This is a genomic window from Exiguobacterium alkaliphilum 12/1, assembly GCF_000714435.1.
GTDB classification, from domain to species: domain Bacteria; phylum Bacillota; class Bacilli; order Exiguobacteriales; family Exiguobacteriaceae; genus Exiguobacterium; species Exiguobacterium alkaliphilum.
The window spans coordinates 1-50,269 of record NZ_JJMW01000062.1 but is presented as its reverse complement, the minus strand read 5'-3'; the positions used below and the strand labels follow the sequence as shown (position 1 = coordinate 50,269).

The 50,269-nt window shown below is 51.8% G+C and carries 51 protein-coding genes and 1 other annotated feature; of the genes, 34 read left to right on the top strand and 17 right to left on the bottom strand.

Annotation, left to right across the window (positions count from 1 at the left end; genetic code table 11):
- Positions 1–54: 54 nt before the first annotated feature.
- Together RT52_RS12745 and RT52_RS12740 are read left to right on the top strand one after the other, a co-directional pair.
- Positions 55–777 (top strand): ABC transporter permease family protein, encoded by a 723-nt coding sequence (locus tag RT52_RS12745; RefSeq protein WP_081852717.1) that lies wholly within the window; start codon positions 55–57, stop codon positions 775–777.
- Positions 778–790: 13 nt separating this feature from the next.
- Positions 791–1,132, top strand: a complete 342-nt coding sequence (locus RT52_RS12740) for a YxeA family protein (protein WP_034817826.1) — start codon at positions 791–793, stop codon at positions 1,130–1,132.
- Positions 1,133–1,186: 54 nt separating this feature from the next.
- Here the strand turns inward: RT52_RS12740 and RT52_RS12735 are convergent, their stop codons facing one another.
- Entirely contained in the window at positions 1,187–1,627 is a 441-nt protein-coding gene (locus RT52_RS12735; protein ID WP_034817825.1) for a MerR family transcriptional regulator, read from the bottom strand.
- A gap of 320 nt (positions 1,628–1,947) precedes the next feature.
- On the opposite strand from RT52_RS12735, the gene RT52_RS12730 reads away from it, so the two are divergent.
- The 8 genes from RT52_RS12730 (at position 1,948) to RT52_RS12695 (ending at position 9,097) form a co-directional block, all read left to right on the top strand.
- Positions 1,948–2,160 carry a hypothetical protein gene (locus RT52_RS12730; protein ID WP_034807491.1) on the top strand — a complete coding sequence of 71 codons (213 nt, stop codon included), beginning with the start codon at positions 1,948–1,950 and terminating at the stop codon, positions 2,158–2,160.
- 72 nt (positions 2,161–2,232) lie between these two features.
- On the top strand, positions 2,233–2,373 hold the full coding sequence (locus RT52_RS16230; RefSeq protein ID WP_021066374.1) for a YvrJ family protein: 141 nt from the start codon (positions 2,233–2,235) through the stop codon (positions 2,371–2,373).
- Positions 2,374–2,399: 26 nt separating this feature from the next.
- Positions 2,400–2,612, top strand: coding sequence for a hypothetical protein (locus tag RT52_RS12725; protein WP_034817824.1), 213 nt, complete (start codon positions 2,400–2,402; stop codon positions 2,610–2,612).
- A 28-nt stretch (positions 2,613–2,640) separates the two neighbouring features.
- Positions 2,641–2,853 carry a DUF2922 domain-containing protein gene (locus tag RT52_RS12720; RefSeq protein WP_034807495.1) on the top strand — a complete coding sequence of 71 codons (213 nt, stop codon included), beginning with the start codon at positions 2,641–2,643 and terminating at the stop codon, positions 2,851–2,853.
- 120 nt (positions 2,854–2,973) lie between these two features.
- Entirely contained in the window at positions 2,974–4,815 is a 1,842-nt protein-coding gene (locus tag RT52_RS12715) for a methyl-accepting chemotaxis protein (protein WP_034817823.1), read from the top strand.
- Positions 4,816–5,003: 188 nt separating this feature from the next.
- Positions 5,004–6,707, top strand: a complete 1,704-nt coding sequence (locus tag RT52_RS12705) for a methyl-accepting chemotaxis protein (protein ID WP_081852716.1) — start codon at positions 5,004–5,006, stop codon at positions 6,705–6,707.
- Between the two features lie 105 nt (positions 6,708–6,812).
- Positions 6,813–7,562, top strand: a complete 750-nt coding sequence (locus tag RT52_RS12700; RefSeq protein ID WP_034817821.1) for an SDR family NAD(P)-dependent oxidoreductase — start codon at positions 6,813–6,815, stop codon at positions 7,560–7,562.
- Between the two features lie 203 nt (positions 7,563–7,765).
- Positions 7,766–9,097, top strand: coding sequence for a S1C family serine protease (locus RT52_RS12695; protein WP_034817820.1), 1,332 nt, complete (start codon positions 7,766–7,768; stop codon positions 9,095–9,097).
- Positions 9,098–9,133: 36 nt separating this feature from the next.
- Here the strand turns inward: RT52_RS12695 and RT52_RS12690 are convergent, their stop codons facing one another.
- On the bottom strand, positions 9,134–10,015 hold the full coding sequence (locus RT52_RS12690; protein WP_029334427.1) for a tetratricopeptide repeat protein: 882 nt from the start codon (positions 10,013–10,015) through the stop codon (positions 9,134–9,136).
- Between the two features lie 126 nt (positions 10,016–10,141).
- On the opposite strand from RT52_RS12690, the gene RT52_RS12685 reads away from it, so the two are divergent.
- Positions 10,142–10,366: a hypothetical protein gene (locus tag RT52_RS12685; protein WP_034817819.1), complete on the top strand. Its 225-nt coding sequence runs from the start codon at positions 10,142–10,144 to the stop codon at positions 10,364–10,366.
- Between the two features lie 18 nt (positions 10,367–10,384).
- Positions 10,385–10,549, top strand: coding sequence for a hypothetical protein (locus RT52_RS16480; RefSeq protein ID WP_034817818.1), 165 nt, complete (start codon positions 10,385–10,387; stop codon positions 10,547–10,549).
- Positions 10,550–10,565: 16 nt separating this feature from the next.
- On the opposite strand, the gene RT52_RS12675 is transcribed toward RT52_RS16480, so the two are convergent.
- Both RT52_RS12675 and RT52_RS12670 read right to left on the bottom strand, forming a co-directional pair.
- A complete protein-coding gene (locus RT52_RS12675) occupies positions 10,566–11,792 on the bottom strand; it encodes a trypsin-like peptidase domain-containing protein (RefSeq protein ID WP_162174546.1) in 1,227 nt (408 codons plus the stop codon).
- Between the two features lie 86 nt (positions 11,793–11,878).
- Entirely contained in the window at positions 11,879–12,790 is a 912-nt protein-coding gene (locus RT52_RS12670) for a cation diffusion facilitator family transporter (RefSeq protein WP_034817816.1), read from the bottom strand.
- A gap of 93 nt (positions 12,791–12,883) precedes the next feature.
- Between RT52_RS12670 and RT52_RS12665 the strand changes: the two genes are divergently transcribed.
- Positions 12,884–13,444, top strand: coding sequence for an AAA family ATPase (locus RT52_RS12665; RefSeq protein WP_034817815.1), 561 nt, complete (start codon positions 12,884–12,886; stop codon positions 13,442–13,444).
- 292 nt (positions 13,445–13,736) lie between these two features.
- On the opposite strand, the gene RT52_RS12660 is transcribed toward RT52_RS12665, so the two are convergent.
- Positions 13,737–14,060, bottom strand: coding sequence for a hypothetical protein (locus tag RT52_RS12660; protein ID WP_034817814.1), 324 nt, complete (start codon positions 14,058–14,060; stop codon positions 13,737–13,739).
- A gap of 83 nt (positions 14,061–14,143) precedes the next feature.
- Between RT52_RS12660 and RT52_RS12655 the strand changes: the two genes are divergently transcribed.
- The 5 genes from RT52_RS12655 to RT52_RS12635 are packed head-to-tail and all read left to right on the top strand — an operon-like array spanning position 14,144 to position 16,735.
- Positions 14,144–14,365, top strand: coding sequence for a DUF6440 family protein (locus tag RT52_RS12655; RefSeq protein ID WP_034817813.1), 222 nt, complete (start codon positions 14,144–14,146; stop codon positions 14,363–14,365).
- On the top strand, positions 14,362–14,898 hold the full coding sequence (locus RT52_RS12650) for a GNAT family N-acetyltransferase (protein ID WP_034817812.1): 537 nt from the start codon (positions 14,362–14,364) through the stop codon (positions 14,896–14,898). The genes RT52_RS12655 and RT52_RS12650 overlap by 4 nt, the downstream gene beginning before the upstream one ends.
- 3 nt (positions 14,899–14,901) lie before the next feature.
- A complete protein-coding gene (locus tag RT52_RS12645; RefSeq protein WP_034817811.1) occupies positions 14,902–15,606 on the top strand; it encodes an ABC transporter ATP-binding protein in 705 nt (234 codons plus the stop codon).
- On the top strand, positions 15,603–16,376 hold the full coding sequence (locus RT52_RS12640; protein ID WP_034817810.1) for an ABC transporter permease: 774 nt from the start codon (positions 15,603–15,605) through the stop codon (positions 16,374–16,376). The genes RT52_RS12645 and RT52_RS12640 overlap by 4 nt, the downstream gene beginning before the upstream one ends.
- Positions 16,373–16,735 carry a VOC family protein gene (locus RT52_RS12635; RefSeq protein ID WP_034817809.1) on the top strand — a complete coding sequence of 121 codons (363 nt, stop codon included), beginning with the start codon at positions 16,373–16,375 and terminating at the stop codon, positions 16,733–16,735. Before RT52_RS12640 ends, RT52_RS12635 begins: the two co-directional genes overlap by 4 nt.
- Before the next feature lie 33 nt (positions 16,736–16,768).
- Here RT52_RS12635 and RT52_RS12630 read toward each other — a convergent pair whose 3' ends face one another.
- The 4 genes from RT52_RS12630 to RT52_RS12615 are packed head-to-tail and all read right to left on the bottom strand — an operon-like array spanning position 16,769 to position 18,311.
- Positions 16,769–17,110 carry a nuclear transport factor 2 family protein gene (locus RT52_RS12630; protein WP_034817808.1) on the bottom strand — a complete coding sequence of 114 codons (342 nt, stop codon included), beginning with the start codon at positions 17,108–17,110 and terminating at the stop codon, positions 16,769–16,771.
- A 22-nt stretch (positions 17,111–17,132) separates the two neighbouring features.
- On the bottom strand, positions 17,133–17,468 hold the full coding sequence (locus tag RT52_RS12625) for a DMT family transporter (RefSeq protein WP_034805809.1): 336 nt from the start codon (positions 17,466–17,468) through the stop codon (positions 17,133–17,135).
- Between the two features lie 11 nt (positions 17,469–17,479).
- Positions 17,480–17,788, bottom strand: a complete 309-nt coding sequence (locus RT52_RS12620) for a DMT family transporter (protein ID WP_034817807.1) — start codon at positions 17,786–17,788, stop codon at positions 17,480–17,482.
- A gap of 1 nt (position 17,789) precedes the next feature.
- Complete coding sequence (locus RT52_RS12615; protein WP_034817806.1) at positions 17,790–18,311, bottom strand: TetR/AcrR family transcriptional regulator; 522 nt, start codon at positions 18,309–18,311, stop codon at positions 17,790–17,792.
- A 317-nt stretch (positions 18,312–18,628) separates the two neighbouring features.
- Here RT52_RS12615 and RT52_RS12610 point away from each other — a divergent pair, with 317 nt between their 5' ends.
- Genes RT52_RS12610 through RT52_RS12590 form a run of 5 tightly spaced genes read left to right on the top strand, consistent with a single transcriptional unit; the run spans position 18,629 to position 23,190 of the window.
- On the top strand, positions 18,629–19,630 hold the full coding sequence (locus tag RT52_RS12610; RefSeq protein ID WP_034817805.1) for a siderophore ABC transporter substrate-binding protein: 1,002 nt from the start codon (positions 18,629–18,631) through the stop codon (positions 19,628–19,630).
- 11 nt (positions 19,631–19,641) lie between these two features.
- Positions 19,642–20,637 (top strand): ABC transporter permease, encoded by a 996-nt coding sequence (locus tag RT52_RS12605; RefSeq protein WP_376778073.1) that lies wholly within the window; start codon positions 19,642–19,644, stop codon positions 20,635–20,637.
- On the top strand, positions 20,634–21,695 hold the full coding sequence (locus RT52_RS12600) for an iron chelate uptake ABC transporter family permease subunit (protein WP_034817804.1): 1,062 nt from the start codon (positions 20,634–20,636) through the stop codon (positions 21,693–21,695). The genes RT52_RS12605 and RT52_RS12600 overlap by 4 nt, the downstream gene beginning before the upstream one ends.
- Complete coding sequence (locus RT52_RS12595; protein ID WP_034817803.1) at positions 21,692–22,444, top strand: iron ABC transporter ATP-binding protein; 753 nt, start codon at positions 21,692–21,694, stop codon at positions 22,442–22,444. The genes RT52_RS12600 and RT52_RS12595 overlap by 4 nt, the downstream gene beginning before the upstream one ends.
- A 23-nt stretch (positions 22,445–22,467) precedes the next feature.
- Positions 22,468–23,190 carry a ferredoxin reductase domain-containing protein gene (locus tag RT52_RS12590; protein WP_034817802.1) on the top strand — a complete coding sequence of 241 codons (723 nt, stop codon included), beginning with the start codon at positions 22,468–22,470 and terminating at the stop codon, positions 23,188–23,190.
- Positions 23,191–23,299: 109 nt separating this feature from the next.
- Here the strand turns inward: RT52_RS12590 and RT52_RS12585 are convergent, their stop codons facing one another.
- From RT52_RS12585 to trpE, 4 genes are all read right to left on the bottom strand, one after another.
- Positions 23,300–23,740 carry a small multi-drug export protein gene (locus RT52_RS12585; RefSeq protein WP_034817801.1) on the bottom strand — a complete coding sequence of 147 codons (441 nt, stop codon included), beginning with the start codon at positions 23,738–23,740 and terminating at the stop codon, positions 23,300–23,302.
- Positions 23,741–23,836: 96 nt separating this feature from the next.
- Positions 23,837–24,880, bottom strand: coding sequence for a Fic family protein (locus RT52_RS12580; protein ID WP_034817800.1), 1,044 nt, complete (start codon positions 24,878–24,880; stop codon positions 23,837–23,839).
- Positions 24,881–25,123: 243 nt separating this feature from the next.
- Entirely contained in the window at positions 25,124–25,699 is a 576-nt protein-coding gene (locus RT52_RS12575) for an anthranilate synthase component II (protein ID WP_034817799.1), read from the bottom strand.
- Positions 25,696–27,027 carry an anthranilate synthase component I gene (gene trpE / locus RT52_RS12570; RefSeq protein WP_034817798.1) on the bottom strand — a complete coding sequence of 444 codons (1,332 nt, stop codon included), beginning with the start codon at positions 27,025–27,027 and terminating at the stop codon, positions 25,696–25,698. Before trpE ends, RT52_RS12575 begins: the two co-directional genes overlap by 4 nt.
- 56 nt (positions 27,028–27,083) lie before the next feature.
- Positions 27,084–27,315, bottom strand: a binding site (T-box leader).
- A gap of 276 nt (positions 27,316–27,591) precedes the next feature.
- Between trpE and RT52_RS12565 the strand changes: the two genes are divergently transcribed.
- The gene (locus tag RT52_RS12565; RefSeq protein WP_162174545.1) at positions 27,592–28,578 is read left to right on the top strand and encodes a DUF5050 domain-containing protein; all 987 of its coding nucleotides are present in this window, start codon (positions 27,592–27,594) and stop codon (positions 28,576–28,578) included.
- A gap of 42 nt (positions 28,579–28,620) precedes the next feature.
- Here the strand turns inward: RT52_RS12565 and RT52_RS12560 are convergent, their stop codons facing one another.
- The 4 genes from RT52_RS12560 to RT52_RS12545 all read right to left on the bottom strand — a co-directional run bounded on the left by RT52_RS12560 (position 28,621) and on the right by RT52_RS12545 (position 33,965).
- Positions 28,621–30,864 carry a C40 family peptidase gene (locus RT52_RS12560; RefSeq protein ID WP_034817796.1) on the bottom strand — a complete coding sequence of 748 codons (2,244 nt, stop codon included), beginning with the start codon at positions 30,862–30,864 and terminating at the stop codon, positions 28,621–28,623.
- A 164-nt stretch (positions 30,865–31,028) separates the two neighbouring features.
- Positions 31,029–32,351, bottom strand: coding sequence for a nuclease-related domain-containing protein (locus tag RT52_RS12555; protein ID WP_034817795.1), 1,323 nt, complete (start codon positions 32,349–32,351; stop codon positions 31,029–31,031).
- Between the two features lie 184 nt (positions 32,352–32,535).
- Positions 32,536–33,228, bottom strand: coding sequence for a DUF4956 domain-containing protein (locus RT52_RS12550; protein WP_034817794.1), 693 nt, complete (start codon positions 33,226–33,228; stop codon positions 32,536–32,538).
- Positions 33,225–33,965 (bottom strand): polyphosphate polymerase domain-containing protein, encoded by a 741-nt coding sequence (locus RT52_RS12545; RefSeq protein WP_034805776.1) that lies wholly within the window; start codon positions 33,963–33,965, stop codon positions 33,225–33,227. The genes RT52_RS12550 and RT52_RS12545 overlap by 4 nt, the downstream gene beginning before the upstream one ends.
- Positions 33,966–34,081: 116 nt before the next feature.
- Between RT52_RS12545 and RT52_RS12540 the strand changes: the two genes are divergently transcribed.
- From RT52_RS12540 to RT52_RS12495, 10 genes are all read left to right on the top strand, one after another.
- Positions 34,082–36,367 carry a CotH kinase family protein gene (locus RT52_RS12540; RefSeq protein ID WP_034817793.1) on the top strand — a complete coding sequence of 762 codons (2,286 nt, stop codon included), beginning with the start codon at positions 34,082–34,084 and terminating at the stop codon, positions 36,365–36,367.
- A 139-nt stretch (positions 36,368–36,506) separates the two neighbouring features.
- A complete protein-coding gene (locus RT52_RS12535; RefSeq protein WP_034817792.1) occupies positions 36,507–36,881 on the top strand; it encodes a nuclear transport factor 2 family protein in 375 nt (124 codons plus the stop codon).
- Between the two features lie 162 nt (positions 36,882–37,043).
- A complete protein-coding gene (locus tag RT52_RS12530) occupies positions 37,044–38,351 on the top strand; it encodes an Ig-like domain-containing protein (RefSeq protein WP_034817791.1) in 1,308 nt (435 codons plus the stop codon).
- A 55-nt stretch (positions 38,352–38,406) separates the two neighbouring features.
- Complete coding sequence (locus RT52_RS12525; protein WP_162174544.1) at positions 38,407–38,808, top strand: hypothetical protein; 402 nt, start codon at positions 38,407–38,409, stop codon at positions 38,806–38,808.
- A 109-nt stretch (positions 38,809–38,917) separates the two neighbouring features.
- Positions 38,918–41,578 (top strand): S8 family peptidase, encoded by a 2,661-nt coding sequence (locus RT52_RS12520; protein WP_034817789.1) that lies wholly within the window; start codon positions 38,918–38,920, stop codon positions 41,576–41,578.
- Between the two features lie 674 nt (positions 41,579–42,252).
- Complete coding sequence (locus RT52_RS12515) at positions 42,253–44,961, top strand: Ig-like domain-containing domain (RefSeq protein WP_156028817.1); 2,709 nt, start codon at positions 42,253–42,255, stop codon at positions 44,959–44,961.
- A gap of 189 nt (positions 44,962–45,150) precedes the next feature.
- Complete coding sequence (locus RT52_RS12510; protein ID WP_034817788.1) at positions 45,151–45,453, top strand: hypothetical protein; 303 nt, start codon at positions 45,151–45,153, stop codon at positions 45,451–45,453.
- A gap of 79 nt (positions 45,454–45,532) precedes the next feature.
- Positions 45,533–45,793: a hypothetical protein gene (locus RT52_RS12505; protein WP_034817787.1), complete on the top strand. Its 261-nt coding sequence runs from the start codon at positions 45,533–45,535 to the stop codon at positions 45,791–45,793.
- Between the two features lie 346 nt (positions 45,794–46,139).
- Entirely contained in the window at positions 46,140–46,934 is a 795-nt protein-coding gene (locus RT52_RS12500) for a tyrosine-type recombinase/integrase (protein WP_081852714.1), read from the top strand.
- 640 nt (positions 46,935–47,574) lie between these two features.
- On the top strand, positions 47,575–49,893 hold the full coding sequence (locus RT52_RS12495; protein ID WP_034817786.1) for a DUF927 domain-containing protein: 2,319 nt from the start codon (positions 47,575–47,577) through the stop codon (positions 49,891–49,893).
- Positions 49,894–50,269 lie beyond the last annotated feature (376 nt).

Here is a 50,269-nt window from a genome sequence, read left to right as displayed (position 1 = left end):
CCTGAAACGTGACTTTTTCTACAATCTGAGGGTTCGCCGCGGCGAACCCTTTTTGTGTCTTCATGGAGCGTATGGCAACGCGATACGAATCGATGTGCCGACGCCGGACTCGCTCGTCACGTCGACCCGTTCTATGATGAGCGGTTCAATGATGAGATGAATCAAGTCGAAGTCGATGGCGCGACGTATCCTGTCAAAGAGCGGGTCGAAGCGACCCCGCTCAACGTCATGACGTTCGGCGGCATCTTCCTCGTCACCCGGGACGACGTCTATGAAGCGATCGAGAGTGACACGGTCGCGTATCACACGGTGAAAGTCGCCGATTATAAAGACCAGGCGGCATTGTCGGAACGCTTATCCGGACTTCCGAGCTTCTCGAGCGCGACGGACTTGTATCGCGACACGATGGCCGTGAACGGGGCGCTCCTCTTCGTCGGCAGTTTCCTCGGGCTCGTCTTCCTCGTCGCGACCGGGAGCGTCATCTATTTCAAGACGATGACCGAAGCTGAGGCGGACCGGGCGACGTATGCGGTGTTGCGTAAAGTCGGGATCTCGAAACGCGACATCAAACAGACGATTCGGCATCAAGTCGCCGTCATCTTCTTGGCGCCATATGTGCTCGGGTTGCTCCACGCGAGCGTCGCCTTGGTCGCGTTCTCCCGTCTGTTCGCGATGGACTTCACCGTGCCGGTCGTCGTCTGGATGGCGGTCTATTCGGCCGTGTACGCGATGTACTATGTCGTGACCGTCAAACGGTTCACAAAATCTGTATGTTAAGGAGGAAATGAAGATGAAGAAAATCATTGGGTTTACGCTCGCGTTCGTCCTCGTGACGGTCGGGCTGATCAACATCGACTGGCATCGGCTCGGGAAAGAGAACGCGTATGTTCAAGTCGGGGACGTGACGAACGTCGAAGAGACGACGCTCGACTCGGGAGAGGTCGTCCGTCGTTACGTCTATGAGACCGAGGCGTACACGAACGACGGAGAGGCGCGTGACGTCACATTCACGGCAGCGAAGGAATTACGTCAAGGCGCTTTTTTGATGCTCTATATGAAAGATGAAGCGGTCACATCATACGATGAGGTCGAGGCGTCTGACGTGCCGGAAGCGGCGCGGGAGAAGTTATAATCACATATCAATAAAGACCGCCTTTCCTGTTTATGTCAGGGAAGGCGGTCTTTCTCATGGTTGCGGTGATTCATCCGCGAGTTCAAGTTGGAGTATGTACGACAATTCGTTATGGGCCAATTGCGAGAAGTTCGTCTTTTTGACGTGCGTCCGCGGCCGCAGTCCGCATTCCAATGCGATGTCGACGATGGTCCGAATCTGATTTTCTGTATAGTACCGTTTGCGCCCAATCGTGAACGGGGTCGGCGGCAAGATGCCGTCGGTCTCCCATTTGATCAATTGTTGCTGGCTGCGGGGGATGCCGGCGATGTGAAACGCCCGGCTCAACTCTTTGAGCGGGTAGACGTTCAGATGCCGGTTGTTCAGCTGATACGGTTTCCCGTGTTCGGGACGATACGTATCCCATTCGGTCGCACGAAATGTCAGGTCGGTATGGTCGAAGTCGAGTTGAGCGGAAGGAATAAGGGGGTTGAGTGTGATGTCTAAGCTGTTCATCTAAAGTATCTCCTTCTTCAAATCAAACTGGTCATTTCTGAAAATGCCCTCCCTCGTATAGTACCCCATTTTCAAATCATTAACTGTAAGTTTTTTGAAAGTGGGGAAATGAATTCGTGGGACTATTGACGGATTTTCAATGCCGGTTCAACGTCTTTTACAATACCCTAAAAGGTATGAAAACTCAATCACAAAGCGGAGTATGATGAAATGAACTAATATTCAGACAATCTAGGTCGATAGTCATGAATCCTGAAATGAAAATAAAATGAGCAAACATCTCCCTTGTGTGGTTAATAGGGGCGAAGGAGGTGAGACATATGGCAATTTACCGAGAATACGCAAGCATTTTTTACCTCGACACGAAACGCGTCGTCGATGGGAAAGACAAGCGGCAACTCGTCCGGTTCGGTCCACTTGGCGCCCGGATGGAGACGGCGGAGATCAAGCAGTTCGGTGATCTCGTGACGCGACTCTTGTCCGTCGACTCGGCTACGTACGTCGTGTCCCGTGAGTTCCACGTGACGGTCTAAATTGGAGGAACCCTCTATGCGCATCCCCCCTCGTCCCGCCGCCGGCAAACGGCACGATGAGCAGGTGGTCACATGAGCTGGCCCGAACTCATCTCGAACCTCGGATTTCCGATTGTCGTCTCGCTCTATTTGCTCCACCGGATCGAGACACGGCTTGAGCGCATGATTCAGTTGCTCGAGCGCTTGGACTCCACTTACCCTTCTGAATTGTAATCATCCCCCGAAAGGAGTCATCCCCCATGGCACAGCTATCAGAAAAGAAAGCGACGCTCGTCTTGACGACGCATCACAACTTGGAAAGTTTAAAACCGACGAAAAAAGCGCAACGGTTCGGCCCGATCCGTGCGGCGCTCACGGCGAACGAGGCCGAGTCGTTCGGTCACCTCATGCTTGAGTTGATCGTTCAAGAAGATTTCACCCTCGCCGTCGTCCGCGAATACGACCTCGTCTAATCACCCACTTTAAGGAGGAGAATGAACCATGACTGAAACAAAACTCGAAATCGCCTTTTTGGATACGTTTAACAAAGTGACGCGCTTCCGCTTGAACAACGTGAAGCAACCGATTGACCCGATGCAGGTAAAGGCGCTCGCCGACTTCATGGTCGCGAACGACCCGCTCGCCAAGAACGTCGTCAAATGGACGGAAATCAAGATGATCGAAGGCTCGACGACCGTATTGAACGTCCAATAATGGGTTGAAAGATGGCTGAACATTCAGCCATCTTTTTTTAATGTTGGTCAATCGTCTTCAAAGTTTTCTGATAACGGTCGATATAGGAAGAAACGTTGGTTTTGAGAGGGGACTTTACATATGAAGAGAAAAGTAAGTTGGTCGGCGACGGTGCAACGGGTAAGACGTCGCCTGAGCCAAAAACCTGCATTCCGGTTGCCATCACTCAAATGGCCGGTCAAGGCGCGGCAACGTCAAACCGAAGGGAAAACGAAAGGGCTCACGATTCGCCAGAAGCTATGGGGGCTCGTCCTCCTGTCGCTCCTCATGGTCATCGGGGTCGGCGGCTATTCGCTCGTGTCATTGAACGATGCGAACAAGCAGGCTGGTGAAATCGTCGACGTATGGAACCGCGGACTCGATTATGCTCATGAATTGAACACGCTCGCCGCGAATTATCGGGCGCTCGAACTCGAGCATATCGTCACCGAGGACGCGGCCGGGAAAGACGAACTCATGACGAAGATGCAAGACATCCGGGCTCGCATCAATGAAATTGCCCCGAAATACGAGGCGACGGTGACGAGTGCGACGGACAAAGAACTGTTCGACTACTTCTCGCGTCAATGGGAGATGTATCAGCGAGTGTCCGACAACATGCTCACCTTCAGCACGTCCGGCAACAACGGGATGGCGCGGTCTTACTATGACGCCCAGTCCCAAGCGACGTACGACAACTTCACCCAGCGTTTGACGGCGCTCGTCGCCTATAACTCGGAAGGGTCGGTACGGGTCGGTGCCGATATGGAACGTGAGTTCAAACAGTCGCTCATCGCCCTCATCGCCGTGACAATCGGCGCGGTGTCGCTCCTCCTCTTCCTCGGGTTGAGCCTGCTCCGTTCGATTATCCGGCCGATGCGGACGCTTCAGACGAAGTTTGACGAGCTCGCGACGCAAGGCGGTGACTTGACGATGTCGATTCCGGTCACGTCGAATGACGAGATCGCACAAGTGAGCCGCTCGTTCAACACGTTCATCGCCTCGCTTCGTGACATCATGATTGACGTCGACGAGACGGCGAAAGTCGTCCTCGTCTCGTCGAAAGAAGTCGCCGCCGAAGTGACGCAGCTCAGCCGTTACATGGAAGAGACGTCCGGCACGGTCGAAGAACTGACGGCCGGCATGGAAGAGACGGCCGCTTCCTCGCAAGAGATGAGCGCATCGACGACTGAGATGGGTAGTTCAATCGATTCAATCGTCGACCTGTCGAACGACAGTGCCGAGACGGCGCAACATGTCGAACAACGCGCCCATGCGATGCGCACGCAGGCCATCCAATCAAAAACGGAAGCGACCGCGATCATCGAGGCGAAGCGGGTCGAACTCGACGAGGCGATTCGGGGGGCGAAGTCGGTCGAAGAGATTCGCGTCTTGACGACCGCGATCCTCGCCATCGCCGATCAGACGAATTTGCTCGCCTTGAACGCTTCCATCGAAGCGGCGCGGGCCGGGGACGCGGGACGCGGTTTCGCCGTCGTCGCCTCGGAGATTCGGAAGCTCGCCGAGAACTCACGCCAGACGGTGAACGAGATTCGAGACGTATCGAACACGGTCATCGACTCGGTCGAACGGTTGAATACGAGCTCGGCCGATATGTTGTCGTTCCTCGACACGACGGTCTTGTCAGACTACGACCGGCTCGAGGCGTCGGCGACGCAGTACGAGGCGGACGCGACCGTGTTCGGAGAGACGGCGAAGACGTTCGAAGGGAACGCGCTTCAGCTCCGTCATATGACCGATACGATTCTCGGTGTCATCCAAGAAGTCGCGACGACCGTGACGGAAGGGGCGGACGGGACGCAGTCGATCTCGGAGAAGGTCCAACGCTCGGTCGAACGGTTCAACGACGTGCAAGAGCGGATGCAGGAGACGGAACAGCGTGCGGTCGAACTCTCGAACCGGGTATCGCAGTTCAAACTATAAAGAGGAGGCCGCAGCGGACGTCCGCTGCGGTTTTTTTGTCCATTTCGAGAACCAGAAAATCAAAATATAGGTCAATCTGAACAAAAAGTAGTGCTAGCATTGGAAAAACGTTTGCACCATCCGATAAAATCCATGTAGTTCCAAAAAAAGAGAAATAGAGGTGGAAGAGGACACGTTCCTCGAACGACATGAAACGATTCAAAACACTATCGTTAACGAAAAAGCTATTCAGTGGCATCGGCTTGATTCTCCTGTTCGTGACGGTTGGCATGGGCTATAACCTGTGGACGCTTCACAACATGACGAGTCAGTATAAGACGATGATTGCCGAGGACGTCATGAAGATGAAGGCGGCCGATGACTTGTCACTCGGCATGACGCGGCAAGCGTACGGCGTACGCGGCTATATCCTCGTCCAAAACGACGAGCGTCGTGAACAAATCGAACGCGGTGGGACAGAGAAGACAGCCGCGATCGAGGAGTTGATGCGACTGGCCAAGACGGACGACGAACGGAGCGAGTTCGAACGTCTGTTGGCTTACGCGGCAGGCTATGACGAGCTGGCGACGCAAGCGATCGCAGCGGCGGATGCGGGGAACGCGGAAGACATCGAGCGACTGACGCTCCGACTCATGCCAGACGTGACGAAGTCGATCACCGAGACCGGTGAAACGCTTCAAGCCGAGTCGGAGGCGGCGATGCTCGCGAAACAAGACGAGCTCGAGAATCTTGGCGAGAGCGCTGTTCTGTATTCGGCCGGCGTCGCTATCCTTATTCTCGTCCTTACGCTCGGCGCGGGCTACTTCTTGCAACGGATGGTCACCGTGCCACTTCGTCTCCTCGCGAGAGAAGTCGATGTCGTCGCGAGCGGCGACTTGACACGAGACGACTTGGAGGCGCTGACGCGTGACGAGATTGGTCAACTCATGGTCGGCTTCAACGGCATGAAACTCAACTTGCGCGAGTTGATTGACGAAGTGAGCCGGAACGCCCAAGAGATCACGGCCCAGTCGGAAGAGCTGTATGCGAGCACCGAAGAGATGTCATCGCAGACGGAAGAGACGACGCGGATGATTGAGCGGGTCGTCGAGGAGACGATCGCACAGGCGCGCGAGGCGACCGGCAGTGCCAAAGCAGTCGCCGCAGCGGACGAAGGCGTCGACCAAATCGCGCGCTCCATCGGCACGATCAGTGAAGACGTCTCGACTAGCCTGAAGCTCGCCGAGGACGGCGGGGAGACGATTCAGCAAGCGAAACAGGAAGTGCTCGCCCTCGAGACCGAGACACGCCTCACAGGTGAGTCGATCGCGACGCTCAAGCAACAGTCGGACGAGATCGCACTAATCACCGAGGTCATCCAATCGATTACCGACCAGACGAACTTACTCGCCTTGAACGCCGCGATTGAAGCGGCCCGGGCCGGCGAACAAGGAAAAGGATTCGCCGTCGTCGCCGAAGAGGTAAGGAAGCTCGCCGAACAATCGAAGCAGTCGGCGACGCAAATCGCCGGGTTAATCGAATCGATTCAAGTCCAGTCGAATGCGGTACTGACGCGTCATGAAATGAGTGCAAAGCGTGTCGAGGTGAACACAAGATTACTCGAACAAGCGACGCATGCATTCGGTCAAATCGTTCAGCAGCTGCAGACGTCGGTCGACAACACGCTCCACATCCGAAAGGCATCGAGCGAGATCGCTTTGACGACGAAACAAGTTGCGACGGCCGCGCTCGGAATCGCGAGCGAGAGTGAACAGATGGCGACGACGATGCGCAGTGTCGGAGAGACGAGCGACTCTCAGCTTGCGATGATTCAAGAGTTGAACGGGGTCGCCGAATCGCTCGGCAACATGACTGGAGATCTCCAGACGTTGATTGGCAAGTTCAATACGTGACGAAAGCCGTCTTCGGACGGCTTTTTGTACGTCCGAAGGATTGACCGGTATCCATTTCGGGAATTGCCGAAAAGAATGAACTTTAAGATGAAAAGGGGAATCGATATGAAATATACGGTCATTACAGGTGCGAGCTCAGGAATCGGATACGAGGCGGCGAAACGACTCGCGAAAGCAGGAAAGTCGCTCGTTCTCGTCGCGCGTCGTACAGACGAACTCGAGAAGTTGCGTAAAGAGATTAAGTCGATCTCACCGGATAGCGACGTCATCTTGAAGACGAACGACCTCTCGTATAGCGAGAACGTGTACGCCTTGTACGAGTCGCTCGCCGACCTCGACATCGAGACGTGGATCAACAACGCTGGGTTCGGGGACTCGAACTTCGTGAAAGACGCCGAGGTCGGAAAGATGGAAAACATGGTCCGTCTGAACGTTGAGGCGCTCACGGTGCTGTCGAACTTGTACGTTCGCGACTACCATGACGTCGACGGGGCGACGCTTTTGAACGTCGCGTCGGTCGTCGGCTACCATATCGCGAAAAAAGGCGTGACGTACAGTGCGACGAAGTTTTATGTCAGCGCCTATACGGAAGGACTTGCCCGTGAGTTGATGAACAATGGGGACAAATTGCGGGCGAAAGTGCTCGCGCCGGCAGCGACCGAGACCGGGTTCGCGAGCCGGGCCCGGGAAGAGGAGAATTTCGACTATAGCCAAAACGTCGAGAAGTACCATACGGCCGAAGAGATGGCCGGCTTCTTGATGGAGCTGCTCGAGAGCGACGAGGTCGTCGGCATCGTCAACCACGAGGATTACTCGTTCGAGTTGCGCGGACCGATTCATCCGTTTATGAAGTAAGCGGACATGACTCAATTTGTAAGGTACTTCGTTACTGCGAAGTGCCTTTTTGCGTGGAGTAATTACCGTTTGAGAGTAGCGCGGGATTGAACAAAAGAGTAATCAAATCTTAAGGAATACATTTCCATTTCGCACGAAGAAAAAAACTTTTTGTCTGTTGCTTTTTTTATAATGAGACTGAATTGAGGAGAGGAGGAAAATGTATGAAACGTTGGCTTAGTATCGCATTAATAATTGTTTTATTTTTAAATGTCTTTCCACATCCGGTTGATGCATCTCAAAAGCTAACCGTTACTCCTAAAGCGGTTACAGTGATGGCAAGTGCTTCGAAGGTGGTAAAAGCTACTGCGTCTGGCGTGAAGAAACCTGTCTATGTATGGAAGTCTCTAAATCCTAAAGTGGCGACCGTTGTGAATGGAAAAATCACAGGAAAGTCTGCCGGTAAAACAACCGTAACAGTTACCGTAAAAGGAACGAAACTTAAACAAAATGTTGCGGTGACGGTTACAAAACGAAAGTATAACGCAACTGATTTATTCAAAATGGCTAATCCATCTGTAGCATTAATTGAGATGTTAAATGATCGAGGACAAGTCGTTTCTTCTGGAAGTGGATTTGTCGTAAATAAAGGAGAAGTTGTGACGAATTTCCATGTCCTTCAAGGTGAAGAGAACGTGGAAGCGAAAGTGTCATTTGCAAATGGATCGTTCATACGCACAAACGTGATAAAACGATATGATGAGACATTGGATTTGGCCGTTCTCGATATTTCACGAATCGCTCCGGCACCACCGATTTTAAAAATGAATGGAACTAGAGTGGCGACTGGAGAAAAAATTTACGCGCTGGGGAGTCCGCGTGGTGTGAGCAACACAATTACAGAGGGGATGATTAGCAATAATAGCGTCGTACTAGACGGGTTTGAATACTATCAGTTCAATGCGAGTACAACGTATGGGAATTCAGGAGGTCCGCTTCTGAATATTTATGGTGAGGTAGTCGGTGTGGTGACTTGGATGTTTGAAAACTCTCAAAACATGAACTACGCTGTCCCAGTTCGTCAACTTAGTTTACTTGATGCGCGTCGCACGGCATTTATAGAAGAGGTTCAAGTTCCTACGCTTCCTATTCCAGTTGGAAAAGGAGATACGTATGAAGAAGAACCCAATGGCGAGTGGATGAAATCCGATCTTCTACGTTATGCAGATGGGTATATTCACGGAACGACATCGAATCTTGATGATGTTGACATCTATGTCTTCAATGTAGAAAAACAAACGAAGTTAGATTTCTTTGGTGCATTTGGTGATGCACGTATCTCTCCTTATTTTGCGTTTGGGATTTATGATTTAAACGAAGAACCGCTTGCGTTCAGTGATCCGTTTGTTTCGACGAGCGGAAATGGTGTCACTTATCAAACACTACAAACGACCGTTGAACCAGGTATTTATTTTTTGGTTGTCTTTCCCGTCAGTGGCTTATCGAGAACTGCGTATGTGAACAAAGACTATTTGATTATGCATAAATTCCAATAACAAACTAACCCGCCTTCACTCAGAAGGCGGGTTTTGTTAGCGCATCGACGAATCCGCATATCCACCCGTCACCCGGTGCGTGAGACGGTGGTACCAATAGCGAAGACGAAGACGATAGACATAAAACTTAGACGTGTTCGGTAAGATGACGTTGTCGACATAGTCGGCGAACATGGCGCGGAACATCTGGTCCTCGCTGTCGTCATACGTCGCGCTCCACATGCCGTGCTCTTCGACTTCGAGCAACATGTGAATCGTCTCGTCATCGAGCGTGTCTTGATCGGGCTTGCCTTTGACGAGCATGTCGACCCGGTGGCTGCAAATCGAAGCGTAGAGCGAATGGGCGTGCGGATTGCGCGGGTTCGCGTTCAAGTAGCCGATAGCGGCTTTTAAAAGCTCATCGTTCATCTCGAGCGGAATCTCGTCATACACTTGGAAGAAATCGAGTAGCATCGGCACCGTCTCTTCATTGAATCCGGTTAGCCGGACGTAATGCATCAAATGGAGCCCGGCCTCCCCGTAGAACTTGCGGTGGAAGTAATGGATGGCGATGGCCCGCTGCGTCATCGGGACGTTCGGAAACCGTTCGATGGCGCGAAGGTAATGCTGTTCAGCCTCGAACGTGAAGCCGGCGTCGTCGCTGAGCGCGCCGAGCAGGCAATGAATGAGGTAATGGTCGCCGAGCGCACTCGCCGCGTCGAGCTGTTGTTTCGCCTGGTCGAACTCGCCTTCGCGGATGAGCGGATAGGCGCGCATCGCCGGGAAGAACGGGTCGTCCGGGAACCGGGTCTCGCCGCGCGTGACGAGCGTCTCGATCGCCTCGGCGTTATATGTCTCCGTTAATTCTTCAAGCAACATCATCTCGAGGAACGTCCGTTGAAATTCTGGGGTGTGTAAGTCGATGGTGTGTTTCGTCATCTGGGTCCCTCCGTACGTTTAGGATTGTTGCTTTATTATACAAGTGAATCGGCATCACGAGTAGAGTTTTTTCAAAAAATGGGAAAAGAAAAAGTGTACACATCCGACACGAAGGAGGGAGTCAAGATGGCCACGTTCACAGGCTATATCGTCGACATCGGGGAAGCGAAGATTCGCGTCGCCCCATCGCCGGAAGCCGAGCCGTTTGACGGAATCGTTTTTCATTTGGAAGAAGGGCTCGAGCATGAGCCGCCGCTCGCGATCGGCCAACACGTCCGGGTCGAACACGACGAGAAGATGACGCGTTCCTTGCCGCCACAGGCGACGGCGCACCGAATCGATGTGTTATGATGGGGTTGAGGTGAGGGTATGGGAAAAGGAAACATCGCTTGGCTCGGCGCGGTCATCGGATTTAGCGCCTTGCTCGTCTGGTTGTTGCAGGACGTCATGCCGTTTTGGATGTTGTCGATCATTCTGCTGTTGCTCGGTGGGCTGCTCGGCAACTTGCAACGGAAATTCAACAAAGACACGTGAAAAAGCACGTCTTCCGTCATTCGGAAGGCGTGCTTTCTTCGTCGACAGGCTCATCGGACGATGCCGCTGGGTCTTCTTTCGATTCTTCTGATTTCGGCTTGTCTTCTTTTACCGGTGGTTCGGTTTTCGGTTTATCGGTAGGCTTGTTGTCCTGCTTTTTCACCGGCTTCTCGGTGTCGGCCGCCGGTTTTTCCGGCTCGACCGGTTCGGCCGGTTCCGTTACCGGCGTTTCTGGTTCAGCCGGCGGTTCGGTCACTGGCGGCTCAGGTTCGGTCACCGGTTCCTCAGGTGGCGCCGCTTCAGCTGGTGCCTCCTCTTCAGGCGGCGGGGTCGCTTCTAAGGGCTCCTCGACAGCTGGTGCCGGTTCGGCTGGTTCAGCCGGTGCTTCGGGCTCAGCTGGTGTCTCGGGTGCTGGCGGCGTTTCTTCCGCCGGCGCAGGAGCTGGAGCTGGTGCAGGAGCCGGTGCTTCCGTCACAGGGGCCTCTTTCGGTAGCGGAGAGATCGGCGCGACCGGTGCGAGTTCGGCCGTCGGTGGTGCCGGCGTATCCGATTCGAGGAACGACTGGACGTCTTGTTCGAACAAAATGACCGGTAACGTCAACTCGCGCAAATGGATGGCAAGCACACGCCCGTTCTCGGTGAGGAGCGGACTGCCGATCGCATAACGCGGCAAGTCGAAATTCCGTGAATAGCCCGTCTCACTGAACGTGACCGTGCCGTTGATGCGGTCTTTCGACGTCATCGTCAGGAGTGACTCATCGCTTGCGGCGATCGCTTGGGTGAACGAGAACGGCGTCAAATCAACTTGTTCGATACGGATGACGGCGATGGCGTCGTTTCGCCCGACGACCGTCCCGGCGATCTCGTTTCCGTCCCGTTCGAGGATGATATCCGTCAAACCGGCCACGTTCGAAGCGGCCGTCAAGACGTCTTGTGGACTGATTAAGAAACCGGTGCCGTTGCTGACCGTAAAGAGGCTGTCTTGCAAGGCGTCGAGGTCGGCGGGAGTCGCCGCATCCGCCGAGACGGTGTCGTCGGTCACATTCAAGCGGACTTTGTCGGCAAGGGAGTCGGCCGAGCGCGAACTGTCCTTGAAATAAGCGTTCGTGACGACGGCGATAAACGCGATGAGGGCGATGGCAAATGGGACGACGAACCAGCGATAGCGACGTGAGCGGTGGCCACACGTCGGACAAGCAGTCGTTCGCGAGCGGGTTTTCGTTCCGCATTTCGGGCAAGTCACGAGGATGACACCTTCTTTCTCCAAAACATAAGATGTATGCCTATTCCTCAAATGTTCGGGGGGTAAACAATAATTTGAAGGGTACCTCACTCCGCCCAACGATTGTCATGGGTGAACGAGACGGTCAGCCATTTCTCATACGGTAAGAAGGCGAGCGCGTCGAACAGCTGTTGCCGAATCTTGTCCTGGTCGGCGATCGTGTCGTACGGGTAGTCGCGCGGAACGACGAGGTCGATTTCAAGGAACAAGACGTTGCCGGACTTCGTCGTGCGGACGTATGTCTTGTCGACGTCGAACTGATGTGCGACTTGGAGTACGGTCAACCGAATTTGGTTGCTGTAGGGCGTGCCCGTGTCCATGTCAATCAGTTCTTTGATGGCCGTCCACATCTCGATGAGCGGGGTGCGGACGAGCCAAAGGGCGCTCAAGATGAGCATGACCGGGTCGATGTAAGGGGCGACGGCCTCGAACGAGAGCCAGACGAGCACTTGGGCGATGAGATACCCGATGAGACCGCTGACGGTGAGTAGCGTATCGAGCCGCCACTGTACGACTTCCGCCGTGACGAGTCCGGAGCTCGCCTTCATCTTGAAGCTGTTCAAATAGCGATAGATGCTGTACGAGATGCCGGCGCTGACGGCAAGGTAGACGAGGGCACCCCCAAGGACGAGGTCGTTTCCACCAGAGCGAATATCCTCGATGGCCCCCAGGACGGCGTTGACGATGACGAATAAGAGTACCCCGTACTGGAACAAGATGATGAACGGCTCGATTGTGCTCTTGCCGAACGGGAAACGCTTATCGGCCGTCAACATGAACATACCGGCCCGAAGCGAGACCCAGCTCATGATGACGCTTAAAAAGGAATAGACCCCGTCAAACAAGATGAACGACGAGGATAGCCAAAGACCGACGAGAATGCCGGCGATGGCGAAGAAGAGCGAGGCGAAAACGGAGACGCGTAAGACAAAGCGCTCGAGTTTTGGATCTTTTGGCATAGAGATGCCTCCTTCACTAAAATCACCATCCTATTCCCGGTTTCAGATGAAGCTATGTATGGTAAACTTTTGAAAAATAGAGGGGGAATCAGGATGAAATTTGTGATTTTGTTCGGCCCGCAAGCCGTCGGCAAGATGACGGTCGGGCAAGAGTTAGCGAAAGAAACGGGGTTGAAACTGTTTCATAACCATATGACAATTGACCTCGTTAGCCCCTTTTTTAGTTATGGGACGAAAGAGGGGCGTCGAATCGTCGAACTGTTCCGAGAAGAACTGTTCGAGTCGGTTGCGAAAAGCGACTTGCCGGGCATGATTTTCACGTTCGTCTGGGCGTTCGATATGGAAGAGGACTGGGCATACGTGCGACACGTGACGACGATTTTCGAGTCGCGCGGGGCTGACATTTATTACGTCGAACTCGAGGCGGACATCGAGGAACGGCTCATCCGGAACACGACCGAGAATCGGCTCATACATAAGCCGACGAAGCGGGACATCGCCTGGTCGGAAGGGGAGCTGAAGCAGACGGCGACGATGTACCGTTTGAATTCGCGGGACGGGGAACTCGACGTCGACAACTATTTACGGATCGACAACACGCATCTCGACGCGGAGACCGTCGCGGCGCGCATCAAACAACATTTCCAGCTATGACAAAAGCGAGCCCCTTCCCTGGGACTCACTTTTGTTATGCCCGCTAATCAAGAAAACATCGATGGCAGTCGCTGGATTGAATGTTGTATTGATTAGCCTGGTGTATGAAGCGCTTCGATTTGCTCTTTCCATGTTTTATAACGATCAGCATGAATCGTGATTAACTTTCAAAGAGCTCTGCCTTCTCCTCTTTCGTAAGACCGCTGAAAAACTTTTTATGAACTTTCAATCGTTTTTCTTTGATTGGTAAAATTTTTTCAAACCATGTGACTGCCATTGGGGTATGTTCTGGTTAAGCGTTAATTGTATTTAAAAATTGCTCATATTCTTCAATAAGCTCTTCAGTGAGGGAAGAGGTGTCTATACCTCGACTTACATAGTCCGCCTCGGCAAGTTCTCTTGCCGTGATAGCCGGTGAGATTGTTTTAACGACCCCATACTCAGACGGCATTCTTTTCTCATCTAAAGAAACAAAATAGTAAATGTAGTTAGGTAAGCGAAACAATCTTTTTTTTGTATCTGTTGGCTGTGCGACATAAAGCCATACAACTTTTTCGGCATAACAATTCCAATCAGGTTCATGTATGGCGATAAGCATTTTGTCATACGTTTTCACGGGGCACCTCTGAGAAATTGTTTATTTTATCATTTTTAGTATAAAAGATATGATGAGAAGTAACTAGAGAAAGGCGGGATAGGATGTTGTTCAAAAAGAAAGCAGAAGTAGATGTAGAAGGTACGAAGCGATTCGTTGTGAAGCTGACAGAGCAGTTACCGGAACTCGGACAAGTAACGATTCTCGTCGACACCGCGACTGGCGTCAACTACATTCAAACGTGGGTCGGCACGAGCGGCGGAATCACACCCTTGGTTGATGCGAACGGTGATGTCGTCGTCGATGAGCTGTCACGACTGACATGAAGCAACTCGAAACGAATCGGCTCGTCTTGCGTTCCGTCACGCCAGCCGATGCCGCAAGCGTCTTATCTTATCTATGTAAACCGGAAGTTGTGGCGCATATGGGGCTTGAACCGTTCGCGACGTTAGACGATGCGTTAGAGGAGATTGCCTGGTACGATTCGATTTTGAAGGACGGGACTGGTTTCCGGTTCGGGATCACCATTAAAGGCCAGGACGTCGTCATCGGCAGTTGCGGGTTATTGAATCGGTCTGAAAAGCATCATCGAGCCGAAATTGGTTTTGAACTGAGCCCGGATTACTGGGGGAAAGGCATTGCCGGGGAAGCGCTTGAAGCCGTCGTCGCGTACGGATTTCATGAGCTTCAGCTCATGCGGATTGAAGCCCTCGTCGAACCGGAAAATGAAGCGTCGATGCATCTCCTCGAACGGCACGGCTTTTTGCAGGAAGGATTGCTTCGAAGCTACGAATTCACGCGCGGCAAGTATGATGACCTGTATATGTATTCGCGACTAAATCAAAGAAAGGACCGATGAGCGATGCACATCATCGAGTTTAATGGCGTCAGTCACGGGGACATCCTACATAACGTGACGGGCTACTTCCGTGAAGGGCGCATCACGACGTTCGTCGGCCCGAGCGGTGCTGGGAAGACGACGTGTTTGAAGCACATCAACGGACTGCTGTCCCCGGATTCGGGCACGGTGTATTTCAAAGGGGAAGACATTCAACAGCTCGACATCATCGCCCTGCGTAAACGGATCGGCATGGCGTTCCAAAGTGCGCCGATGATTGACGGGTCGGTGTATGACAATCTGAACTTGCCGAAAGCGATTTTCGGGGAGACGCTCGACCGAGATAAGGCGGCCTCGCTATTACAAGCTGTCGACTTGGGCGAACGGATGCTCGACAAGCCCGTCAAGACGCTGTCGGGCGGGGAACGGAGCCGCGTCGCCATCGCTCGGACGCTCGTCAACAAACCGGACGTGCTCCTGTTAGATGAGATCACGGCGAGCCTCGACTATCGGACGGTGAAAGAGATTGAACGGCTCATCGTCCGCCTGCAGCGCGAATATGGGGTCACCGTCATCTGGATCACCCATGACTTGGATCAAGCGCGGCGCGTCAGTGACGACATGTGGTTTTTACGGAACGGCGAGTTGATCGAGTTCGGGGACGCCTCGTTCATCGACGAGTCGGACAATCCGATGATCGGGCGGTTCGTGAGGGGGGAAGAGCTATGACGTTCGTCGAACTGTTGACGTCGCTCATCTTTGTCGCCATCCCGCTCGGACTGGCGCTCTATCTCAAGCTCGGGCTCGAACGTGACATCGTCATCGCGACGGTGCGTTCCATCATCCAACTGTTGGTGATTGGCTACATCTTGACGTTCGTCTTCGAGAGCGACAACCCGGTGTTCATGCTCTTCATGATCCTTCTCATGATCGGGGCGGCGACACAGAACATCATCAAAAAAGGGGACGGCATCCCCGGCATCACGTGGATGATCGTCCTCACGCTCGTCACGGTCGAGGTGCTGACGATGGGGCTTATGCTCGGGCTCGGCATCATCCCGTTCGAGCCGGACAAGGTCATCCCGATTAGCGGCATGGTCATCGGCAACTGTATGGTGTTGTCGCTCCTGTTCTTGAACAAGTTCAAAGACGAGGTCGAGCGGAGCGACGAGGTGATTGAGCTCATCTTGTCGATGGGCGGGGCGCCGAAGACGGCGATTGACCGGAGCTTGAAGAACGCCATCCGCACGAGCATGATTCCGACGGTCGAGGCGCAAAAGACGATGGGGCTCGTCCAACTGCCGGGCATGATGAGCGGGCTCATCATCGGCGGAGCCGACCCGATGGAGGCGGTATTGTATCAACTCCTCATCTTGTTCCTCATCTTGACGACGGCGACGATTTCGGCCGTCATGGTCGGCTATCTCGCGTATCCGCGCCTGTTCAATCAGAAGCTGCAGTTCGTCGGCTTGACGTATCGAAAGGGGAAAGCAACATGATTCTAGGTATCCATCACGTACAAATCACAATCCCGACTGGAGAAGAAGCGCGGGCCCGTGCCTTCTATTGCTATTTGCTCGGGTTAGAAGAGATGGAAAAGCCCGCGTCGCTGCAAGGGCGCGGCGGATTTTGGCTCAAACTCGGTGACCAGAGCGTCCACGTCGGCGCAGAGGACGGCGTCGACCGCTCCCGAACGAAAGCCCACGTCGCCTATGCCGTTACTAATTTGGAGGCATGGGGACGACGGTTGGAAGCGGAAGGGATTGACCGCATCACGGGCATCCCGATTCCGGGTTTTGACCGGTTCGAGTTCCGTGATCCGTTCGGAAATCGTGTCGAGATGATTCAAGCGATATGACTAAGGAGCACCCATCGCGGGTGCTCCTTTGTTTTATGGAATGGGTGTTCCTTGATGAAACTTCATTTTCCACGTTCCGTCAATCCGTACCCAAATCGAGCTGCGAAGCGCAACGTTTCCGGTCGCACGGTTCTCGGTCCGATACGTGGCGAGGACAACGTCGTCACGGATGACTTCGAGGTTGAAGTCGGTGAGCGAGACGTCGATCTCGCCGAGGTCCATCGTGTTCGTGTCCTCTTCTTTGTAGAGGAGGCGTCCGGAGCTGCCGATTTCAAAGAAATCTTCGGTCACGAGTTCGCGCAACCGCTCTGGCGACGTCCGCACTTCCTTCGTCAACAACAGTCGTTCTTTCTCTTCAATCAATGGGGCAAGCATCGCGTCACTCCTTTCTGGACGGTCAACCGTGTACCGTATTCGTTTTCCCGAAATTCATGACGATGACACCGAGCACGATGACAATGAGTCCGATACTGTTCAACGTCGACAACACCTCGCCGTAGACGAACACGCCAATCAGCCCCGTCGCGACCGTGCCGAGGCCGGCCCAGACGCTGTAGGCGATGCTGAGCGGAATCGTCTTTAAGACGATGCCCATGAGTGTGAACGAGACGGCGAAACTTGCGAGCAGGATCATGCTCGGAACGAGTTGTGTGAACCCGTCCGACAGCTTCAGCATCGAGGTCCCGAGCACCTCGAACGCAATCGAGAACAGTAAGAATACATATCCTTTCATCCGTGTCCCTCCTATACTTTCATCAACACGAGCCCGACGATGACGAGTCCGATGCCGGCGACGGTCTGTTTACGGATTTGCTCGTTGAAGACGAGAAAGCCGATGAGTGCCGTCGCAGCCGTGCCGACCCCGCTCCAAAACGCGTAGGCGAAGCTGAGCGGGATGGAGAGGAGGGCGAGCGACAATAGATAAAACGCCGTCACATAGCCGAGCGCGACCCCGACAATCGGGAGACGGGTCGACGACGTCGCGTTGAGCTTGAGCATGCTCGAGCCGAACACTTCAGAGATGATCGCTCCGGCGAGATAGAGGAAGCCCATCTTAGCCACCTGCCTGTTCGAGCGCGTCACACTTTTGGCGGATGAGCCGGGCGGCCTCGTCCTTGAAGGCGTCGCTATAGCCGTACGTCAACGCGAACCAGAACCCGTCACATAACAGCCGAAGTTCGAGTACGCGCGGGTCGGTCCCGTCGGCGAGAAAGCGTTCATCCCATCGGCGTGCCGCCTCGTTCCAGATAGCACCGCTCGCATCTTCTTGCGACGAGATGAAGACGGCGCTCAGGCCGATTCGTGCCGCGTCCAGATAGTCGAGTGTCGCCTGGGCGTAAGCTCGTGTGAACGGGTACGGTCCGTCCGTCATATGATGATGGATCCGTGTCTCGAACTCGGTGATGGCGAGTTCGTTCATTTGGCGGAGCAAATTGTCTTTCGTCTCGAAGTGGTAGAGCACACCGGCTTTCGTGATGCCGACACGCGCGGCGAGCCGCTCGAGCGATAGTTGTTGAATGCCGTCCTCCCGAATCATCTGGGCGGCCGTCTCGAGCAGTAATTGTTTTTTGTTCATCATGTTCACCTCATTAACTTTACTGAACGGTCAGTAAAGTCAATATATCAAGTTTGAATTGTCTTGTCGAACCGATTACTCATACATGAATGATTTTTTTTGCGTATAAGGAAAGAAAAATATTCCCAGTCCCTTTTTGACAATTTGGCATTGCACATCCTTTTTTTGTTTGATATGCTTCTCAATGAAAACGACAATGATAATCATTATCAATGAGAACGAGTCCATAGAAGCGTCCATACATAGAACAGAAGACATGGACACGTTCGAGTTGAGACGAGTGTCATTCAAACTAGATACATAAGGAGATGGACAGAATGGGGAAATTGAAAGTGTCACTCATGTTGACAGTACTCATCTTCGTGCTTGCCGCATGCGGCGGGACGACAGAGACGAAAGAAACAGGAGAAGTGGAAGGTGCCGAGGCGCCGAAAACGGTCGAGATTACCGATGCACACGGCACGATTGACGTACCGGTCAACCCGGAGAAGGTCGTCGCCCTCGACAACCGGACGTTCGAGACGCTCGCGGCGTGGGACATCGAACTCGCGGCGGCACCGATCGGATTGTTGCCGGCCGAGTCGCCATATGCGAAAGACAGCGACATCGCCGACGTCGGCATGCACTTTGAGCCGAACTTAGAGGCGATTGCAGGCGTCGACCCGGACGTCGTCATCGTCGGGCAACGTTTCGCCGATTACTACGAAGACATCAAAAAACTCGTACCGAACGCGGCCGTGATTGACTTGTACATCGACATCCCGGAAGATACGGGCACTCCGGGTGAGATTTTGGTCAAAGGGTTGACGGACACGACGCTCACGCTCGGGAAAATCTTTGATAAGAACGAAGAGGCGGCACAGCTCGTCGCGGACCTCGACAACTCAATCGATGGCGTGAAATCAGCTTACAACGGCGAAGACACGATCATGTCGGTCATCGTCTCAGGCGGAGACATCGGCTTCTCGGCACCGATTTCAGGTCGCGTCTATGGCCCGATGTATGACATCTTCGGCTGGACACCGGCGTTAGAAGTCGAGAAGGCGACAGGCGACCACCAAGGGGATGAAGTCTCGGTCGAAGCAATCGCCGAAAGCAACCCGGACTGGCTCTTCGTCCTCGACCGCGACGCACCGCTCGCTGGAGCGGAAGGTGCCGTACCGGCAGCGGACGTCATCGATAACGCCCCGGCGCTTCAAAAGACGACAGCCGTCAAAGAAAAGAACATCGTCTACGCACCGAACGACACATATTTGAACGAGTCGATTCAAACGTACGCTGAAATGTTCAACGACATCGCACAAGCGCTCAAGAAGTAAGGCGTGCTATCGTGCAAACACCACTAACTCGGGCTGAGACATTGTCTCAGCCCTCCTTTTCTACCATATGGACGAAGTCGTTCATCTTCGCGACGCTCGTCGTGTTGATGCTTGCGGTCTTATCGCTCGTTACGGGCGTGTATGATATTCGCGCCGACTTCGATATGTTTTGGATCACGCGTGTCCCGCGGACGGTCGCCCTCATGTTGACGGGGGCGGCGATGGCGATGTCGGGGCTCGTCATGCAGCTCATCACCCAAAACCGGCTCGTCGAACCGACGACGACCGGGACACTCGAATGGGCCGGGCTCGGGCTCTTGACCGTGTACTTGCTCGTCCCGGCACCGACGCTCATGATGCGGATGACGGGGGCAATCGTCTTCTCGTTCGTCGGTACGATGGTGTTCTTTTGGTTTTTACGTTCGGTCAAACTCCGGTCGTCGTTGATTGTCCCAATCATCGGGCTCATGCTCGGTGCCGTCATCTCGGCCGTCTCCACGTTCCTCGGCCTGTTCTTCCGGATGAGTCAGACGCTCGAAGGCTGGTTCGTCGGTTCGTTCGCCTCGGTCCAGGTCGGCCGCTATGAGTATTTATGGCTCATCCTCATCTCAACGGTGCTCATCTTTTTGCTCGCGAACCGGTTGACGCTCGCGGGACTCGGAGAGGACGTCGCGACGAGCCTCGGCGTGAACTACAACCAGCTCATGATGATTGCGACGGGTCTCATCGCCCTCTCGGTCGGTGTCGTGGCGACGGTCATCGGCAATTTGCCGTTCCTCGGCTTAATCGTCCCGAACCTCGTCTCGATGTTTCGGGGGGACGACCTCCGCAGCAACTTGCCGTGGGTATGTGTCGTCGGCATGGGCGCGATTCTCGTCAGTGACTTGATTTCCCGGACGATTATCGCACCGTTCGAACTGCCGGTCTCACTCATTCTCGGGACGGTCGGTGCGTTCGTCTTCATCGGGATTTTACTTAGACAGCGGAAGCGGGGAGGGGTTCGATGAGTACGGTCATCGAGAAAGAAGTGTACGAAGTGGACGTCCATCCGCTTCAAGGAAAGGAGCGGAGCGCGTCGGCGTTCCGTTCGAGACGGGAGGAGCGGCGCTATTGGCTCTTCCTTGCCGCCTTAATCATCGGTGGCGTGTTGTGCGCGCTCGGGCTGTTGCTTTACAACAATCCGGTCCCAATCGACTCGCCGTCGTTTTGGCCAGTCGTCGAGCGGCGCGTCGTCGCCGTCACGACGATGGCAATCGCGGCGCTCTGTCAGAGCCTCGCGACCGTCGCGTTCCATTCAGTGACGAACAACCGCATCATCACACCATCGCTCCTCGGGTATGACGCGCTCTATTCGACGATTCAGACGAGTATGATTTTCTTCTTCGGTGCCGGCGCCTTGGTCGGTTTTACGGGGACCGGTGCGTTCTTGACGCAGGTCGGACTGATGGTGCTCATGAGTCTTTTGCTATACGGCTGGTTATTGTCGGGGAAATACGCCAACCTGCAGCTCATGCTGCTCGTCGGGATTATCATCGGGACCGGGCTCAACTCGGTGTCGACGTTCATGCGCCGCATGCTCGCCCCGTCCGACTTTGACATCTTGCAGGCGCGGCTGTTCGGTTCGGTGACGAACGCGGACGCGGCCTACTTCCCGATCGTCATCCCGCTCGTGCTCGTCGTCGGGGTATTATTGTACGCGTTCTCGAACCGACTCAATCTCGTCTCGCTCGGGAAGGACGTGGCGACGTCGTTCGGGGTGAACCATCGCGGGAGCGTCATCTATACGCTCATTCTTATCTCGCTCCTCATGTCGGTGTCGACGGCGCTCATCGGGCCGCTCACGTTCTTCGGTTTCTTGGTCGCGACGCTCAGCTACCAGGTCGCCTCGACGTATGACCATAAATACGTCTTCCCGATGGCGTTCGCGCTCGGCTTCTTCGTTTTGACGAGCGCCTACTTCTTCATGTACCACATCTTCAACACGCCAAGCGTCGTCTCCGTCATCATCGAACTGTTCGGCGGCATCATTTTCTTGGCAGTCATTCTTAAGCGGAGGTCCTTATGATACAACTCGAACAAGTGAAAAAATCGTATACGGATAACGTCCACATCGGGCCGATCGACCTCGATATCCCGAAGGCCGGCTTCACGTCGCTCATCGGTCCGAACGGGGCCGGGAAGTCGACGACGCTCATGATGATCGGCCGTCTGCTAAATTTAGACGCGGGTCAGATTCAAGTCGCCGGGATGGACGTGTCGAGCACGAAGTCGAAAGACTTGGCGAAAATCATTACGATCCTCCGGCAAGAGAATCATTTCGTGACGCGCCTGACCGTGCGCCAACTCGCCGGGTTCGGTCGTTTCCCGTACTCGAAGGGGCGGTTGACGAAAGAAGATGAGGCGATCATCTCGAAATATATCGACTTTCTTGATTTGACGCATCTCGAGCACCGCTACCTCGACGAACTGTCGGGCGGCCAGCGCCAACGGGCGTACGTCGCGATGGTGCTCTGTCAGGAGACGGAATATGTCCTCCTCGACGAGCCGCTCAACAATTTGGACATCGCCCGCTCGGTACAGATGATGGGATACTTACGTCACGTCGCCGACGAGTTCGGTCGGACGATTGTCACCGTGCTCCACGATATCAACTTCGCGGCCAAATATTCGGACCGGATCTGTGCGATGAAAGACGGGCAGATCGCCGCCTTCGGGACGGTCGACGAGATTATGAACGGGGAGATCCTGTCCGACATCTTCGAGACGAAGCTCGAGGTCATCCAAGGCCCGTACGGACCGATTGCTGTCTACTAATCATATAGAAGGAAGTGACGACGATGCAGATTTACTGGACACCGATTTTAGATGTCGTGGAAGAAGCAGCTGATACATACACGTTCCGACTCGAACGGCCAGACGGCTTCACGTGGGAGGAAGGGGCGCACACGCATTTCGCGCTCGAAGGGTTCAACAAAGAAGAGCGACCGAACCGGAGTCTGATTCGCCACATGTCCATCTCGACGTTGCCGCGAGAAGGCGTCATTGGCATCACGACACGTATTAAAAAAGAATGTTCCGAGTTCAAGTCGATTCTCCGGGAAATGGCGCTCGGTGAGAACGTCGCCATCTTCAAGACGCATTCGAACGTGCCGTTAAAACGTGTTGGGAAGAACGTCTATTTGTTGTCGGCCGGTGTCGGGCTCGCGACGTTCCGTCCGCTCGTCCTCGACTATTTGGCGGACGGGGAAGGCGTGCCGCACCTCCATTCGTTGAACGTCGACTCGTCGGCCAACTATCTATTCAAAGACGTCTTTACGTCGACGGATACGTTCACGGCTGATTTCGTCGACAGCCGCGTTCGTTACCACGAGGCGGCCAAGACGCTCGCACAGGATATGGACGGGCTGTATTACGTCGTCGGGAGCGATGACTTCTTGCGCGAGACGATTGCGACGCTATGTGAGCGGGGCATTGCGCGCGAACAGATTGTGCTCGATAAGCATGATTTTCAGTTGGATGCGTTTTTCATGGAAAGAGACGAAAATGCAATCTCTTCTTGATTCGAAAAACCAGGAGTAAGGAGCAATCTAGCGCAAAAAAAGGAATCGGATTCATTCAATACAGAATGAGTCCGATACCTTTTCATTTGCGAACGACGTCAGGCGTGTCTCAGAATGTGAACTCGATGCCTTTCGAGGTGAGCCAAGCGATGATCACGCCATACCCGAATATGCTGATGGCTGAATAGATGAGGAGGGTGGAACGCTTCATCCCGATCGAGTGCCCAATCACACCGACGACCCATGACCCGAGTAATGGCGTGACGAGGATAATCGACCAGCTGCCATGCTCGCGCATCAAATGACTGAATCGATGCTTCTCGAGACGATCGAGCCAGCCGCTGAGGCGTTTGAAACGATGGAGCCAATCGTAAAAGTACGCGAGCAGGGGAACCGGCAAGAAGTTACCGAACCCGGCCCAAAGCACCGCAGAGACATGATCGAGACCGAGTAACATCGTACTCGGGATGGCCAAATAGATTTCGAACATGGGGAAGAATCCCATAAACCATGCAGTTGCAGACAGACTGATGTATTCAAATAGACTCATGTCAATTCTCCTTGATCGTATGTCTTTTCAAACGTAAACGTTGTGAAATGAATTTCCGCCTCTGGTTGAGGAAGCGTGCTACCCTCTGCATTCGAGTCATTGCTTAATCCATTTCGCACTCCGGCCGAGTCCAGATGGAGCGATTTCCCCTTCATCCCGCAATTCCCGAAGAACTCGGTTGATGGTTGCCTCACTGATGTCGGGGCAGGCGTTCCGAACATGCGACTTGGTAAACGGCCCGATTCTCCCTTCTACGAATCGTCTAATCCGGATGCTCTTGCTTTGACTTCCTGACGTGACGAGGCCAACACGTTCCTCAAGCTCTTTATAAGCCGCAAGAATCACGCTCAATAGATAGTTGATCCATGGGAATGAGTCTTGTCGGTTCTCATGCCAATGGATCGATGACAACCGTAGAGACTCATAGTAGTCCTCTTTCCGTTCCTCGATAATCTTTTCGAGACTAATATAGCGGCCGACCTCAAAGCCGAATTGATACAACAGCAACAAAGTCACCAGCCGGGCCATTCGTCCGTTCCCGTCATTGAATGGATGAATCGATAAAAAGTCGAGGACGAACATACTAGTCAAGATGAGTGGATCGACGTCTTCGTTTTGCCGACGTTCTTTTACACTGTCGCATAAAGCTTGAACAGCCGTCGGGGTCTCGAATGCCGGGACAGGTACGAAGCGCGTTCGGCGCGTACCGTCGGGGAAGGTCTCGCTAATCTCGTTATCGACATTTTTCCAACGCCCGCCTTCGACCGGAACAAATTTATAAAGTTCTTTATGAAGCTGGAGCAGGATGTTCGGATTGATTGGGATATCTTGGGCTGAAGCATGGATTAAGTTCAATACATCCCGGTACCCGGCAATTTCAGCTTCCGAGCGGTCGGCCGGATCCGAGGTTTTCGACATGATGGTGTGTAGGCGGCTCTCGGTCACGACGATCCCCTCAATCGCATTGGAAGCCTTTGTCGATTGAATGACCGCGACGTCACATAACGTGTTCAAGATTTGAGGTGCCTGTTGTTTATATAGGTCTTGTTTGCCCTTGTATTCATTGATGCGACCAATCAATCGTACGGTTTCCATCGGTAAGGCGAGGCTTCTTAAATATTGATAATCATAATTTCGCATGGTACTCATCCCCATTTATATTCAAAATTGATTAAACATAGTCATTTTATTGATTTTTGAATATGTTTAACTCTAATATAACCGATTTATGATGGTATGTACGTGATAAACATACTCATTTTGAACAGAAATAAGTATGTTTAGAGAATGGTGAGCTATATTTCAGGTTATGATTGAGAAACGGTAAAAAAGCGCATCTCCGATTTTCGTGGAGACACGCTTGAGTGATGTATATCGTCACAATCAGACCGGGGACACATGCCCCGCACTTTTCACGCAACATGCAACGAACCGCTCGAACAGATTTCGTCCCTCAAGCGTCCCGATTGACTCAGGGTGGAACTGGACGCCGTATGTCGGATGCTCGGGATGCTCGAGTGCCATGATGACACCGTCTTCCGTGCGAGCGGTCACGATGAGATCCGTCGCTTGAACGACGAGTGAGTGATAGCGCATGACATCGAGCGGCTCGCCATCGAATAAGACGGACGGGGTCGTCAAAATGCGTGACGTTTTCCCATGCATGACTTGATTTGCTCGGCCGACCGTCCCACCGAACGCCTCGGCGATGACTTGGTGACCGAGACAGATACCGAGTATCGGCATCACGCCGGAGAGCTCCCGGACGACGTCGAGCGAGACGCCGGCGTCCTGTGGGCCACCGGGGCCAGGGGAGATGATGATGCCGGATGGATTGAGGTCACGAATCGCCTCGACCGAGAGTTCGTCGTTTCGGACGACGATGACGTCACTGAACCGGGCGACGTCTTGATAGACGTTATACGTGAACGAGTCGTAGTTGTCGATGAGTAAAATCATGCGAACACCTCCAAAAGGGATTTGGCTTTATGCAGCGTCTCTTCATATTCCGACACGGGGTCGGAGTCATAGACGATCCCGGCGCCGGCTTGGACGTGGGCCGTATCGCCTTGCACGACCATCGTCCGGATGGCGAGAGCGAAGTCGAAGCCGCCGCGGACATCGAGATACCCGACCGCCCCGGCGTACACTTCGCGTTTCACCGTCTCGAGCTCGTCGATGAGCTGCATCGCCCGAATCTTCGGCGCCCCGGACACGGTGCCGGCCGGAAGACAGGCGCGCAAAGCGTCAATCGGATTCAAGTCGTCCCGCAGCTCGCCTTCGACCTCGGAGACGAGGTGCATGACGTTTTTGAACCGTTCGAGCTCGATCTGTTTCAGGATCGTCACCGTACCGACCTTGGCGACGCGGCCGATATCGTTTCGCCCGAGGTCAAGGAGCATCCGGTGCTCGGCGAGTTCTTTCTCATCAGCGAGGAGCGACTCGCCGTGACGGATGTCTTCCTCGACCGTCTTGCCGCGCGGGCGAGTGCCGGCGATCGGGTTCGTCGTCACCCGGCTCCCGCTCACTTGGACGAGGCTCTCCGGGGAGGCGCCGAGGACGATCGCTTCCCCGAGGTCGATATAGAACAAGTACGGGCTCGGGTTCTGTTTCCGGAGCGTCCGGTAAAAGTGGAACGGGTCGCCGGTGAACGTCGCGTCGATTCGTTGCGACAAGACGAGTTGGAACACCTCGCCGGCGAGAATCGCCTCTTTCGCCTTCAAGACGCGTTCGATGAATTCGTTTTTTTCGGTCAAGATGCGCTCGCTTGTCCGGACGACCGGTTCGAGCGAGTGCGTCTGCGCCGTCTCGAGTTGACGCTGAATCTCGTCGAGCCGTTCCGTCGCGTCCGTGTCGCCAGTGTCGATCAAGATGACCTGTTCCTCGAGGTGGTCATACAAGACGACCGTCTCGTAACGCTGGAACAACGCGTCAGGCAAGCCGCGCGTCTCACTCGGCGTGTTCGGGATCGGTTCGTAGACGCGTTGCATGTCGTAACCGATATACCCGATGGCGCCGCCGATGAACGGGTACGGGGCGTCCGGGACGTCACGGGTGATCAGCGTGGACAAGTGGGCGAGCGGATCGGCCGTCTCAATCGTTCCGTTCGCGTCCGAAATGCTCGTCCCGTCGACACGAAGCGTCTCGACCGGATTCGCTGCGACAATCGAGTAGCGGCCGTGCTTGCCTTCGGCGCGGCTTTCGAGCAATACTTTTCGTTCACCTTTTAGACGGTGGAAGATGGCCACCGGTGTCAGTTCGTCGCCGTTGATGATTCGTTGTTCCATAAGATTGACCTCCTTAAAATAAAAAAATACTCCCCGCCCGACATGCCCAAACGGACATGAAGGACGAGGAGATTCCCCGTGTTGCCACCTTCGTTGAGAGACGACATATCTCCCCACTCATCGCGAACAATCATTCGCTGTCCTCGGTAACGGGAGGACCCGTCAGAGCCTACATATCGGTCTGAACGCTCAAAAGCCCATTCACGCAAGACACGTCACCGGTTCGCATCGACCACCGGCTTTCTGGAGACGTCCCTTCGCGCTACTCTTCTTTCTCATCGCGAGTTCGTATGATGTTATCGCCACTTTACCGAGTGAAAGACAGATTGTCAAGACCGATTCAAGAGTTAGCGTTCCTTTGTTTTCAAGTGAATAGGTATGAATTGAAACTATAAAGGAGATTAACCTGAAAAAACGATTTACTTTTTTTGGTAATAAATATCTAGGGGGTAAATTGCTTTTTGATATGATTAACATGATAAATTAAAAAAAATATAGAATGGAGTAATCATTATGAAACGGATGATATACATTGTGTCATTCCTGTTATTGACGTGGATGACTATGGATGCATCAGACGTGAGAGCAGCTGAATCAAAAATACCCCATGTGAAAGACGTGAGGATGTACGGGTGTAAGCAAGAATTTTCGCGCCCCAACTTTTCGATTTACTTACAAGATGGAAGTGGTAATTCAATAAAGAAAATTGGAGACGCTCTAAAAGATGGATGCGAAAAAATGTTATCTAATCCGGACGGGCAACGACTCTATTACTCATCTATGAATGCAACAAATCTTTACACCATCCAAACGAATGGCAAGAATCTAAGAAAAATAACACCTTCAGTCAAAGGGTATGGCTTTGAACTACTTGATGCAAAGAAAAATCGTGTCTTTTATTCATATGCCGCTCAAAAAGGAGGGTATCCACTAGAATCAGTTGATGCTTCTGGAAAAAATCGAATTCAGTACACTAATAGATATTATGCGTATAAAGTCCATGGAAACAGCGTTTACTTCTCTGATGAGGCCAACACGAATCGATTATATAGAATTGGAATTGACGGTAAAGGGAAACGCATGATTACAGTTGACCGAGAAATACAAGATATCGATGTGGCTCCAGGTTTTGTTTTTTATACGAGAATTAATCCCAGAAATAAAAATCAAGTTCAACTAGTCCGAGTATCATTAGATGGTCAACAAAAGGATGTCATTACGACATGGAAACAAGGTCATCAACACTATACGATTCATCAAGGGATGCTTTACTATCTTGAAGAAGGAACAACATTTAAATCAAACGGAAGTCCTTATGTTCGTTATGCATTTAAACGAATGAAGCCTGATGGAAATCTTACTGGGAAGCGTGAAATAATTCGAACTATTCCACTTTTGGCCTACGGTAGCGAGACGTTAGTTTTCAAGCCATTTGGAATGGCCTATGAGAAATTCGATTCGGAAAAAATAGCAGAATATGTTGTTGTTCCTTATAATCCCAAACAAACAACCTATACATTCGAAGCAGATCGCTACAATTGGTACGAATAGTAAAGAATCCCGATACATTTCGATGCATCGGGATTCTTTGAGTTAAAGCGATTTGTACCCGAGGAAATATGTCCGCCACTGAGGATCATAAATCGAGTTGATTTGCAGTGTCTCCCCACCGGCATGAATGAAGAACTCGTTGTCAAGCATGATGCCGATATGGGACGGTCCGTTCCGATACGTGCCGGCGAAGAAGATGATATCGCCACGGTGTCCGCTCGTGATGGCGGTCCGTTTGTTTTTAAAGTGATTGCTACTCCAGTAGCCGGAGACGTTCGTCCGACCGCCGACTTTTCCGGCTTGGTTTGCCGCGTAATGCACGAGCCCCGAACAATCGAAGCCGCCGTTTAACGGGGACTGTGAGCCCCATGTATACGGCGTGCCAAGATGATTCACGGCCGCCGCGACGAAACGTTCTTGCTGCGTGTTGTTGCGTTTCGCGAGGAGTGGGTCGACGCTCACACGGATATCTGACAGTTTCACGTACACCGGACGCCAGTTGTATTGAATCAAATACGAATCCCCACTCTTTGAGCGTGGGTAGACGCGTCGATTCGTGTCTAAATAGCCGATTGGTGACGTGTCATTTGGATTCGCGTAGAACGGCGTCCGTTTCGTCGTCATGTAGCGTGCCCCGGCATTCACGTTCGTGTGGTGTACGGCCTTTGGTTGTGTCGTCGAAATGTAAGGGTTCAATACGTAAGTCGTTTTGCCATTTGGCAACCGAACTTGCCAGAAATCATCATCGATAGAGCGGATGCCGATGACCCGCGTGCCGCGCTTCAACGTCCCGGCCGGACGCGCATAAGCGACATCGGTAGAGAAGTGAGGCGTCCCATCGAGTTGGACATAGAAAACCGTACCTGCTTTCGGTTTTGCAATCGGTTTATTGAGCGACAGATACCCGGTCGCGACGAAACGATACTGGCCACCGACACGGACGCGTGTGTAGTAGCCGCTCGTCCCGAACGTCTCGACGACTTGACCACGATTGAGGCGGGATACCCGCGACTGGGTCGAGGCGCTCGCATAGACGCTAATCCCGTTGAATTTGACGTAGCGCATGCCCGTCGCGTCATAGAGCGGCGGTTTCGTCTTGCTCGTCCCGTTCGTCAAGACGAAATAAAACGAGCCGTTCACGGAGACGCGCGTATAGGCGCCTTCAGTCCCGTAGACGTTGACGAGTTGCCCACGTTTGAACGTCGTGACGACTTTAGAGTTGGCAGCACGTTCATAAACCGGTGTCTCTTTCGTCAGGTAACGTTGACCGGTCTTTTGATATGTCGGTTTGGCAGTGCCGAGTAAGCTCGTCTCGACATAGACGAACTGGCCTTTCGTGAAGAGGCGTGTGAAGGCGCCATCCGTTCCATACACACTGACGAGCTGTCCACGTTTAATCGACCCGACGGACGTCTTACGGTTCGCTGTGCCGTAAAGCGGGGCGTCCACTTGCGCATAACGTTGGCCGGTCTTCTTGTAGGTCGGCTTAGACGTGCCGAGCGCTTTCGTCTCGACATAGACGAACTGGCCTTTCGTGAAGAGGCGTGTGAAGGCGCCGTGCGTGCCATACACACTGACGAGTTGTCCGCTTTTCACAGAACCTGTCACCGTCTGACCGAGATCGGTGAAAGTGGCCGCATCGGACTGGACGTAGCGCTGGCCGGTCTTGACCGGTGACGTGCCGAGTTGGTTCATGGCGATGTAGGCATAGGCGTCTCCCGTTTGGACGCGGGCGTAGCCATTGACGTTACCGTATACGACGACGGTCTCCGCGAGCACGGTTTGACGGATTGCCTCACTTGGCTCAGGGCGCATATAGACAGCGTCGGCCTGTTTGACGAAGCGTGTCTCTGGCGTGAGGGAAGGCATCGAATCGGCGAGCGCGTCGCGTGCCACCCAAGTCCCTTCTGTCGTCAAGACGAGCGCTTCATCAGATTCATACACGTTGAGCTGTGTCCCATAAGGAAGGTAGGCGACCCGTTCGCCGGCGTCGTCGAGCGTATACGTCTCGCTAACCACATAACGTGATTGGAGCGATGCCACGTCTGACTCGCGGACGAATCCTTCCTGTTCGCCATTTTGGATTCGTGCGTGGGTCGCCCCGCGTTCGAGCACGGTGAGACTCGTTCCGGCAGGGAGTGTCGCGAGCACATCCACTTCCTCGGTTGTGGCGTATACGTTCGTTTCAACGAGTGTGACGAGTTGCGGGCTTGTCGCAAAAGCTGCGGACGTCATACACAGGCTGAAGAAAAAAAGTAGACCAATTAGTCGTTTCAATAAAAGCACCTCGGTTCAACTGTATTCGATTGGGACAAATAAGAAAACTTGCCATTTTTTAGTATACTGTTCGGAATAGAAAAAGAAAGCATTACTTTTTAAAATGAGGGGAAACGTTCTTTGGACGAAAGACAAAGTAAAAAGACTCGAGCCGATTGGGCCCGAGTTTTCCATCATTTCTCCATCTCATTATAAGTCGACAATAAAATCAGCAGAGATGTCGTGACGTGATGGATAAATAGCGTGTTCTGGAGGATCTGATCGTATTCCTTCGTATAATCCAAATGTTTGAACGCTTTTTGACCTAAATTATGTGCTTTGAACAAATCGCGTAATGACTCGCACGTTTCTTGCGAGAGTTGATCCTTGCCACGAGAAATCACCGTATATAGCTGGTTCGGTCGAATGACGACCCAATCCGTCTCATTCTCGATTTTCGCGTTGGCGTTCGCAATCACGACGACCGGATGGACGGTAAGTCGCTCGCCGGTTTGATCAGAGATGAACTTTTGGGAACCATATACTTGGCGGTTCATCTGATCAAAGATTTTCGAGGACTGTTCATCCACTTGCCAATCTTCGGATAGGCCACGTCGAGCATACCAGACCCCGTCCTTGGAGATTTTAATGAACTGGTCGCCTTTGGCTTTGATGTTTTTGACTTCGATTGTGAAGATTCCCTGTTCTGAGAAGACGAGGGCGTCACTCTCGACTGTGTGATGCGCGTCATAGGCGATGCGATTGCCGTACAACGTCGTATAGCTGTCCGCATACTTTTCGAGCTCTTGCATCACAATCTGTTCACCTTCGATACCGGCAGAGAGGGCAAGATGGCGCCCGTTGATTTCGTAACTTCTCGCCTTCATCGCTTCAAGCGTGTCGACGAGCGGGAACGGATGAATCAACGCCTGCCTCACATGTTTTGGCAATTCGGATTGTCCGAGGAACGCGTTGAGCCGTTCGACGTCAATCATGCCACTGTCGAGAAGACGACCGTAACGATCGAATACTTCTTTTTGTTGACGCACATGATCTTCGTTCAAGTAATCTTGTCGAAGCGTCGTTAGGCGAGGGGACAGATTCGTCAAAGTGGCGGCTGCCTCCTCGTTCGTCCATTCGACAGACGGTCCTGCGGCCAAGGAGTGGATGGCGTAATCATGGTTCCATGCGAGCGCGCGGAATTTCGGTTGCACCAACTCGATATAATGCTCGGTCCGTTTCGTCACGCGTGTCTGTTTCGCCAACATCGCTTTCTTCTCGACCTTTCGGCGATAGCGTTTTCGGAAAAGTAATGACGGTGCGTTGTAAAGCATCGCAATCACATAACCAAGAATAAAATACATAAAAGACAGCAAAATGACCGACCATCCAATCCCGTAATCACGGAGGACGGTCGCGACACCTTCCCTTCGGAACAACAGTTCTAAAGAGACGAACACGGTCATAAGAATGAGCGCGATTTTTGTGTTTGATCGCATGTATTCATGAAACTTCATAAAGGTCTCCTACTTTCTGTAAATGATATTCATTAAAAAGCGTGACGACATCACTTCGCCGTCCCTTGAACTAGTATAGCGAGATTTCCTTCTCGGTATTTTAATTTTTCCTTATAAAGGTAAAGCGTTTTTGAAAAAAAGACACAAAAATACTCCCTCCAAGTGTACTGGAGAGAGTAGCGTCTCAAAAGATTTCCGTATTCAAATAGTTGACGGACACTTTCAAGTTGCCGTTCATCTTACGGAGCTCATCGATGATCTGTTTGTCTTTGACACCGTCCTTGTTTTGGACGATATAGACGAGCTGGATCATCGTGCCGAGGTTCGTCGTCTCGACCGAGCGGAGCGCATAATATTTGTAGTGCGCCGACAGCACCCCGTCAAACGCCGTCTCGTCATGCAGATTCTCCGGCACCGTGATCGACAACCGCTTCTTGTCCGAGCCGCCGCGACCGAAGTCGAACGTGTACAACAGGAGGATGATGACCGACAGCGACACGGTGAACAGGATGGCGAGTATGTAGAAGCCGAGGCCGCACGAGATGCCGGCCGCCATGCCGAAGAAGATGAAGGCGATGTCTTTCGGGTCGCTCATCGCGCTCCGGAAACGGATGATTGAGAACGCCCCGACGAGACCGAAGGCGACGGCGACGTTGTTGCCGATGACGATCATGATGACCGACACGGTGACGCCCATGATGATAATCGTCTGGACGAACGACTGCGAGTAACGGGCGCCAGTATGGGTCCGTTTATACAAATAGGCGATGCAAAGCGTCAAGATGAAACTGAGGAAGATCGCCGCGGCCGCCTCGAGCACGGTGAGGCGCGAGGTGACGTCGGCGAGCTGGCGTACTTCGTTAAAGAAATCGGTCATGACAAAATCCTACCTTCGCTTGAGTTTTCGTGTTCCAATAATTCGACGCTCGTACAGAACTTGGAGACGCTCTGTTTGTTGCATTCGAGGTCCGACAAGATGCGGGCGAGCCAAAACGGGACGACCTCGGACACTTTCACCTCGAGGACGACGAGCCCGGGGTCGATGAAGTGATGCCCTTCTGGCCCGTGTTCGATTCGCAAGTCGTCGTTTCGGCACATGAGGTTGTAGTCGAACGTGACGCGGAGGTCTTTCTCGAACGTCCCGGAGAACGCTTGGCGGTCATAGCTGACGACCGTGTTCGGTTTTAAGTCGTACAAGTGCTGGAAGTGGAGCGCCTCTTTCAAAATTTGCGGGTTCGACGCCTCGACCGTCTCGAGCGGCTTGTTCGGGTCGCGCAGGATGTCGTACGCCTGGTGGAGCGGGAGGATCGTCCGGCGCTTGTTGACGACGTTCTTGAACTTCTGTTTTACCTCGATGAACGAGGCGCTGCCTAGGTCGGCCTGGTCGTAAACGCGGAGGCGCAACTTTTGGCGGAACGGCAGTTTGTTGCGCGTCTCGTAATAGATCGACTTGTCGTTCGAGTCGAAATAGAGGCTGACGATGTTGTATTTCCCTTCCGGGTTGCCGTACGTATCGTAATGCATATACGGGAGGATGAGCTCACGGAGCTCAAGGTACTTCGCAAATGGGATTAAATACTTGATCTCGTATCGCTTGAATATCTCTTGGGCCACGGTGTCTCTCCTTCATTAGGGATTATTAAATATTTGTTAAGGTGTGTTAGAATTCAAGTATACTGTTACAGCACACGAATCGCAAATAGACATCGACGTCGGGAGGCTCATATTATATGAAGGTATTAAAAGTCGGATTGTTGGCCGCCGTGCTCGCCGGGACGTGGGGCGGCATGTACTACATCGCCGAAGAGAACGCGACGGCCGGGGCGGCGTTCGAGGCCGCGCTCGCCGAAGAGTTGAACATCCCGGTCGGCTCGTTCAACCAGAACAAGGTCCGAGGCGTCACTGCGCTCGACTTGTCCGGCTATCAGTTGACCGACTTGACCGGGCTCGAACATTTCCAGTCGCTCGAGACGCTCAATTTGTCCGGCAACCATGTGACGGATGCCGAGGTCCTCTCGAAACTCCGTCATTTGAAGATGCTCGACTTGAGCTTCAACCAGTTGACAGATGTGCCGGAGCTCCCGGACACGCTCGAGACGCTCAATTTAGAAGGGAACGACGTAAGCGACCTGTCGTTCTTGCCGGCTTCCGAGACGCTCACGACGCTCAACTTGCGTGACAACGATGTCACCTCGCTCGAGGCGCTCGAACGGACCCCGAACGTGACGCATCTGAACGTCCGTGGCAACGCCATCGAATCGATTGGACCGCTCCAAGGCTTGACGGGACTCGTCAACGTCAATCTGCGGGACAACCGCATCGCCGACTTCTCGCCGCTCGAGAATCTCGACATCTCGGAACGGCTGTACGTGACGGGGAACGCGACGCACGATTACTCGATCCTTGACGGGATCGCCGAGCAAGTCGCCGACCGCGACTTCGAACGATTGCCGGACCGACCGACGTTCTCGGTTGACAGCGGCATCATCGCACCCGGGACGACGCTCTCGCTCGAGGCGACGGACGGGGCCGACATCTTCTATACGACAGATGGGAGCGACCCGACACCCGAGTCGACCCGCTATATGAGCCCGATCACGCTCGACCCGTCGCTTACCGCGGACGTGCCCGTCTTATCGAACAATCGGACGGCGACGAACTGGCCGACGCCAACGTTCGAACGAGAAGAGGTCGAGAAGGCCGTGACGATTCGCGCGATCAGCGTGAAGGACGGGGCGACGAGCGCGCGATCGACGCGGACGTATTTGCTCGACGCAGACTTGTTCACGTCGAACCTCCCCGTCGTATCGCTGACGACGGATGCGAAGAACTTGTTCGATCCCGCCATCGGTATCTACACACCAGGCGATTTACTTGATGGGCCGCTCGAACTCGGGCGCGGCAATTTCTTCGAGACGGGTCGAGAGTGGGAGCGTCCGGCGCATATCGACTATTTCGAGGAAGGGACGCACGTGTTCGGGCAAGACATCGGCATACGCATCCATGGCGGCTTCTCGCGCGGTCTCGCGCAAAAGAGTCTCCGTCTATATGCGCGGAGCGAGTACGGGCAGAGCCGCTTCTACCACCCGTTCTTCCCCGGGAACGACGAGACGGAGTTCAACCGACTGCTCCTCCGCAATGCCGGGAACGACTGGCAAGGGGCGATGCTTCGGGACGCGTTCATGCAGGAGCTCCTGGGTGAGCGTCCGCTCGACTTTCAGGACTATCAGCCGACGATCGTCCTCATGAATGGCGAGTATTGGGGACTTCATAACTTACGTGAGCTTTATTCACCCGACTATTTCGAGATCAAATACGACATCGACGAGACCGAGCTCGCCATCGTCGAGGCCGAACCCGGTCATCCGGACGGGTTCGTCCTTGACGCGGGAAGCGAGGCCGACCTGATTCATTATCAGGAGATGGTCCGATTCGCCGAAACGAACGATTTAAATGATTCCGACAAGTTCGAGGAACTCGAGCGTCGAATGGACATCGACAATTTCTTGGAGTACGTCGCTTATCAGGCGTTTTACGGCAACCTCGATAGCATGTTCAACAACTATGCTGTTTGGCGAAAAGGAACGAACGTGACCGAGGGGATATACGGACATGATGGACGCTGGCGTTGGATCGTGTTTGATTTGGATCAGGGCTTTGCTGGCCGTTTCCCAATCGAGGAGAGCATCAACTATGACATGTTCGGTTATCTGACCGGGCCGAAGCCAGAGCATGCCCTCTTCCGTTCGCTCATCGCGAGTGAGGAGGGACGTGAACGCTTCCTCGCGATCTTCGATGAACTGCTCGCCGGCCCGTTCGCGACGGAGACGATGCTCACGAAGCTCGACGAGATGGCCGCGGGGATTGAAGCGGAGATGCCGAATCAAATCGAACGTTGGGGGAACGCCCCATCTATGGCCGCTTGGAACGGTCGATTGAACAAGATGCGCGCTTTCGCCGAGGCACGTCCGATCGTGATCGAACAGCAGTTGACGGAACGGTTTAGGGTGGACTGACACGAAGGGGCCGATGGCGACATGGGCCCTTTCGCGCTGTCGAGGAATGAGTCACGGCTCAGACGGGTAAAGAGCGAAAGGAAGCGCAGAACAGAAGAGCGATTTATGATATGATGGACGCTGAAAGGAAGGTACAGCCATGGAAACACTCAACTTGAAACAACTTTCTGACGACCGGGCCGCACTACAGACGGCAGGCGACCTCGAAGCGATGCGTGCCATCATGCACGACTCGTTCCGTTATGTCGACTCGAGCGGCCGTCAGTTCGATAAAGAGACGTTCTTAGATCAGTTCGTAGACCCGGCCTCGGTCCAATGGATCACCCAAGAGACGGTGACGTTCGACGAGACGGTGAAAGGCGAGATCGCCGTCGTCCAACTCCTCCTCGAAGAGCGCTTCATCCTCGGGACGAACGCGTACGAAGGACGCTTTTGGGCGCTACATCTCTACATCAAAGAAAACGAGGAATGGCTCTGGCAAGGCGGACAGGCGACGATGATTCACGAGACATGATTTGAACAGGCATCTCCATACGGAGGTGCCTTTTTTATTGAGTGAATCATAAAATGAAAAATATACACTTAAATTAGAAAAATATGTACCCATTTTTAAAATAATCCATTAAACTAAATCTGTTGACTGTTGCGATACAATTTTTAGGAGGAATCATTCAAGATGAAACAACCCAAATACTTAGCACTTTTCCTAGCCGGCACACTCGTGTTCGGCGGCTTCGCCCCGGCCTACGTGTCGGCTTCGACGACGGTGGACGTCACGGCTCCGACGGCCCCAGTCGTGTCGGCTCCGCTTCATACCTCGACATCGCTCACGATTGAAGGTGAGGTCGGTGCCAAGGCGGAAATCGTCATCAACGGAAAGACGTATGTCCGGACGGTACTCGAGGGTGGACTGGCCACGTTCAACATGGCGCCGCAATCGGTCGGTAAAGTGATCGAGGTTCGCCTTGTCGATGCGAGCGGCAACGCAAGTGACGTGACGCGTGTCGTCGTCGCCGAAGACCCGGCTGCACGTCCGGCAACACCGGTCGTCAAACCGGTCACGAACTCATCGCGTGCCCTCGAAGTGAAAGGCGAGCCTGGACTCAGCTTCGTCTTGACAATCGGGAACACGACGGTGTCGTCGAAGTTTGACGCGAACGGGATTTACCGTCGTCACATTACGCTCCAACCGGTCGGCACGCCAATCACGGTGCAGGCGAAGTCGACGAAAGGTGCGTTGAGCGACCTCGTGAAGACGAAAGTCGTCACGGACCGCTACGCGCCGAAGCCTGGTCGAATCACGCAAGCCGTGACGACGACGTCGACAGGTGTTGCTGGTAAGGCAGAACCGTATGCGACGGCACTCGTGACGGTCGGGACGAAAACGTACTCGGCACCGGTCATGTCGACAGGGAACTTTGTCGTCAAAATCCCGAAACAACCGATCGGGCAAAAGATGTCGCTCGTCATCCGTGACGGTGCTGGCAATAAGAGCACACCGGCCACGGCGACGGTGCAACATGCGCTTTACAACAACTTCCACCGCGTGACATCGGAAGGAATGCGTCTCACACTCCATAAGGAAGTGTTCCGAGCCGATACGTCGACACGTTACGACGAGACGTTCGCGCCGGTCTTCCTCGGTCATCCGTCGAAGGCGAACCTCCACTTCTTGCTCAGCTACTATGCGGAGGACGGTGAGCCAATCGAGTTCGAGAAGCTCCGAATCCGCGTCGGCTCGGCGACGTACACGCAGAACATCTCGTTCGATGACGTCGGCTATACGGAGTACGCGGACGGCACACTCGAAGAGACATACTTCTTCAAGCCGAACGCGAAGCTCGTCAGCTTCGTCAAACAGCACGTCCGTCTCGAGAACCGAATCGTCGTGACGGTCGAGGGCTATGAGTACGACCTCGAGTTCCCGCTCGTCGGGGCAGAGAAGCGTGCGTTCATCCAATCGCTCCAATACGCAGGATATTGACAAAAGACCGGTGGCGACACCGGTCTTTCGTATGAAAGGAAAGATGGTTGAATTGATGCTAGAAGTCACACCGGAGCGACGGAACGGACGGGTCAAACTGATTGTGTTTCTCTTGTTCTTGAATTGGTACATGACGTCGCTGAACATCATCAGCGAGAACTCGTATGATACATATATGCGCAAACAGTACGGTGTCGAGACCATCTATTATAAAGAAGAAAGACGAACGTATTATGTCGTCGGCCGTCAATTCGAGTTCCAAAATATGAGCTATACGGGATCAGGTGGTCTGTTCTACACATATGAAGAGACCGACTATCACGATGTATTTGGGAACGTCATCACGTACAGGTTATATAAAGTCGCAGGCATCCCCGTGGACGTGACGGACCATGAGTCAAACAATCAAGTGTTTGAGAAGAAAAAATTGAACAACGAGCAACCGTTTGATGATTGAACGAAACATTAATGCAATCTTTTTGTTACATTTTTGAAACATAAGCCGATATATTCCGTAGAAGCACCTAGAGCGGGATGCTCGAATTTTTTAGAAAAGAGGGGAAAGTATGAAACAAGCGTTACAACGCCTCATCGCGGTGTTGACCGCACTCGTCCTCGTCGCATCGATCGTGCCACCGAGCACGTATGCCGATCGCGGGCAAGGGATGAACGAGGCCAAATTACTTACACCAGGGGAAGCCGTCGAATTCACGACGGGGACCGACAAGGTGAACACGTATTGGTTCAAGATGGAACGTCAAGTTTCATCGATGACACATATGGAAGTCACGCTCGACGCGTCGAAGCTGACGAACATCTCTGTCTATCCGAGTGCCGATATGGCCGCGAAGGACGAGACGTTCGAACGTTACCGTTCGAGCGCGACACAAGAAGAAGAGACGCGCACGGCGAAGATTGAGTTGCCGTACGCGTGGGAGGGGCCGTACTACATCAAAGTCGAGTACATGCCGATGGAGATGATGGACATCCCGTTCGAACAAACGGAAGGCGAAGAACCGACGACACCGGACATGTCCGCGTTCGCTTCGAAGATCAAGCTCGTCTATAACCCGGTCAAACTACCGGTGAACTATGAGCAGGTCGGTGGCGACATGTGCGCCGTCGAATCAGTGTTCCAACCGGCACCGGAGCGTGACACGATGCTCAAACTGATTCGCCGCGTCCAGACCGAGGTCTTGAACGGCTCGGCGGAAGGCCGTGATCTGTCGGCCCTCTATTATCGTACGTCTCCGTACGTCGTTCGTACGATCACGTTCGACAAGACGAAACGTCAAGCGGCATATGCGGACCTGAAGACGCTCCGCCCGCTCATGACGGCGCTCGTCGACCAGAAGAGCTATACGCTCACGAATGCAGACGCGGCAGCGATTAACCGCCTTCATGCACTCGTTCGTTCGAGTGTCCCGGCAGCGCTTCAAGCTGAAGTCGATGGAATCGCCGGCGCGCTCGGGATGAGTTCGCTCGCGGGCACACCGCTTGTCGACTTGTTCGGAAAGGTCGGCATGAACATCCAATCGGCTGACACACCGCGTTATATCGTCAAGTACAAGTCGTCACCGAACACGTCAATCGGCAAGATGAACGCGATGCAAGACGTCTCGGCCGAGCGTCTCGCCATCGGGGCGCCAGGCGAGCATTTCGCGCTCGTTGACGTCGAGGACGCGTCACCGAAGATGCAGGCGACGGCGAAATCGACGCTCGAAAAAGACACGAACGTCGAATACATCGAGCCGGTACAGACGTATCAAGCGTTCGCATCGGACGTGAACGTCGACTATCAATGGGCCATCAACGAAAGCTCGGTACTGAAGCCGTTCAAAGGGGCCGGCATCGGTCTTGACGCCTACGAAGGGCTCAAGTTGCCAAACCGCACCATCAAAGTCGCCGTGCTTGATACGGGTGTCGACTATCGTTTGCTCGACTTGAAAGGGAAGGTCGATATCCGCAACGAGAAGAACTTCGTCGACCCGAACGGGGAAGGAGATGCGATTGACGACCACGGTCACGGAACGCACGTGGCGGGAGTCATCAGCGCGACCCGTGACAACGGCGTCTCGATGCGCGGGATCGTCCCGAACGTCTCGATCCTTCCGGTGAAGGTGCTAGACGCGGGCGGTTCAGGCGAGACGGACCAAATCGCACTCGGCATCAAGTATGCCGTCGATGCGGGGGCGAAAGTCATCAACATGAGCCTTGGCGGCGGCGAGAGCCGGACGATGGGGTACATGTTGAAGTATGCGTATGACCGCGGCGTCATCGTTGTCGCGGCGACAGGGAACGACGGACAGTCGCGCGTGTCGTACCCGGCATCATCGAAATACACGATCTCGGTCGGGGCGACGAACACGTTCGGCATCGTCTCGGACTATTCGAACTATGGATTGAACGTCGACGTCGTCGCACCGGGCTCGAAAGTCGCGAGTCTCGTCCCGGACGGCAACGTCGTCTACATGGACGGCACGAGCATGGCGACACCGCACGTCGCGGCCGTCGCGGCGCTCTTGAAGTCGCACCATCCGTCACTCACCGTCGAACAGATGCGCACGCTCCTTCAACGGACGGCCGATCCGATTAACTTCTCGGGTGGTGATGCGCCGTATGACCCGCGTGTCGGGGACGGGTTTGAGTTCGTCTTAGAGATGACGGACAAGTTACCGCCTCGTTACTATGACGTGACGAGCGGCTACGGGAAGGCGAACGTCTTCCGGGCCGAGTCGATGCTCCGCATCAACCCGTCACAGGCGAGCGCACAGGACAATGCGGCCGTCTTCCGCGTGAAGGCGAAGTCGGGGACGGTCGTCAAAGTGTACAGTGGCGAGAAGCTCCTCGGCAAAGGGACAGCGAAACAGTCTGTCGCCGCCTTTAAAGTGGCACCACAAAAAGCAGGATCCGTGCTCCGTGTCGTCTATGAGAACGGCAAGCACGTCACGGGCGAGCGAATCCTCGTCGCATCAGGGAAACGTCCGGTCCAGCCGACCGTGACGCGTCCCCGTACAGGCGCGACGAAAGTGACAGGTCGCGGCGATGCCGGGATGACGGTCATCGTCCGGAACAGTAAGCTTCAATTACTCGGCAAGGCGACGATTAACGTCGACGGTTCCTTCACCGTCAAGACGCGTGCCTTGAAGAAGGGCGAGAAGGTCTCGGTGCATATCGAGGACACGCGGAAACGTGCCGGCAAGATGACGCACGTGACCGTTCAGTAATATAGAAGAGAGACGGGTGCATCCGAGATGTGCCCGTTTTTTTGTGCGTCAGAAGTCCTACCACATCTGAACAGGCGAATCAGGGTGGATGTGCGAAAAGACCTAAGCGAGTAACTCGACGCTAAACTTCCTTAGATTGGATGAACGAGCTGGTATTGTGGATAGGAATGGTTTTTATAAAGAGGTCAATGTTTTATTGATTGGAAATCAAAGAGGGTTGAAATGGGTATACGAAAAAAGTGAATGTAAAATAAAACAAGTTTCCAATTAATAGAAAAAATAAGATTTGTCTATTGAAAAAACCGATAAATCCGATTAAATCAACAAAAAACGACGGAATTCGACATTTCCAAATAAGGTAAACTAGAAAGTGAATTAAACTAAAATCTCCAAAATTCAAAAACGTTACCATTTTTACGAAAAAAAACGCTTGTGTCGTTTGGAAGTGTTATGTATATTATGGATGTAAGGTTTTCCAAGAACAGTCTTGGTAAATTGTTCAAGGGTCACACCTTGAAAAGCTTCTACCGGGGGAGAACGCTCGGTCTTTGGAAGGGTCGGTTACATAATCATTAGTACTTTCTGCATTGTTATGGACACGTGACATCGACGAGGATCGGCTGGGCAAGGACGGTAGAAAGAAACCTATCTACCCAAGGGAGGATTTACATCAGATGGCTAAGAAGAAACAATTCGTTACTGCAGCGGCAGCGTTCGCAGTAGCAGCATCAGCAGTAACGCCTGCAATCACAGCAGACGCAGCAACAAAAACGGTACGTCTTTCATCAGACTTCGTTCGCGCAGGTAACCTTGACGCGGCACTCGACAAATCGTACAACGGTGGCGAGATCCACTGGTACAAATCTTCAGTCGACATGAACAAACTCGGCGTGTTCCAAACGGCGAAAGGTTTCGTCAAAGGACAAGGCCTCAAAGTCGAAAAGCGCGTCCGCGTCTTGAACTACGCACAAGACATCCAGCCTGAAGGCGAAATCGTCCTCGAGCAAGGTGTTCCTGCTTCTGGACTTCGCGTCCAACCAGTTCTCTTCGCAGATGGTAACCACTACGCTAAACCTGTAGCAGTCGCTGGCTTCAACACGGACAAAGTTGGTGAGTTCGAAGGAACGTTCACTTACGCAAACAAAGCGTTCGGAACTGTTACGAAGACTGTTAAGTATAAAGTTGTTGCTTCTAAAGTAGAACTTTCAAACGTTAAGCAAGAAGTTGAAGGAGATACACTCTCTGTTTCTGCTGACGTGAAAAACCTTAAAGATGGCGAGAAAGTTGAACTCGTAATCTTCCCAGGTAAAGATGAGTCGAAAGCAATCGCAATCGATGCAGTAGTTAAAGAAGGTGTTGTAACGGCTTCTGCTAAAGATCTTCCAGTTGGTAACCACTCATTCATCCTTCGTTCTGGTGAAGTGAAGACTGATGCTGTAAACTTCGCAGTTGAAGCGCCAATGGTTAAAGAAGTAAAGGCGATTAACGCTCAAACAGTTGAAGTACACTTCAACAAGGCTATTGATGCTAAAACGTTGAAAGTTGATAACGAAGATTTGATTAAAGTTGAAGCTGGATCAGGCGCTGTCGAAACTGGTGCTATCAAGCAAGAACTCAGCACTGATGGTATGACTTTAACGCTTACTACAGCTAACACTAAAATTTTCAAAGGTGACTACACAGTCAAAGTTCCTTTCGAAATGATTAAAGATGTAAAAGGTACTTTCGTTAAGCCTATTAACGCTAAAGTTTCTGTAGATGATAAAGTTGCACCTGCACTTGTCAAAGCTACTACTCTTGTTAAAGACGTTAAAGATGGTATCAAATCGGTAGTTGTTACTTTCGATGAGAATGTTAAATCTGTAGATACGATCAAAATCGATGGTCTTAACTACAATGTTGTTCTAGACGGTAAAGAAGCGACTATTACTTTCGCACAACCACTTGACGCTTCGAAAAAGTATGATGTTACAGTAATCAATGCTACTGACTTTGCTGGAAACATCAAAGACGTACAAGTTGCTCCTCTTTCAGTTTCGGTAGATAATGTTTCACCAGAGGTCTCTAGCGTTGTAGCTATTTCAGAAGATAAGCTTAAATTGACACTTTCTAAAAAAGTTGATATCGCTGAGCTTAAAAAATCTTCTATGCTATCTGCAACAGTAGGAACTTTTGCTACATCAATCATTGAGTCGGTAGACGCTGGAGAGAAAGATGGAGAATACATCATCACTCTTAACGATCAGTACCTATTCAAAACAGGAAATTCTGACGTTGTTACATTGAAATTTGCTGAAAAAGCACTTGTAGATTCACTTGGTAACACTAACCTCGTTAAAATCGAAAAAACAGCTACAGTAACTAAAGATGCAACTGCACCAGCAGTCTCTAAAGTAGAAGAAGTAAAAGACAAAGACGGTAAAGTAACTGGATTTGCTTTAACTTATACTGAAGATGTAAAAGGACAATCTTTGACTGGATTAAAAGTAGTTAATGCTAAAGGTGAAATCCTTGCTGTTAATGATGTAGTCAACGCTCCTACAATTGATGAAGAAGACTCTAAGAAAGTTGTTTTCTCATTCAAAGCGAATGTTGTATCTAGCAAGTATACGTTTGAATTACCAGAAGGATTCGTAACTGATAATGCATTAGTTGCTAATAAATCTGCTAAGTATGGCTTCTCTGTAACAATTAACGATATCGTTCCACCAGCTCAAACTTCATTTGCGATTGTTTCAGCAACTAACGTTGAAAACAAAGTTAACACGCTGGCTGTAGACTTCGGTACTAAAGTTGCTGTTGTCGGTGATGGTTCTGCTCTCAACCCTTCAGCTTACACAATCAACGGTGTTACATTACCTGCTGATACAAAAATTACTTTAGCTGGTAATGTAGGTGACAACGACTACCAAACAAAAGTAGAAATCGAGTTACCTAAAGGATTCGTAAAAGCTAATGATGCGAAAGCTGGATTCCGTATCACTGGAGTTAAATCACTTGATGGTAAAACTTCTGAATCTAAATTTGTAACAGTAGATATCAAGGACAACACTGCTCCAGAACTTAAGTCAATCGTAGCAACTGATTTGACTAAGTTAACTCTTTCTTACTCTGAAGCTGTCAAAGTAACTGCAGAAGCTCCTGTAGCCCCGGCAACAAAAGTAGATGCTATCGCTGATGAATTGAAATTGTTAGATTCTAAAGGAAATGTTGTTACATTCTCTGATTACACAGTCACTGAAGACGGTAAAATTGTCCTTACAGTAACTGATGCTATTGCTGTTAAGAGCGTATCTACAGTTAAATTGGGTGAAAATGGCGAAGCTAACATCTTTGATGCTAACAACGTTGCTCAAAAAGAAGAAATTACGGTCTCTAAGTAATTAATCCTCCCTATAAAGGATTAATATAGAATGGATTTGCCTATTCCATTCAACCCTCTTGTGCTTATGCATGAGAGGGTTTTTGAATTAGTTTCAAATATATATTATTATTTTGTATGACTTTACTAAGAGCATTCATTCCAATACGGAGTGAATGCTCTTTTTTATTTGGAGAAAGGAGAGGTTACTTTGGATGAAAGAATCGGGTTTGTCGTTCGGATCAAGCAACTGTTTGGTAAAGTAGTAGCCGTCGACGAAGTCGGGATGGAGTCATATCTGTTCGAGCATTCGGAGATCGATCCGGCTATCGTTCCATCAGAACATCTTTTGTTGCTTCCTGATCCTCTACAGTTCGATACATTCGTGTATGTCGAAGAGGACGGAAAGGAATGGATGGCTGGAATGGGCTACAATCCGATTACCTATCGGTTGATCTATGAGGTATGGATGTGTGATGGAAGAACAATTGCCTACGAACTATACGACGAATAGAAGTTATGATTAGGAATGGTTACACTAAGTGTATATAACAGATGCGATGCCGTGAAGAATGCCGAAGGAGGAAATCAGAATGCGAAAATATCATCGAGTAGTGCTTGGAGGAAAAGATTATTATCGTCAATATGATGAGACGCTAGATTGTTATGAGGGAGAATTATTAACCGAAGAAGATGTCATCGAGCAAGTGTTAGAGGATGTCGTACAAGACGTCATCCATGTCGATCGATCGCGCGTCCAACGAAGTATCAAAAACATCATGGACGAAGATGACCGGCTGGTCATTCAGTCTTATGTCGAATATCTAGAACGTGTCGTAGAGCTTTTCGAATGAGAAGGTCTTTTTTATTTGTCTTGTTTTGGGACTCGACTTAGCACGTTGTGGAAGTATTCTTGTTTGTGACTCCTGACTGTTCATTAAGACTGCTGGGAGTAAAGACAGGAACAGAAGTGTTGTATACCAACTGTTTCGGTAGATGTTCAGTCAAGGAACAGAAGACAAAAGTAGAACTGCTGGGAGTTTCGAAGAGACGCCCAGCAGAACGGTGGGGAGATGTCCCGTTCCCCGATTCTGTTTTCATAGGATATGGAGATGTATCTTCATCTAAAAAAACGGAGTTTCGGGAATTTTCGTCTTCTTACCCCCGAAACCCCGAAAATAATCGAGAGGGGATGGACCCATGATATCGGGAATAGCAAACGGGGAACGCGAATCCTTCCGACGATTCCTCTATGAACAAGGACGCCAACCGAGTACGATTGCTAGCTATGTCGCAGAAGTCGAGAAGTTCAGTGGACGAGGAACGTTTTCTTCACGAGAGGATATCCTGTCGTACAAACAATGGCTTCTCGATCAAGGAAGAAAGGCAGCAACGATCAATAAGTTCCTCAATGCGATGACTGCCTACAATGACTTTCTGATGGCACAAGGCAAGCTGGATCGACGATGGATTTACTGGAGTGACCGGATCAAGGTGGCACAGGGAAGTCATCAGGTCGACGTCTTGACGGAAGAAGAATTTCGGCGGGTACAACAAGTCCTACCGTCCCTGTCTTATCGGAACCAGTCGCTGATTCATCTCTTATTGTATGCAGGACTTCGAGCAAGTGAGCTAGTCGAGCTACGCTTGTGGCAGATTGACTGGATAGGACGAAGCATCGAAGTCCATGGGAAGGGAGATAAGGTCCGTGAAGTCCCATTACGCGAAGATACATTACGTTGTATACGTCAGTATGTGGAAGAGGACAGAAAGAAGCATCGTCAGGCGGTAGAGAGTCCGTATGTCTTTCTGAGTCAACGAGGAGAACGATTGACGCGAGGTGGTCTATCGGATGTTCTGAGAGCACTTGATACCAATGTTGGTCGTCATCTCTATCCACACCTCTTTCGTCATACGTTCGCGACACGATTGACACAGAAGCATGTTGATATCACCGTCATCAGTCGCTTGCTTGGGCATCATTCGATCGAGTAGACGAATCGATACTACATCCAGACTTCGAAAGAATAGAAACAACAGGCAGTAGAGCAACTCTGATAGAAGATGTTTCATCTTTGGAGAAGGAAGGAGGTACTAGACATGAATCCTATGATCCGAGTAATGATTCGTATCGTCATCAATATCAAACAAATCCGTCGTGGATGACTTTCTGAAAGTGATTTGAAAGAAATTGGACAGGTATCTATTTCGTTGCAATATCGATGAGATAGATACCTTTTTGAGCATATTTGAAAAATAAATAAAAATTTTTTGTTATTTATGAATCATCATTCAATGTAAGATAAAGGAATCATATAACTTTTTCTTGTCCATAAATTATAAAAAAGACCTAAAAAACGCTCAGATTTTTACCTAGGGTGCTCCTTACTCAAAAATTTTTATCGGACGGGAAGGCTAGGAGCGCCATAGAAAATAATCATGATCAAAATGGAATAAAAAAGGAAGAAGTGATTTTGGAGGTGTCTTTGAAATTGCTCTTTAGAGCCATTTAGAGCCGTTTTTAGGGCTTTTCAATTCTTTTATCTTGTTGTAGTGTATGTCTCAGGAGTTGCGAGGAAGCAAGTTTCCTTGTCTCTCAATCTACCCGTGAAGGGTAAAAAGGGGATGACCTGAGATGAATGAACAGGAGAAACGACAGAATGATTTACCGGAAGAACATGTAAACGAATTGTCAGAAGAAGGGTCTGTACAAGACATCGAGACCTCCTCAATGGAGACACAGGATATCACCTCCGAAGATACGGACGATGCTTCCGACGAGATCGATGCACCCAGCTGGGAGTCAGCTATGAACGATGGTTTAGAGGAGAACGAACCACCTCCAGAAGAGCACGATGATTTTGCTGAAGTTATGGAGGATGCCGTATCGCCATCGGTTCCAGCTCCCTATGCCTATCCGACAGTACTAGCTCTGATTGATCGTATGGACGCACCGACCGTACTCAATCCGTATACGATACAGAAGGAACCGATCACAGCGGCTGGACTAGAAGCGGGTGAGATTTACCTCATTCAGGATGGACAAGGGAATCCGGTTTTCCAAGTCCGAAAAGAGGGTGTCTATCGAATCGTCTTCGAGAAAGATGATTACGTCGTTCAACATCACCCATTTTGTACCTGTCTCTATGTCGAACGCGTCCGAGAAATGAATGGGACGAACCTACGAGAGTTTGAAGTCACTTATGCCGTGAACCAAGGGTATCGTCAAGCCCGCATCCTGAATAAGAAACTGACGGAAGAGGGTGTCGAGCAACTGTTATCAGAAGGTGTCGTGATGTTTCCGACTCAAGCCAATCGTGCCACGATCGCGTACTATCTGATGGTATCGGCGAGTCAGTTGCATCCCCGTTATCGTCATGACTTTGTCGGATGGGTGTTACGAGATGGCATGACAGATCGTCCTGCGTATACGTTCGCACATGTTCCTGGATTCCTGTCTTATGATCATGACACCGATGAAGTGGTCCTGAAACCAAGTGAAATCTCGAAGAAGTATGAGAAGGCGATTGACATCAAAGGGGATCTATCCGCGTATATGGAAGAACTGACCCCACTCCTCGAATACGATACGATCCGTCTGATGATGGGTGCTGGTGTATCAAGCATCTTACTCGGTTACCTTCGTCTGACACGACCGGACCTGATGCCTTTCCTGATTCACTTGCACAGTAACTCGTCCCGAGGAAAGACGACCGCCGCTCGATTGGCAGTCTCGATGAACGGTAATCCCTACCAGCAACCATTATCTGTTTCGTGGGTCTCAACGAAGAATGCCATCATCAATCTCGCGAACCGGAACTATGGACTAGCGATGATTCTGGATGAGGCAAGTACCTTCCAAGGCAGCATGACGAACATCATCTATGAGCTGTCACAAGGGGAGGAACGTCTTCGACTGAACGGTGACATGGAAACTCGACAAGGAGGGGATTGGAGTACCGTCTTCCTATCAACGGGTGAGCAAGGTATCCGACAAAATGCGATGAAGAAAACCGAACTCAAGAGTGCTGGTGTCAGTATTCGTTACCTCGAATTCATCAATCTCGACTTCATGCCGAATGCCGCGATTGCCGAACAGGTCTCCCGGATGATTCAGTCCTATCACGGACACCTCGGTGTGACGCTTGCTGTGTATCTTCTCCGTCAAAATCCGATCCAGATGAGCGAACGTTTTGACGAACGACGGGAGCAGTTCCGGAACCAATTGCCTTCTTCCGCTTATCGGGATCGAGCAACGAACATGCTGTCAGTCGTCTCCCTTGCACTTGAACTCCTGGCAGAAGCGATGCCGGATACCTTCGATGTTGCGCGTAAGAGTTTGCACGAAGGGATGACACGAATCGATGAGATGTTGATTGATTCTTTCTTGGAACAAACGAAGGATCTTGACATTGCCCTGAACGCCTATCATACGATTCAGGAATTGGTGATTAAGAACTTGAACCACTTCAAAATCAAAGGGAAGACACCAGATCGGACAGCCATCTACGGTAAAGTCATCAAAAAAGGAACGCATTATGAAGTAGCGATTCTTCGTAATATCGTTCAGAACTGGATGACAACCGATGGATACCCAAGTACGACCGTACTAGGACGGGAGTGGCGAGAACGGGGATGGATCATCGGAGAGAGTGATCGTAACGAACGTCGTATTCGGATCTTTGAGGAGAAGGAAGAAAAGTTACGAGAGAAGATGACCGAAAAGAAGGTAAAAAAGTCAGAAGATTCGTGCTATTTATTCAAAATCGAAGAAGATATTCTGGATGAATATATTTCCGAGATGACGGTAGGCGAACTGAATCCATCAGGAGTCACCCATAGTGTCTTCCGTAAAAAGCCTGAAATCCGGAGTAACGTTGTGCATTCTACTGTCAAGAAGAAGCCTAAACTCGAAACGCCACCGGATGAAGATGAATTCGAGTTCGACAACTGATGGATAGCGTCATACACCTTTTCTTATTTGGTATCGCTCATCCCGAATACATCTGGATCAGATGGATGCAGTCCATCCAGTGTACGAGACCCAGTAGCTTGTTGCTATCGCTGTACCCATTCCGATGATTGAGAAGGAGTCCGCTCCTTCTTATCGGTCTGGTCTTCTAGTCCAAAATACAAAATAAATGGCGTAAAGTACGCGTCACGAAAGGAATTCGACCAATGAATGCTCATATTCTTACTCAGTACGGATTGGATCAAAATATTACGATGAAAGAAGCCATCGAAGCGTTCGTCGAGTCCCTTGTCTTCCAAAAGAAAAGTCGTGAGACGATTCGGGGATATTGGGCTAACCTAAATTTTTGAGACAATAT

Coding starts and splice junctions, on each gene's coding strand:
- RT52_RS12495 (WP_034817786.1), top strand. CDS start 47,575: ATGAATGAACAGGAGAAACGACAGAATGATTTACCGGAAGAACATGTA.
- RT52_RS12535 (WP_034817792.1), top strand. CDS start 36,507: ATGGAAACACTCAACTTGAAACAACTTTCTGACGACCGGGCCGCACTA.
- RT52_RS12725 (WP_034817824.1), top strand. CDS start 2,400: ATGGCACAGCTATCAGAAAAGAAAGCGACGCTCGTCTTGACGACGCAT.
- RT52_RS12585 (WP_034817801.1), bottom strand. CDS start 23,740: ATGAGTCTATTTGAATACATCAGTCTGTCTGCAACTGCATGGTTTATG.
- RT52_RS12520 (WP_034817789.1), top strand. CDS start 38,918: ATGAAACAAGCGTTACAACGCCTCATCGCGGTGTTGACCGCACTCGTC.
- RT52_RS12550 (WP_034817794.1), bottom strand. CDS start 33,228: ATGACCGATTTCTTTAACGAAGTACGCCAGCTCGCCGACGTCACCTCG.
- RT52_RS12540 (WP_034817793.1), top strand. CDS start 34,082: ATGAAGGTATTAAAAGTCGGATTGTTGGCCGCCGTGCTCGCCGGGACG.
- RT52_RS12630 (WP_034817808.1), bottom strand. CDS start 17,110: ATGCTTGCCCCATTGATTGAAGAGAAAGAACGACTGTTGTTGACGAAG.
- RT52_RS12700 (WP_034817821.1), top strand. CDS start 6,813: ATGAAATATACGGTCATTACAGGTGCGAGCTCAGGAATCGGATACGAG.
- trpE (WP_034817798.1), bottom strand. CDS start 27,027: ATGGAACAACGAATCATCAACGGCGACGAACTGACACCGGTGGCCATC.
- RT52_RS12645 (WP_034817811.1), top strand. CDS start 14,902: ATGCACATCATCGAGTTTAATGGCGTCAGTCACGGGGACATCCTACAT.
- RT52_RS12650 (WP_034817812.1), top strand. CDS start 14,362: ATGAAGCAACTCGAAACGAATCGGCTCGTCTTGCGTTCCGTCACGCCA.
- RT52_RS12590 (WP_034817802.1), top strand. CDS start 22,468: ATGCAGATTTACTGGACACCGATTTTAGATGTCGTGGAAGAAGCAGCT.
- RT52_RS12620 (WP_034817807.1), bottom strand. CDS start 17,788: ATGGGCTTCCTCTATCTCGCCGGAGCGATCATCTCTGAAGTGTTCGGC.
- RT52_RS12625 (WP_034805809.1), bottom strand. CDS start 17,468: ATGAAAGGATATGTATTCTTACTGTTCTCGATTGCGTTCGAGGTGCTC.
- RT52_RS12580 (WP_034817800.1), bottom strand. CDS start 24,880: ATGCGAAATTATGATTATCAATATTTAAGAAGCCTCGCCTTACCGATG.
- RT52_RS12665 (WP_034817815.1), top strand. CDS start 12,884: ATGAAATTTGTGATTTTGTTCGGCCCGCAAGCCGTCGGCAAGATGACG.
- RT52_RS12730 (WP_034807491.1), top strand. CDS start 1,948: ATGGCAATTTACCGAGAATACGCAAGCATTTTTTACCTCGACACGAAA.
- RT52_RS12610 (WP_034817805.1), top strand. CDS start 18,629: ATGGGGAAATTGAAAGTGTCACTCATGTTGACAGTACTCATCTTCGTG.
- RT52_RS12715 (WP_034817823.1), top strand. CDS start 2,974: ATGAAGAGAAAAGTAAGTTGGTCGGCGACGGTGCAACGGGTAAGACGT.
- RT52_RS12515 (WP_156028817.1), top strand. CDS start 42,253: ATGGCTAAGAAGAAACAATTCGTTACTGCAGCGGCAGCGTTCGCAGTA.
- RT52_RS12555 (WP_034817795.1), bottom strand. CDS start 32,351: ATGAAGTTTCATGAATACATGCGATCAAACACAAAAATCGCGCTCATT.
- RT52_RS12635 (WP_034817809.1), top strand. CDS start 16,373: ATGATTCTAGGTATCCATCACGTACAAATCACAATCCCGACTGGAGAA.
- RT52_RS12525 (WP_162174544.1), top strand. CDS start 38,407: ATGCTAGAAGTCACACCGGAGCGACGGAACGGACGGGTCAAACTGATT.
- RT52_RS12690 (WP_029334427.1), bottom strand. CDS start 10,015: ATGACGAAACACACCATCGACTTACACACCCCAGAATTTCAACGGACG.
- RT52_RS16230 (WP_021066374.1), top strand. CDS start 2,233: ATGAGCTGGCCCGAACTCATCTCGAACCTCGGATTTCCGATTGTCGTC.
- RT52_RS12655 (WP_034817813.1), top strand. CDS start 14,144: ATGTTGTTCAAAAAGAAAGCAGAAGTAGATGTAGAAGGTACGAAGCGA.
- RT52_RS12500 (WP_081852714.1), top strand. CDS start 46,140: ATGATATCGGGAATAGCAAACGGGGAACGCGAATCCTTCCGACGATTC.
- RT52_RS12595 (WP_034817803.1), top strand. CDS start 21,692: ATGATACAACTCGAACAAGTGAAAAAATCGTATACGGATAACGTCCAC.
- RT52_RS12565 (WP_162174545.1), top strand. CDS start 27,592: ATGGATGCATCAGACGTGAGAGCAGCTGAATCAAAAATACCCCATGTG.
- RT52_RS12695 (WP_034817820.1), top strand. CDS start 7,766: ATGAAACGTTGGCTTAGTATCGCATTAATAATTGTTTTATTTTTAAAT.
- RT52_RS12505 (WP_034817787.1), top strand. CDS start 45,533: ATGCGAAAATATCATCGAGTAGTGCTTGGAGGAAAAGATTATTATCGT.
- RT52_RS12575 (WP_034817799.1), bottom strand. CDS start 25,699: ATGATTTTACTCATCGACAACTACGACTCGTTCACGTATAACGTCTAT.
- RT52_RS12640 (WP_034817810.1), top strand. CDS start 15,603: ATGACGTTCGTCGAACTGTTGACGTCGCTCATCTTTGTCGCCATCCCG.
- RT52_RS12720 (WP_034807495.1), top strand. CDS start 2,641: ATGACTGAAACAAAACTCGAAATCGCCTTTTTGGATACGTTTAACAAA.
- RT52_RS12670 (WP_034817816.1), bottom strand. CDS start 12,790: ATGCCAAAAGATCCAAAACTCGAGCGCTTTGTCTTACGCGTCTCCGTT.
- RT52_RS16480 (WP_034817818.1), top strand. CDS start 10,385: ATGGGAAAAGGAAACATCGCTTGGCTCGGCGCGGTCATCGGATTTAGC.
- RT52_RS12740 (WP_034817826.1), top strand. CDS start 791: ATGAAGAAAATCATTGGGTTTACGCTCGCGTTCGTCCTCGTGACGGTC.
- RT52_RS12685 (WP_034817819.1), top strand. CDS start 10,142: ATGGCCACGTTCACAGGCTATATCGTCGACATCGGGGAAGCGAAGATT.
- RT52_RS12530 (WP_034817791.1), top strand. CDS start 37,044: ATGAAACAACCCAAATACTTAGCACTTTTCCTAGCCGGCACACTCGTG.
- RT52_RS12600 (WP_034817804.1), top strand. CDS start 20,634: ATGAGTACGGTCATCGAGAAAGAAGTGTACGAAGTGGACGTCCATCCG.
- RT52_RS12735 (WP_034817825.1), bottom strand. CDS start 1,627: ATGAACAGCTTAGACATCACACTCAACCCCCTTATTCCTTCCGCTCAA.
- RT52_RS12705 (WP_081852716.1), top strand. CDS start 5,004: ATGAAACGATTCAAAACACTATCGTTAACGAAAAAGCTATTCAGTGGC.
- RT52_RS12615 (WP_034817806.1), bottom strand. CDS start 18,311: ATGAACAAAAAACAATTACTGCTCGAGACGGCCGCCCAGATGATTCGG.